The organism is Dechloromonas hortensis (assembly GCF_009469765.1).
Lineage (GTDB): Bacteria > Pseudomonadota > Gammaproteobacteria > Burkholderiales > Rhodocyclaceae > Azonexus > Azonexus hortensis.
Map to the genome: position 1 here is coordinate 283,486 of NZ_SSSQ01000003.1, position 54,986 is coordinate 338,471.

Sequence of the window (54,986 nt, forward strand, 5' to 3'; positions counted from 1 at the left end):
TTTTGTACTACCAGGTGTTTTCCTCGTGACCGGCAAAAATCAGCGGGTGATTGGCTTGTAGCGAATCCGCTTCGGCTTGGCGCCTTCTTCACCCAGGCGCTTGCGCTTGTCTTCCTCGTATTCCTGGTAGTTGCCGGCGAAGAAACTCCACTGCGAATCGCCCTCGGCGGCCAGGATGTGGGTACAGATGCGGTCGAGGAACCAGCGGTCGTGCGAGATGACCAGCGCGCAGCCGGCGAATTCGAGCAGGGCGTCTTCCAGGGCGCGCAGCGTTTCGACGTCGAGGTCGTTCGACGGTTCGTCGAGCAGCAGGACATTGCCGCCGGCCATCAGCGTCTTGGCCAGGTGCAGGCGACCACGTTCGCCGCCCGACAGGTTGCCGACCAGCTTGCCCTGATCGGCACCCTTGAAGTTGAAGCGGCCGATGTAAGCACGCGACGGCATTTCGAACTTGCCGATTTGCAGGATGTCGCGGCCTTCGGCCAGTTCGTCGAATACGGTTTTCGAACCGTCCAGGCAGTCGCGCGACTGGTCGACGTAAGCCATCTTGACCGTGGGGCCGATCACGACATCGCCGGAATCCGGCTGCTGCTGGCCGGTGATCATCTTGAACAGGGTCGATTTACCGGCACCGTTCGGGCCGATGATGCCGACGATGGCACCAGCCGGGATGTTGAAGGACAGGTTGTCCATCAGCAGCTTGTCGCCGAAGGACTTGGTGACGCCGTTGAATTCGATGACCTTGTCGCCCAGGCGCTCGCCGACCGGAATGAAGATTTCCTGCGTTTCGTTGCGCTTCTGGTATTCCTGGCTCGACATTTCCTCGAAGCGCGACAGACGGGCCTTGGACTTCGCCTGGCGCGCCTTCGGATTGGAGCGGACCCATTCCAGCTCCTGCTTCATCGCCTTCATGTGGGCGTCGATCTGCTTGTTTTCGGTTTCCAGGCGGGCTTCCTTCTGCTCCAGCCAGGACGAATAGTTGCCCTTCCAGGGAATGCCGTGGCCGCGGTCGAGTTCGAGGATCCATTCGGCGGCGTTGTCGAGGAAGTAGCGGTCGTGAGTGACGGCGACGACGGTGCCCGGGAAGCGGACGAGGAATTGCTCCAGCCATTCGACCGATTCGGCGTCGAGGTGGTTGGTCGGTTCGTCGAGCAGCAGCATGTCGGGCTTGGAGAGCAGCAGCTTGCACAGCGCGACGCGCCGCTTTTCACCGCCGGACAGGTTGCCGATCTTGGCATCCCACGGCGACAGGCGCAGTGCATCGGCGGCCAGTTCCATCTGCGCTTCGGTGTCCGAGCCGGCGGTGGCGATGATCGCTTCGAGGCGGGCCTGTTCTTCGGCCAGCTTGTCGAAGTCGGCTTCCGGATCGGCGTAGGCGGCATAGACCTCGTCCAGCTTGGCTTGGGCCTGCATCACTTCGCCCATGGCGGATTCGACTTCCTCGCGCACGGTCTTTTCCGGATCGAGCTGCGGTTCCTGCGGCAGGTAGCCGATCGAGACGCCGGCCAGATGCTGCACTTCGCCGTCGTATTCCTTGTCTACGCCGGCCATGATCTTGAGCACGGTCGATTTGCCGGCCCCGTTCAGGCCGAGCAGGCCAATCTTGGCGCCGGGAAAGAAGGAGAGGGAAATGTCCTTGATGATCTGCCGCTTGGGCGGGACGATCTTGCTGACACGCAACATCGACATTACATATTGAGCCATTGAGTCTGCCTGTATGAGTTATTTGAAAAGAGTTTGCGGAAAGGTGGTCAGTAGCCGCCAATATCAACGATGGCGTCAACCACCAGGCGGCCACCGAGGGTGATCAGCAGGATATCCGAGCCGACACGAACGTAACGATGGCCGCGGGGTGGCGGCTGCATGCGGTAAGCCAGCTCGCGGGGCAGGTCGAAGTAAACGACGCTGCTGGGTAGCGGCCGCCCTTTCTGCCATTTTTTTGCCTGACCCGGCGGTAAGCAGCCATTTTGCTTCTTGGCCAGCCCGGGCGGGCAGTGGCCGCTACTGAACTGCGGGCCATAGTAGTCGTGAATGACCGAGCGATGCGAGTCGCCAAAGTAAATTTCGATGGATGGGCTGCCCCGGTCACGATCATCGCGATAGAGCCGGTCATCCCGGCGATCGTCGTAGCGTTCTTCATGGCGCTCGCCATGGTCGTGACCATGATCGTGGCCGTGCTTGCCTCCCTTGTCGGCCAGGGCTGTGAAACTAGCAAGCAGGGTTGTGCAGATGAGCGCCAGCAAACGGATGGAGGGTCGGGAGCTCGCGCTCATAAGCTTGTTCAAAAATGGAAAGCACGAAGTCTACGAGGCTTCGTGTCGCTTGAACAGTCCCGGTCTTCGTGGAGGCCGCCTGGCGGCCTCCGGGGTCAGGTCAGGGCGCTGACCGGAAGGCCTAGGTCGCGATGCATCAAGACGGCCGGTGCATCGACGCGAGGGCAAAGGCGCAGTTCACCGATTTGCTGGAAGCCGAATTCACGCTCGTAGAAACGTGCATGGCGTGGATTGACTTCAATCAGGGCATCGGTTGCCGCAAATACTGCGTGGGCGTAATGATGGGCAGCCGCAAACAGGGTGAGCAACAGGTGGCGGGAGCTAAACTCGGGATCGACGGCAAAGCGGGAAAATTCGCAGATCGTCCGGCCTCGTCCGCGCAGGCTTTCTACCTCGCGGGCATAGAGCGCTTCTGAAAGCAGGCCATGATGGGAGTCTCGGCCGAGGGCAAGGGTGGCGATCAGGTCGTCATCCTGCCAGGCAGCCAGGGCGACCCGGTTGGGGTCGTCCAGGTGGTCTGAAATGTTATCGGTCAGGTAGCCACGCCAGGCATACATGCGGCGAACAAGCAGGCTGGCGGCGCGGCGTTGATGGTGGTCGGCAACCGGTTTGACCAGCAATGCGCCGGCCGAGGTCGTCGAGACAGCCCCGGGGCGGCTTGGGATGTTTATGCTGATCGAATCGCGGGGGGCAGAGAAATGCATTATGGGATTCTATGGTGTGCTGGGAAAGCTTTCAACCGGCAATCGCGGCTATGGGTAGGGAAACTTCGCTTAGGGGTTTGATTGGGTGCTGCTTTTCGGCAGAGATCGCATTGATATCTCCGCAGAGTTCGCCGCCTTCGTCAATAACCAGTTTGCCGTAGCGGATCTTGCCGCTGACCTTGCCGGTGCTGTGGATGATCAACTGCGAACGTGCGGTCAGTTCGCCTTCAAAATTGCCATGAATTTCGGCAATGTCGATACTGACCTTGCCGGCGAATGAGCCTTGGTCGGCAATCCGGATGACCCGACTATCCATGGTTGCTTCGACACGTCCTTCGACGACCAGGGTATCGCAGTCAAGAATTTCCGCACCTTTCAGTTTGACATCCGGACCAACAATCAGACGAGCACCCATCGTGCTTTCGCTCATCGGTTCGGTCACGTTTGCGGGTTGCGGGGTTTTTGAGGCGACAGAGGTGCTTTGTGGCAAGCCTTTGTCGCTTGACTCGGTTGTGGCTTGCGTGATCGTCGGGGCGGTGCCAAGGATGTTGCGAACATCCTTTTTGGTGATGACGTCGTTGCGATTGGTCAGGCTGGGTTTGTTGAACATGAGGGAAGCTCCGTGGTCTGATGTGGCGGCAATTGGCACTTCCCATTGCGATTAGCGTGCCAGTAAAAAAAATTCTTTTTATATCATGCGGATACCGCAATTTTATTCGCTCGCCACTGGGCGCTGATACAGTATGTGTCGCTAATTGGCGACATCAGATTGATGAGCCGGGGCAAAGCCGTGCTATGACTGAAATCAGTTTGTCGGCAAAAGGCGACTGTGTGTTTAATGTATTGATTTTAAACAGTTTTGTAATTGACATTGGAATTGAAAAAATGCGGCGTTATCAGTCGTTGCTGTCGATAATCTGAGCGCTGCGGTCTACACTGTTATTTTTGCTAAAACCGATTGCATGCTTCGAATTTCCTTTCGCCGGGTGATGCTGGCCGGCTTTGTTCTGATCATTCTGCTGCTGGGTGGAATGGCCGTGCGCAGTTGGTTGGTGGTCGAGCGCTTTGTCAGCCAAAGTCGCCAGGGCGGTGAATTGGCGCTGCAACTGACGGCTTCGATCCAGGAACTCGGTGAAAGTACGGTTGATGTCGAGCGTAGCGCCAGGCAGTTTCTGGTCCTCGGCGATCCGGTCATTCGTCAGCGTTTCGATGAAAACATTGCGCATTCACTGGGCGCTGTTGATCGACTTGAGTTGATTGCCGCCGCGCCACTGGGTGCCTTGCTTGCCGATTGGCGGGCAAGCGCGGAGCAATTGAAAATTGGCCTCGATGGTGGGATGCATAAAGCCGAGCTTGCTCCCCTGCTGGCCCGTCTGGTTCAGATCAACGAGGATATGAAAGCGGTTGGGCAGCATTGGGTGGAGTTCCAGAATGCCCAGGTTTTGCTTGAGCTTGAGCGCAACCGCTTGCGCCTCGGCTGGCAGTTGATCGCTGCATTGCTCGGGGCGCTGGTGGTGGCGACGGCTATGGGCTGGTGGTTGATGCGGCCGATGCGGCATTTGGAGCGGGCGATTACCCGGCTCGGCGAAAAACGCTTCGATGAGGCGGTGCTGGTCGGCGGGCCGGCTGACCTACGTCAGCTTGGTCGGCGCCTGGATTGGCTGAGGCTGCGTCTGGCTGAACTGGAGGCCGATCGCGAACGAATGTTGCGCCATGTCTCGCATGAGTTGAAAACGCCGCTTACGGCACTGCGTGAAGGTGTTTCGTTGCTCCGGGAAGAGGTGCCGGGGCCACTGGGCGACTCGCAGCGTGAGGTGGTTGAAATCCTGCAGCACAATGTTCTGGCCTTGCAACGCCAGATCGAAAGCCTGCTCAGTCTTAATGCCGCCTCCTTTGAGGCGCGCCGGCTTGAATTCTCGTCGGTTTCCCTGCGGGCTTTTCTGAGCGAGGCCGTGCGCCGCCGCGAATTGCAAGCCCAGGCCCGGCATCTGAGTCTGCGGGTCGAGGCGGTAGACAGCGAGGTTAGCGTTGATGCGGCAAAGCTGGCTGTGGTGGTCGACAACCTGCTTTCCAACGCCATTGATTTCAGCCCCGAGGGCGGGGAAGTCTGCGTGCGAGCGACGCTGGAGGATGCTGGGGTGCGCCTGGAGTGCGCCGACCAGGGGCCGGGGGTGGCATCGGAAGACGTCGAGCGAATTTTTGAGCCATTTGTCCAGGGGCAGCGGCGGGCACCGATGCCGCGCCGGGGGAGTGGTGTCGGACTATCCATTGTTCGTGAACTGGTCAGGGCGATGGGAGGACAGGTTGGCTTGCTGCCGAGTAATCGAGGCGCGCATTTTTATGTGGATATACCGAATGAACGACAATAGAAAGATCGGCATCTTGAGGTACTGGTTGCCGATTCTGCTGGCTCTGGCGCTGTTTGGCTGCGCCAGCGAGCCGAAACCGGTGAGTAGTCCGCCGATGCCTGAGTCCGGTGTGATGCCGGCGTTGAGTTACTACCAGATGCTGCATCGGATGTCGGCCGCCGAGATCGGACGCGAGCGCATGGTGCTCGCCGCCTTGCCGATGACCCCTTACGGCCAGTTGCGGATGGCCATGGTGCTCGGCCACCCGCGCGTGCAACAGGATTACGGACGGGCGCTCGGGTTGCTCGATGGTGTGCTCAAGTCCGCCGACCCCGCTGCGCAACCCTTGCAACTATTGGCCCGCTTGCTGGCTGACAACTATCAGGAGCGTCAAAAAATGGAATCTCAACTTGAAAAGCATGGCCAGCAACTGAAAGAGAGTCAGCGCAAGGCCGCCGAGCTGCAGGAGAAAATTGATGGTCTGGCCGATATCGAACGGACCTTGCCGCAACGGCCGCGGGCACCGCGTGCAATGACGCCGGGAGTGGCACGATGACGGTGGGCGTAAATGAGGGGGCTCATATTCTGGTCGTCGATGACGACGAGGATATCCTGCGTCTGCTGTCGATGCGTTTGCGGGCTCGCGGTTTTCGCGTCTCGGCGGTAGCCTCGGCCGAGGAGGCATTGACGCACATTGCCGTCGATACGCCGCGCGTCGTCGTCAGCGACGTCCGACTGCCGGGGCGTGACGGCCTTGCCTTGTTCGAGGAAGTCCATAGCACCCGTCCGACCTTGCCGGTTATCCTGCTGACGGCACATGGCACGATTCCGGATGCGGTCGACGCAACATCGCGGGGCGTTTTCGGTTATCTGACCAAACCCTTCGACAGTCAGTTGCTGCTCGAAAAGATCGATCAGGCGTTGCAACTGTCCGCCCCGGGTATGTCCGGCGATACCGCCAACTCACTGGCTTCGGGCATGCAATCGGAAGCATGGTTGGCCGGCATCGTCTTTCGCAGTACGCGGATGGCTGGTTTGATGTCCGAGGCGCGCATGGTCGCTGCATCTGATGCCAGCGTGTTGATTCGCGGAGAGAGCGGGACTGGCAAGGAAGTCCTGGCGCGCGCCATCCATCGGGCCAGTCCGCGTGCGAACGGACCTTTTGTCGCGATCAACTGCGGTGCCATTCCCGAGCAGTTGCTGGAGTCCGAATTATTCGGCCATGTCAAAGGCGCCTTTACCGGGGCCGGCAATACACGGATCGGCCTCTTTCAGTCGGCCAATGGTGGCACGCTCTTTCTCGATGAGATTGGCGACATGCCGCTGGCGCTGCAGGTCAAGCTGCTGCGGGTGCTACAGGAGCGGATGGTGCGGCCGGTCGGCGCGACCCGTGCCGAACCGGTCGATGTCCGTCTGCTTTCGGCGACGCATCGTGACCTCGATGCGGCAATGGCCGACGGGCAGTTCCGGGAGGATCTCTACTATCGCCTGGATGTCGTATCGCTGACCTTGCCGCGTCTGGAAGAGCGGCGTGAGGATATTCCGCCGCTGGCGGCGCATTTTGTCCAGCAGGTTGCCGGCAAATACGGCAAGCCGATCAGCGGTTTTGCCCCGGATGCACTTGAGGCGCTGGCGACGGCGGCCTGGCCCGGTAATGTGCGGCAGCTATATAACGTGGTCGAACAAAGCTGCGCCCTGACTTCGACGCAGTTGATTCCGCTATCGCTGGTACAGCGCGCCTTGCGCTTGCCAACCATGGAGGCGCTGACTTACGGTGAGGCGAAGCAGCGTTTCGAGCGCAGTTATCTTGTCCAGTTGCTCAAGCTGACCGACGGCAATGTGGCTGATGCAGCCCGCATCGCCGAGCGTAACCGTACCGAGTTCTACCGTTTGCTGCAGAAATACGACCTGACGCCGGCCATGTTCCGCAGTGACGGCGATGGCGTCGCCGAGCGGTGACAGTCGTTTGCCCCGTTAAATAAGGCGTTGCTGGCGGGACGGGAATCGGCTGTCGCCAGCGGGCGACGAAAAATACCGCTCATATTTTGCAAAATTTTTGCATGTTGTTGATTTGTATATATAAAAATAGCTGGCACGAAGTTCGCAATATGCCTTTTGTGTTCAATATCAAAAGGAGCTAAACATGAGCAACCGTAAAGGAATAGCTGCGACAGTGCTGGTCTTTGGCCTGCTGGCCGGCTTGGGTTTCACTGCCTTCGCGACGGATAACCCGCAAGCTGCCGCATTATCGGCTGGCGAGGTGCCGGATGCGACGCTGAATGATCGGGTCGAAACCTTGCTACGCACCGATATCGGACTGGCGGGCGGTCAGTTCCGGGTGCAAACCAAAGCCGGTATCGTGACGCTGGCCGGTAGCGTGCCTGATGAGCATGCGTTGCGGCGGGCGCTGGATCTGGCTAGCAGCGTCAAGGGGGTGCGGGAGATCCGTAACAGCATGGTGGTCGAATCCCCAAAGTAGTTGCGGAGCGCAGACCCGGCCTGTGGTCGGGTCTGGTCAGATTGATTCCAGCGTTACCAGGAGCGCTCCCTCATCAACTGTATCGCCCTCTGTGACATGAATGGCGACGACCCGACCGGCGTAGGGGGAAGGAATATCCAGGGCAACCTTGCCTGTTTCCAGTGTCAGGATGTTGTCGTCGCGTTCGATCAAATCATCAATTTTTACCAATAATTCAAGGATGAAGACATTGCCGCTGGCGCAGGAGCCGCAGCTTTCCCAGCACTCCGGATACTTGGGCATTCTGATGAAATTGGCGCGCATTACACATTTTCCTTGGAAACCCTTGCATTCTACGCATTCATCCGTATAATGCGCGGCTCTGACAGCGCGCCCGTAGCTCAGTTGGATAGAGTATCTGGCTACGAACCAGAGGGTCGGGCGTTCGAATCGCTCCGGGCGCGCCATCAGGCCAATGTTCAATTAATTGGATGTTGGAAAAGCAGTAGAAGCAAATTGTAGAAAACAGCGCGCCCGTAGCTCAGTTGGATAGAGTATCTGGCTACGAACCAGAGGGTCGGGCGTTCGAATCGCTCCGGGCGCGCCAACTACATGATGCAAAAGCACTTAGGCCAATCTTTGATTGGCCTTTTTGCTTTTTGCACGAGAAATCCTGGCTTGGCTGCCCACTCCGGGTTTTCTGCGAATCATCATCTCCCAACCTTGATTCCTTCGGATCTGTTCCTCGCATTTCACCCCAAGACATTCTCTTGCTTTCTGCGCAAGACGACTCGGCATCGCTGATTCCTTTTCCGGGGCTTGTGCAGGGCGCTCCGAATCCTGCCTGCGACCTAGGGTAATACCCGGTTCCCCCGCTGCCAGCGAGGCTCTAAGCTGTTTGCAAAAGAAGAATGCAGACTAAGAGGTCGTTGGCAATGATGTATCCGATGGAGCCAGGCTCCAGTTTTAAAACGATCAACCTGGATTACTTGCTGACCAATTTGGGAGGGAATGCCGGGGCTGCCAAAAGGCTGGTTGGCATGTATCTGAGCAATCAGCCGACCCTGCTGGACTCACTTGATCAAGGCATCAGCAACACGGATTTGCATGCCATCAAACAAGCCGTACATGACATCCGCGGCAGTTGCGTCCTGTTTTCGGCGAATACCTGCCTGGTTCTGGCGCGCCGGATTGAGGACGGATTGCGCCAAATGGCGCCTGATACGCTGCCTGGCGGAGTTCTGAACGATGACTTGATGGCCGATTGCCTAAGTCTTCGTCAAGCGGTGGTGGCGATGGGGGAGGAATTGCGAACGGTGCTGGCAGTTGAGTTGCCGGGAGCAGACTGATGTGTCAGGTGATCAGTCCGTACTGCATCGCGTAACGGGTCAGGCCGGTGACATCGTGTACGCCGATTCTTTCCATCAATTGAGCACGATGGAATTCGACGGTTTTCGGGCTGATCTGGAGATCGCGGGCGATTTCCTTGGTGGTTTTGCCGGAAGCGACAAGGCGCAGGATTTCTGTTTGGCGAACGGTCAGTACGGTGCTGCCGGCATGGTCGCCGTCCGGCAGGCGGTGATTCAGTGTTTCCTGAACGCGCGGCGACAGGAAGCAGCCGTTCTTGGAGACCGTTTGAACCGCAAGTTGCAACTCCGCGAGGAGGAAGTCTTTCAGCAGGTAGCCGTTGGCGCCGGCCGCCATGGCCTGTTCGATGATCTCGTGACGGTCGATGCTGGACAGGATGAGGATTCGGGTGGCCGGGTCGAACTGACGGATGGCTTTGGTGACCTCGATACCCGACGGGCCGGGCATGGCGATGTCGAGAACCGTGATGTCGGGCTTCTGGCGCCGAACTTCGGCGATCGCCTGGTTGCCGTCGGCGCATTCGGCAATGACTTCGTGCCCGGGCAGCGATTCGAGCAGAGCGCGAACCCCGGCACGAACCAGCAACTGGTCGTCAGCGAGAATGATCCGGAGCGTTTTCATGCGGGGTGGAGTATGTCAAACGGGCTGAATTGTAGCGGATGGAGTTGCTGAGTGCGCCGTTCTTTCTGGCCTTTTCAGTGTCGCGGGTAGTTTTCAAAGAGATTCGCCTGGCCGTTGTTGGTAAGAGTCCCGGATTGATGTCAGGAGAGTCGGTGGTGGAGAGCGAAATAATGATGCTGGTACGTCGGGCGATTGCTGGGGCGAAGATTCTTCTGGTCGAAGATAATCCGGTGAATCAGGAGGTTGCCCTGTTCATTCTCGAAGACTTTGGTTTGCATGTCGACGTCGCTGAAAACGGCAGTCTTGCGCTGGCAAGATTGCAGGCGGTGGCATCGGGGCATTATGACCTGATCTTCATGGACATGCAGATGCCGGTGATGGATGGTCTGACTGCCACCCAGGAGATCCGCAAGAATCCCGATTTCGGCAAGTTGCCGATCGTGGCGATGACGGCCAATGTCACGCCCGAGGACCGGCAGGGCTGCTTTCAGTCCGGGATGAATGACTTTGTCAGCAAGCCGATCTTCCCGGAAGAATTGGCCAAGGTGCTGCTGCGCTGGATTCCGCCACGGGCAGCAGGCGATCTGGCCTGGGTGGCGACATGAGCCCAGGTTGGGGCGCGGGCCTGACACGGTGTGGTAGGAAAGAAGAGGGGGGGGGCGATTCTGGGTTAAGATTGGTGCAGTGCACAAATTGCTTGACATGCCCTTCGGGTTGGCTAGAATGAAGTCATGTTGCGGTGCAGCAAATATATAAGCAGCACCCAAGAATTACCCCAACCCCAACGGAGAATTTACCATGATCACCAAACCTGAAGATTTCGCCAAGTCTGGTTTCAACTTCGCCCTGTTCTTTGCCAATACCGCTTTTGACGGCGTCGAACGTCTGGCCCTGCTGAATCTGGCAGCCGCCCGTTCGGTCTTCGAAGTCGCCATGTCCAACTTCACGACCCTGCTCGGCGCCAAGGATGTCCAGTCCTTCGTCGCACTGCAAAAGACCTTTGCTACCCCGTCCATCGAGAAGGGCATGGAATATTCGCGTAACGTGATCGCCATCGCTTCCGAAACCAAGGACAAGATCGCCAAGGAAGTTGAAACCCAGGTTGCCGACACCAACGCCAAGGTTTCCGGTCTGGTTGAAAAGGCTCTGGCTGCTGCCCCGGCGGGTTCCGAAGTGGCTGTCGCTGCCGTCAAGACCGCCATCAAGTCGGCCAACGAAGCTTACGAAGGCCTGAACAAGGTTGCCAAGCAAGCTGCCGAAGTGGCCGAAGCGAGCGTTGCCGCTGCGACTGCTGCGACCGTCAAGGCCAGCAAGGCTGCCTGATTGCTTCGCTAAGCAAGCATGAAAAAGCCGGAGCATGCTCCGGCTTTTTTTCGTCTGCTGTTTCCCGAGTCGCCGGTGGGCGGCTTACTTCCGGTTGGCCCGGACCAGCTTACCCTTGCCGCCGCGATTGCCGCGACAGATTTCCAGGCGTTCGCCCTTGAGTTTGCCGGCAGCACCATCGACGACCGGCACGATGTCTTCCAGCGCCGTCTTGCCCGGGGCGGCGTCGATCAGCTTGAGGCCGCGGCCTTTGGCGAGCAGGCGGACTTCTTCGAGATTGAAGACCAGCGCCCGGCCATCCTTGGTAATGCAAGCGATTTCGCCGTCGGCCGGGGAAGGCATGAAGACGGCGGGGGCTTCGTTGTCGCCCAGTGACAGGAAGGCCTTGCCGGCCTTGCCGCGCGACATGAAGTCGCTGCCCTGGCAGCGGAAGCCGTAGCCGCCGTCGGCCGCCACCAGATAGGTCTTGTCGTTCGAGACGGCCAGGGCCAGGCAGGGCTTGCCGCCTTCCTGGAAGTCAGCCAGCGAGGTGGCCGGAATGCCGTCCCCCTTGCCGCCGGGAATGTCCGAGGCCGGGATCGAATAGGCGCGGCCCTTGGTATCGAGCAAAATCAGGTGGTCGACCGTCCGGCACGGCAGACAGGCGAGCAGGCTGTCGCCGGAACGGAAGGTCAGTTGCGTCGGGTCGATGCTGTGGCCCTGGCGCGAGCGCAGCCAGCCGTGTTTGGAGACGATCAGCGTCGTCGGTTCATCAACGATGGAAACGGTCTTCGCATCCGACATCGTCACCTTGGCGTCGGCTTCGATCAGCGTGCGGCGGTCGTCGCCGTACTTCTTGGCATCGGCCTCGATTTCGCTGGCGACGCAGGCGCGCAGCGCTTCTTCCGAACTCAGCAGGTGGTTCAGGCCGGCCGCTTCGGCGCGCAGCTTGGCCAGTTCCTCGCCGATCTTGATGCCTTCCAGGCGTGCCAACTGGCGCAGGCGGATTTCGAGGATGTCTTCGGCCTGGATTTCGGACAGCTTGAAGTGCGCCATCAGATCGGCCTTGGGGTCGTCCGATTCGCGGATGACCTTGATGACGCGGTCGATGTCGAGCAGGATGGCCTGCCGGCCTTCGAGAATATGGATGCGCTTTTCGGCGGCCGTCAGGCGGTGGCGGGTGCGCCGCTCGACGGTGGCCAGCCGGAAGCGGCACCATTCCTCGATCATGCTGTACAGCGACGCCTGGCGCGGCGTACCGGTGACGCCGAGCACGGTCAGGTTGATCGAGGCGTTGGTTTCGAGGCTGGTGTGGGCGAGCAGCATGCGCACCAGATCGTCCTGGCCCTGGCGCGACGAAGCTGGCTCGATGACCAGGCGGACGTCGTGTTCCTTGCCCGATTCGTCACGCACACCGCTTTCCGAAATGGCCGACAGGAAGGCGGCTTTCAGGTTCAGCTGTTCCGGCGTGAATACCTTCTTGCCGGCCTTTTCCTTGGCCACCGGGTTGGAGCAGGCCTCGATCTCCGACATCACGGTCGCCGTCGACACGCCTGGCGGCAGTTCGGTGATGACCAGACGCCACTGGCCGCGCGCCAGATTCTCGATCTTCCATTTGGCACGGACGCGCAGGCTGCCGCGGCCGCTCTTGTAGGTGGCGGCGATTTCCTCGGGCGAGGAGATGATCTGCGCGCCGCCCGGGTAATCGGGGCCGGGAATCAGCGCCAGGACTTCGTCTTCGCTGAAATTCGGGTTTTTGACGAGGTTGACCGCAGCATTCGCCACTTCGCGCAGGTTGTGGGCCGGGATTTCGGTGGCCATGCCGACCGCGATGCCGGAGGCACCGTTCAACAGGCAAAAGGGCAGGCGGGCCGGGAGCAGGGCCGGTTCATCGTTGGCGCCGTCGTAGTTGGGCTTCCAGTCGACCGTGCCTTCGTCGAGTTCGGCCAGCAGCAGCTCGGCAATCGGCGTCAGGCGGGCTTCGGTGTAACGCATGGCGGCGGCGTTGTCGCCGTCGCGCGAGCCGAAGTTGCCCTGGCCATCGACGATCGGGTAGCGCAGGCTCCAGTCCTGCGCCATGCGGACCATGGCGTCGTAAACCGACGAATCGCCGTGCGGGTGGTATTTACCGATCACGTCACCGACCACACGGGCCGATTTGACGTGGCGCGGGCTCTTGTACAGGCCCATCCGGTGCATGGCGTAGAGGATGCGGCGCTGCACCGGCTTCTGGCCGTCGGCGGCCGAAGGCAGGGCGCGACCGGTGACGACGCTCATCGCGTATTCGAGATAGCGGCGGGCGGCGTAGTCGGCCGGCGAGGGGATATCGTCGGCCGGGCCGTTGGCTGAGGGCGGCAGATCGGGCGGTTGACCGGCCGCCAGATCAAGTTGCTCGGCAGGCAAGCCGGCGGCCGGGGTGGCGGTGGGCTGGGGCTGTGCTGCCTGGGCGTTCGGGTCGAATAGATTGAGTTGGTCGGTCATGGTGTCCTGCAAATCCGATCACGGGCTCATCGGAGCGCGTGGGGTTTAATTTTGAGGGCGAATTGTTGCGCGCTTTCTCGCTGGCGACAACACGCGATTGGCTGCTTCAGGCTTTGCTGGCCCGGCCACGCCTGGCCTTGGGTGCTGTCTCCCGCTGGGCGGCCAGGCGCTTGAGCAGTTCGGCCGCCGGCTCGTCGGCCGGGTCTTGCGGCACCAGTTCGCCGCGAAAGGCTTTGGCGAGCAGGGCCGGGGTCAGTTGGCCGACTTGGCGGCGGGCGGCGGCGAGCCGGGCTTCGAGACGGTCGGCGAAGGCGAAGAGGAGTTCGAAGCGGCGGACGATTTCGGTTTGTTCGGCAATCGACGGAATTTCGATTTGAAGTTCTTTAAGTCGCGACGCTTTTATGCCCGCTACAGTTGAGCCTGTAGATTGCTCAATCAGTTGCGCTTGGAATTGATCGCTTTGCAAGGCGACTGCGGCATAAGAACCGAAAATCTGCTCATTAAACTGGAGGCAGATGATTCGTTGCGCCAAAGCGAACTTAAAATCCCAATTGATCACCGCGACGTTGCCTAGTGGGGCTTCCGTAGTGATAAGAACATCACCTTTCGAGGGAAAGCCGCGTGTCATCCAACCATCATAGGCCGACTCGGAGATGAACTCTCGTGGCTCAAAACTAATGAAGCCTCTGCGTACGTTTTTTGCTGTTATCAGTGGGGTACCACTAGCTGTTTTTGTCGGCGTTTTACCGCGGTAATCGATAAATTTTGCTACCGATCCTAATCTGGCGGAACTCCACTTGCGTGGAGCCTTGTCTCGCCAATCCTCTGTTAGCTGTCCCGAAGTGGCGGCGGCGAGGATGGACTGGCGGAAGCGTTTGAGCAGAGCCGGGAGGCGGTCGAGGCGGTCGCGGCAGGCATCCACCCGCGCCAGCACGCTGTCGAGTTTGTCGGCGATGCGTTTTTGTTCGGGGAGTGGGGCGAGGGGGATTGGGAGTCTTTTTAGCTGCTCAGTTTCGATGCTTTCAACAGTTGTTCCCGACTTGGCGCAACCGTTCAGTATTGCTCTTTGCTGTGACTTGAGGTTGTAGGCCAGATAGCGTGTATTGAAAGCCGCAGTTGGGGTAATAGCCTTGATGTCTTGATTGATAGTGGCCGGATTTCGCGTGATTGCAACCGGAAAGGTATGCGACAGGATGCCGCTTCTGGTCACCATCAGAATTGATCGGGCCGGAAGTAGGTTCATGCCTCCGTCACTAATTGCTGTTTCAGATATTTGATCTTCTGAACCAGCAAGATCGAATACCTTCATGTCTTTGGGCGATACCCAAGGCACTGTTCCATTGGCCCAAAAACGCGGCTCGGCCTTGCTTGGTGTTTTACCGCCGACCAAGTCGCCGATTTCGGCAATATTGGTTGCGGCCCAACCGCTAGGCAGCCCGCTCATTCCTCCACCTCGCCCAACTCCTTCAAAATCGCCTGCAATTCCGCCAGCGCGCCTTCCAGTTCGCCTATTGCTTCCTTCGCCAGCACGGCCGGCTCCGGCAGGTCAGCGGCGTCTTCGGCGTTGTCGTCTTTCAGCCAGGCGATGTCGAGGCTGTCGGCGCGTTCCCTGATCCATTCGCGGCTGAAGCTGCGGTAGCGGCTGGTTCCATTTTCGGGTGCTTTTGCCGGTTGACCGTAGCATTGCTCGAAATCGGCGAAATGCTCGCGGGTGAGCGGCGTGCGTTTGCCGAAGCGGGGCATGTTGGCACGCAGGTCGTAAACCCACACATCTTTCGTGCTGCCGGTGGCGTGCTGGCTGACTTTGTCGAAGAACAGCACATTGGTCTTGACGCCTTGGGCGTAGAAGATGCCTGTGGGCAGGCGCAGGATGGTGTGCAGGTTGCATTTGTCCATCAGGTCGCGCCGGATGTCGGCGCCGACGCCGGCTTCGAAGAGCACGTTGTCGGGGAGGATGACGGCGGCGCGGCCGCCATCTTTCAAATGCCGATAGATGTGCTGGACGAAGGCGAGCTGCTTGTTGCCGGTGCGGTGCGTGAAGTCGTCGCGGGTCGGGCCGCCGCCGCCTTTGGCAGTGCCGAAGGGCGGATTGCTCAGGATGATGTCGCTTTTGGGCAGGCTGCTGCCGGCGTTGCCGAGCGTGTTGCCGAGGTGGATGACGCCTTCGGCATCGCCTTCCATGCCGTGCAGCAGGCAGTTCATCAGCGCCAGACGGCGGGTGCCGGGGACGAGTTCCATGCCGATGAAGGCTTTGTTGCGCTGGAATTCGCGCTGCTTTTCGCTAAGGTCGTAGTAGTTGTCGGTTTTGGATTTGATCCAGGCGTCGGCGGCGATCAAAAAGCCGGCGGTGCCGGCGGCCGGGTCTTGGATGGTTTCGCCGGCTTGCGGGTTGATCAGCGCGACGATGCAGTCGATCAGCGGGCGCGGCGTGAAGTATTGGCCGGCGCCGGACTTGGTTTCGCTGGCGTTCTTTTCGAGCAGGCCTTCGTAGAGGTCGCCGAGGCCGTCGCGTTGGGCGGAGTACCAGTCGATACCGTCGATGCTCTTGATCAGTTGTTCGAGGTGGCGCGGTTCCTTGAGCCGGGTCTGCGCGTCGGCGTAGATGGCGGAAATCAGCGGGTCGGTGCTTTGCGACAGGTCGAGCAGCATGGCGCGGTAGTGGTTGAGCAGGTTTACGCCGCTCAGTTTCTCGATGTCCGGCCAGCGTGCGCCTTCCGGCAACTTGTGGCCGAGCATGACGCCGCTCTGGGCGTTTTCGTGTTCCATCTTGATGAACAGCAGCAGGACCAGTTCGGTAACGTAGTCGGAATAGTTGATGCCGTCGTCGCGCAGGACGTCGCAGAGGTTCCAGAGTTTCTGGACGATTTCGTTGTTGCTCATGGGTGTTCCGGGGTTTGTACGATGGCGGCCGCGCCGGTGGCGGGCCAGAGGATTTGATAGCGGGTGTTGCGACCGCCGCCGGGCAGCTTGACCAGGCAGCCCTTGGCGACGAGGTCGGTGAGATGGCGGGTGGCGGTGGCTTTGCTGACCTTGGCGACGGCCTGGTATTGGGCGGCGCTGATACCCTGGGCGAAGCCGCCGCGCTCGGCCTGGTCGCCGTCGAGCAGGCGGTTGAGGACCTTGATCTGTTCCGGGCCGAGGCCGTGCTGGCGGTGTTGCAGCCAGAACTGGCTTTTGCCGAGGACGCGGTCGATCTGCGCTTCGGCATCGGCGATGGCTTGCTGCAGGGTGCTCAGGAACCAGCGTAGCCAGGGGGTGAGGTCGAGTGATTCGCTGATTGCTGCGGTCGACGCCAGTTTTTGGCCATTTTCCAAATGCTGGTAGTAGCCCTTGCGGTCGGCCAGGATGGCGACGGACATGGCGTAGAAACGGATGCTTTGCTGTTCGCCCTGGGCCAGCGCGAGATCGGTCAAGGCCCTGGTGATGCGGCCGTTGCCGTCGTCGAAAGGGTGCAGGGTGACGAACCAGAAGTGGGCGATGGCGGCGCGCAGCAGCGGGTCGAGCGTAGTGTCGCTGCGGCTGGCGTTGAACCAGGCGACGAATTCGGCAATGCGCGCCTCCAGCCCGTCACGCGGCGGGGCTTCGAAGTGCACGGTGGGGCGGTCGATGCGGCCGGAGACGACTTGCATCGGGTCGTTGCCGCGCCAGTCGCCGATGCGGATTTTCTGGCCCAGGAAGCCGTCATCACCGGCAAACAGCCAGCTGTGCCATTGCAACAGGCGGGCTTCGCTCAGCGGGGCATCGAGATTGGTGGTGGCGTCCCACATGATGCGTGCCAGCCCTTCGCTGCGCGCCTCGGGTTGCGTGCTGCCGGCATCGAGGCCGAGGCGGCGGGCCAGACTGGAGCGTACCGATTCGACATTGAGCCGTTCGCCTTCGATGGCGCCGGAATTGACGATGTTCTGCAACAGGGCATCCAGGCTGAATTCGGCTTGCAGCGTTTGATCGCCGGTGCGCGTGCGCCCGAGTAACCGGCCCTGGGCGATGGCAACCTGGCGCAACAACGGAGTAAGCGTTTCAGCCTGCCAGTCGAAATGGGGCCAGTCGGGGTGTTGCCAGATCCAATGGGACATGAGGGGGGGAGATATTCAAGTCGATGAGCCGAATGTTAACATTATTCGGCTCATGTGTTGAGCCGAATGGTGCGGTGATTCGGCTCAGGCTGCACTCGACCACAGGCCATCGGCCAGCGTTTCGAGCACATTATCCAGCTTGCCGCCGAGCATGGCATCGAGCCGCTTGGCACCGCCGTCGGTGGCGAAGGCGCGGTTGACGAATTGCTGGTCGATGACGACTTCGTGGTGCAGTTGCTTGGCGAGGCGGTCGAGCCATTTGCGTTGTACGGGCGTCCAGGCGGTGAAGCTGAAAATGCCCTGCATGGCCCGGGCGACGCGCTGCTCGAAGGGGAGCAGGGCTTCGCCGAGTGCGGCCTGGCGGATGTAGCCAATGATGCTGGCGGCGATGTCCTGGTTGCTGCGGTTGCGCCAGGCGGTTTGCAGGCGGGCTTCGGAGTAGCCGTGTTCGTCGAGGAGCAGGCGGACTTCGCGCAGTTGCTCACGGCTCAGGTCTTTCGGGCGATTGACCACGACACTCAAGGCGGTGGACTGGTTGAGTTGCTGCTGGATGAAGTGGTTGAAGCTGTCGAGGTAGTCCTCGGGCTTGCTGTAACTGCCGTAGCTTTGTTCGCGGGCGAGCAGTTCGTCCTTGTGGCCGGAGATGATGGGCTTGTAGGCGCTGCCGATCATCAGCCGGAGGCCTTCGACTTGGGCGATCAGCGATTTTTGCTGTTTCAGCCAGTCCACCGCAGCAGTCGGCCCCAGCTCGCGCAGGTACTTGTGGAGGATGGCGGGGGCGACGCCCCAGTGTTGTTCGAGTTCGTCGAGCCGGGTTTTTATCTCGGGCTTTTTCTCGGCATGGTGCGTGGCGCTGCGCAGGACGCGCATGAGCTTCTGGCTGATGGCGTCGAGAACATCGTGGGCGTGGTGGATGCCGGCACGGCTGCCGGGCGCGGTGAAGCTGGCCGGGTTGTCGAGTTCGCCGACCAGTTGTTCGAGTGTGATGTTCGGGTCTTTGACCAGCGGCTGCATGGTGTTGACCGCTTCGAGCGCCTTGTAAATATCGACCGGGTCGTAGATTTTGAAGACGGTTTTGCCGATGTCGTCGCAGCGGCGGGTGGCGCGGCCGATCATCTGTTCGTAGAGGATGCGCGAACGAACGCGGCGCATGAAGACGATATGGCTGATGGCGGGGACGTCAATGCCGGTGGTGAGCAGATCAACGGTGATGGCGATGCTGGGGTAACGCTCGTTTTTGTAGCGGGCGATGAGTTGCTTGATCTTGTCCGACTGGCCAGTGATTTTGCGGACGGCGGCTTCGGCGTATTCGTCGCCGTATTTTTCCTTGAAGGCAGCGTCGAGCAGGCGCTTGACCATGTCGGCGTGCAGGTCGGTGGCGCAGAAGATCAGGGTTTTTTCTTGGCTGAACGGATCGATTTCTTCGACCAGTTGTTCGCAGATGACACGGTTGAAGTCTTCGCTGATGACGCGGCGGTTGAAACTTTCGACCTCGAATTTCAGTTCGTCTTCAAGTTCGGATTGCTCGATTTCGCCGGTGCCGAGGTCGATGGCGCTGACTTGCTCGCCCTTGGCGAACTTGATGCCGTGCTTGCTGAGCAGGGTTTCGTAGCGGATCGGCGGTTCGTGGTCGATCAGCCAGTCGTCGGCGACGGCTTCGCGGTAGGAGTAGGTGTAGACCGGGCGGCCGAAGATGTCGCTGGTGTGCTTGGCCGGGGTGGCGGTCAGCGCAATCCGGGTAGCGTCGAAATAGTCGAGAACGCGGCGGTAGGTCGAGAGGTACTGGGCCTGGTCGCGGACCTGCAGTTCGCCTTCGGACATTTCCTGATCGAGGGTGTAGCCGCGGTGGGCTTCGTCGATGATGATGCAGTCGAATTCGTCGATGCCCGGCGGGGAGTCGCTCTGGAAGATGCGCTTGACCATGGCCTGCACCGTGGCGACCTGGACGCGGGTTTCGGCTTCGGCGGCCATATCGCCCATTTCGGCGATGTTATAGGCCTTGGAGAGCGGCAGGTTTTGTTCGAGCGCAGCTTCGTCGAAGTTTTCCTGCGCTTGCTGGCCGAGGGCGCTGCGGTCGACGAGGAAGAGGATGCGCCGGAAGCGTTCGGCTTTCAGGAAGCGATACATCAGGCCGATGATGGTGCGCGTTTTGCCGGTGCCGGTGGCCATCGCCAGCAGGCAGTTGGGCTGGCCGGCGGCGAGAGCCGCTTCGACGGCCTGAATGGCGCGTTCCTGATAGTTGCGCAGGCGCAGGTAGGTGAAACCTTCCTGTTGCAGCCTGGTTTCGGCTTCACTCTTGCTGCGCGTCAGCATGTCCAGCAGGCCAGCCGGGGTGTGGAAATCCATCAGCGGCTTGGCGAGATTGGCCGGGCGGCGCACATCGCGGAACCAGGTGCCGCTCTGTTCAGCGAGCTGCTGCAGGTAGGGCCGGCTATTGCTGGAGTAAACGAAGGGAACTTCGAAGCGGCTGCTTTCGGCATCGGGCCAGCCACTGTGGTGGCCTTCGAGTTGCCATGCCGGTTGGGCGGCCGGCAATTGGCGGTAGCCGCGTGCATAACGTTCGGCCTGCGGAATCTTGCCGGCGACGTTGGCGTTTTGGCGCTTGGCTTCGACGACGGCGATCGGCGTCAGGCCGGCGAACAGAACGTAATCGGCGGCTTCCTTGCCGAGTGTCGGCCATTCGGCGATCGCTCGGTTTTTGCCCTTTTCCGGGCGTGCACCGCGGGCATAAGTGAGTTGCTGGGTATCGGCCTCCCAACCGGCCTGGATCAATTGCTGGTCAATCAGGATGCGGGTAAGTTCCTCGCTGAGTACCAGTTGTTTACTGGCATTCCCGGTGCTTTGGCTGACCTGTTGAGCCGCTTTCTGGCTGGCATCGACTTGCTTTTGCAGGGCTTGCAGTCGTTGCTCGAATTCCAGCCGGACGCGGTCGAGCACGGCGCCTTGTTCTTCCGCCAGGCTTTGGTAGGTGCGCGCTTCGGCATCCATCTGCGCGGCGAGGACGGCGTACTCTTCCTTTTCACGGGCGATCAGGGCGGCGACTTGCTGGTTGTTTTCAAGCGCGGTGGTTTTGTCGCCCAACTCGGCGCGCAGTTGGGCGATTTCACTTTGCAGCAAACGCAAGGCCTGACTGGGGTCGCTGGGTGCAATGAAAGGGCCGGGCTGAAAAGCAGCGCCGGCTTTGCCGAACGACTGATGAAACCAGACGGCAAGGGCGCGGGCCAGCTTGAGGCCATCCATCGCTTCCTTGTGTCGGGTACGAAACTGATGTGTTGCCTTGTTGCCCTCGATACGCAAGGTATGGAAGAGGTTGCGCACGGTGGCGTCGAGGCGGATTTCGCGCCCAAGTCGAGAGAGCAGATCGGCCTGCGTGGTTTCGTGATCGAACTCGACGCCGGCACGGGCGGCAATATCCTGCGCCAAGGCTTCGCCCAGCTGCCGCAGTTTGATCAGCGTGGTGTTGGGATCGGCTGCGAAGACCTGCTCGGCAGTGCCGGCGAGTTGCAGAAAGACCGGGTCGTGTTCGGCGAGAAAAGCGAAATTGCTGGAAATGATTGGGCCCCGGATTTATTGGCGGTTACTTGCAGACAGCATGGCCGGAAATTTAACGCACTTTGCCTCTGCCGGGCCAGTGCTTCGCCGTTTTGTAATGCCGATGGGGTGATTGGGGGCGGTTTACTAATTGTAAAAACCGCTTAATAAAAATTCACCAAGCTTGTCGCCAAATGCAACTAACATGAACTTAGGCCCGGTGATTTTTCCGGGCTGTGTATTTGTTCAATCCGTCGCGAAGGAGAAACAGCATGGGAATCTTCAGCAACATTCTGGCCAAGCTTGGTTTTGGCGATGAAAAGAAGGAAGTGGCGGCCGAGGCAGCACCGGCTGCCGTAGAGGCGCCCGCTGCCGCGGCACCGGTGGCGATCAGCGCGGTCGATGTCGTGGCCAGGCTGGAGGCGCTGGCGGCCGGGCATGCCGAGAAGCTCAACTGGAAGACGTCCATCGTTGATCTGCTGAAACTGCTCGGCCTGGACAGCAGCCTGGCGGCACGCAAGGAACTGGCGACCGAACTGGGCTGCCCGGCCGAGAAGATGGGCGATTCGGCACAGATGAACATGTGGCTGCACAAGACCGTGCTGCAGAAACTGGCCAATAACGGCGGCAATATCCCGGCTGAACTCCTTTAAGCAGGATTTCTGGCTGCCAAGAGCAAAAGGCCCGCTGGTCGCGGGCCTTCTGCTTTGTATTTGCAGCAAATCAACGGCTGCTCAGCGCCTTGGCGATGAAATGGCGGCCAACCCGCGGTTTCGGCACGCGTTCGTTGAACCAGGCGCGGACGTCCTCGTCCAGCCCGATGCCGTGCATGTAGTTGTAGAGCGCCTTGTTCAGCGCCTTGCCCAGACTGTTGTGGTCGACACCGGTCGGGTCGATGAATTCGACGTCGTTGCTGGCGAAGGTGATCGGCGGCAGCGGTTGCAGCTTGATGCCGTATTCGGCCGGATTGAGGCCGACCGGCGAATGCACGGTACAGGCGAAGCGGTGGAAGAAGCCGGACTGGATGCAGCCTTCGGCGAACAACTGGCGGACGTATTCGAGCGCATCGACGGTGTCCTGCACGGTCTGCGTCGGGAAGCCGTACATCAGGTAGGCGTGGACCAGCACGCCGGCTTCGCTAAAGGCCTTGGTGACGCGTGCGACCTGGTCGACCGAGACGCCTTTCTTCATCAGCTTGAGCAGGCGGTCGGAGGCGACTTCGAGACCGCCGGAGACGGCGATGCAGCCGCTGTCGGCCAGCTGGTTGCAGAGTTCCGGGGTGAAGGATTTTTCGAAGCGGATGTTGCCCCACCAGGAAATCGAGCGGTTGCGCTTTTGCAACTCGTCGGCCAGGGATTTCAGCGCTTTGGGCGGCGCGGCTTCGTCGACAAAGTGGAAGCCGGTCTGCCCGGTTTCGGCGATGATTTCTTCGATGCGATCGACCAGCAGTTCGGCCGGGGCGCCGTCGTAGCGGCCGATGTAGTCGAGGCTGACGTCGCAGAAGCTGCACTTCTTCCAGTAGCAGCCATGGGCGACGGTCAGCTTGTTCCAGCGCCCATCCGACCACAGGCGGTGCATCGGGTTGAGCATGTCGAGCAGCGACAGGTAGCGGTCGAGCGGCAGGCCGTCCCAGGTTGGCGTGCCGACTTCGGCGAAGGGAACGTCGGGCTCGCTGCTGTTGAAGTAGCGGACCTGGCCGTCGACGCGGGTGTAGGTGCGGACCAGGTTGAGGCGCGGCCGCGTGCCGTCGAGGTGTTCGAGCAGGGCGATGATCGGCTGCTCGCCGTCGTCGAGCGTGACGTAGTCGAAATAATCGAAGACGCGCGGCTCTTTCAGTTCGCGCAATTCGGTATTGACCCAGCCACCGCCGAGTACGGTGACGATGGCCGGATGGCGCGCCTTGATGCTTTGCGCGATGCGAAAGGCGGCATAGACCGAACCGGGGAAAGGCACAGAAAGCAGCACGGTTTGTGGATTGCTGCGGTCGACGGCCTGCAAAGTCAGTTTTTCGAGCGTCTGGTCGACCAGGCTGGGGGCTGCGGCCAGGGCGCGGGCCAGCGGCTCGAAAGTCGGCTGGCTGCGGGCCAGCGACTCGGCGTAGCGGACGAATTCGAAGCGCGCGTCGACGGCTTCGCGCAGGACGTCGGCCAGGTCGTTCAGGAACAGGGTGGCGAGATGGCGCGCCCGGTCCTGCACGCCGAGCGAGCCGAAGGCCCAGGCCAGCGGGTCGCCGCCTTCATCGTCGATATAGACGTCGAGTGAGGCGAAGCGCGGGCCTTCCGGCAGGAAATTGCGGCCGCAGATGCGGTGGCCGATCGACGGATCGCGCCCCTGCAGAAAGGCGATGGCCGGCGTAACGGTAGCGAGGTAACGCTCGAAATTTTCCGCGAAGCAGTGCAGCGAGGGCGAGCGCTTCTTGGCCGGCACCGCCTGCACCTTGTCGTGGATCGCCTGCAGGCCGGCCGGCGAAAACAGTTTGAGGACCAGTTGCAGCGCAATGTCTTCCTGCACGGCGTCGAAGCCGCGTGAACGAAGAAAGCCGGTCAGGTAGGCGGTCGACGGGTAGGGCGTGTTCAACTGCGTCATCGGCGGGATGACGGACAGAATGCGGCGCGGGCTGGCGGGCGTCATCGGCTGGCTCAAGGCGTCTTGGCGCTGGCCAGTGCCGGGCTGCCCGCCTGTCGGGCGAGCTTCTGGCGGATCAGCGGGATGGCGGCCTGGGCGGCGCGTTCGCCTTCGAGGATCGCATCGTGGCGGGCGGTGAAGTCCCAGGACTTGACGTAGGGCAGGTTGGGGCGGATGACGATGTCGGCCTCGCGCAGTTCATTGCGGCCGATGACGCCGCCCATGATGGTGATGGTCTGCCACATGACGCTGCTCAGGCTGTCGACCGGCTGGCCCTCGGGGCGGGCCGAGATATCGACGGCGATGACGAAGTCGGCGCCCATCTCGCGCGCCGCCTGGACCGGAACCGGGCTGCTCAGGCCGCCATCGACATAGGACTTGCCGGCAAACTGGGCCGGCTGGAAAACGCCGGGCACGGCGGCCGAGGCGCGCACGGCGAGGCCGCTGTCGCCGGTCCGGAAGACAACTCGCTCACCGCTCTTGAGGTCGGTGGCGACGGCGGCAAACGGCTTGTTCAGGCCTTCCAGCGGGCGGTTGCGCAGATGCTGATTGACGAAGCCCTGCAGCGCCTCGCCCTTGAGAAAGCCGCGTCCGCCCAGTGTCCAGTCGGCAAAGATGGTTTCGTCGAGCTGCTGGGCGATTTTCTGCATCGCGTAGGCATCGTGGCCGCCGGCATAGAGCGAACCGACCACGGCGCCGGCACTGGTCCCGACCACGTAGTCGGCGACGATGCCCTGCGATTCCAGCATCTTGATCACGCCGATATGGGCGAAGCCGCGCGCCGCGCCGCCGCCGAGGGCAAGGGCGATCTTGGGTTTGTGCGGAGCGACGGTTGTCGCTGGGCCGGGTTTGCCCGGCGCCACGGCGGCGCAGCCGGCCAGCCAGGCGATGGAGGCGGCGAGCAGGGCGCGGCGGAGAATCAGGGTGGGCTTCATGAATGCAATGTTGGGGGTAAGTATTTTCGGATAAGGCCGCTGGCTTGAGTTTGCCTTACTGGCACATGCGGCGGATTTCGTTTTCCTTGATCGCCTGCTCGACCTGGAACAGCACGGCATCGACATCGGCCAGATGTTCGTCGAGGACGACCTGGCCGGTCAGCACCTGATCGGGGCGGAGCAGGCCGCTTTCGTACAGGCTCCAGATTTCCTTGCCGTACTGGCTATCTTTCAGCGATGGGGCAAAGGCGCTGAAATAGCTGCGCAGGTTGATCACGTCGCGTTCCAGCATCTCGGCTGCTGCACTGTTGGCGGCGGCATCGATGGCCTGCGGCAAGTCGATGATGACCGGGCCATCGGCGCCGACCAGGATGTTGTATTCCGACAGGTCGCCGTGAATGATGCCGGCGCACAGCATGCGGACGACCTGGTTGACCAGCAGGGCGTGGTATTCCAGTGCCACTTCCTCGCTCAGCGCGACATCGTTGAGGCGTGGCGCGACGTTGCCCTCGCCATCGCTGACCAGATCCATCAACAGCACGCCCTCGAAACAGATGTGCGGTTGCGGCACGCGGACACCGGCCGCGGCCAGTCGGTACAGGGCATCGACCTCGGCGTTCTGCCAGACTTCTTCCTGCATCTGGCGGCCGTAGCGGCTGCCTTTTTCCATGGCGCGCGCCTGCCGGCTGTTCTTGACCTTGCGCCCTTCCTGGTAGGAGGCGGCCTTGCGGAAACTGCGCTGGTTGGCTTCCTTGTACACCTTGGCGCAACGGATGTGCTCACCGCAGCGGACGATATAGACGGTGGCTTCCTTGCCGCTCATCAATTGCCCCAACACCTCGTCTATAAGGCCTTCTTCAACGAGTGTGGTGAGTCTTTTTGGGGTTTTCATGGGCTTTCGGCGTCTCGGGGCAAGGGATTCAGGGGCGAATCAGACCACGGGTTCAACGCCATCTGGTGTGCCATGTACTCATTTACAGCGTTATCTGACCAGGCCAGGCGGCCATGGTTCTCATCGCATCTCATCAGTCGGGGACAAAGACCATGCCCATAACGCCGATGGAGGTCACTTTCTCGTTGACCGTCGTATACGAAACGACACCCAGCGAGTGGTAGGTCGAAGCGAAGGAGGTCAGGTGGCCAATACCCAGGACTCGTTGCAGCTGGCTGCGTTCACCGATGGCGTCCTTGATCCGGGCGCGGTGCTTTTCCGGCGAAGGATTGAGGGCAAAGGCCAGGGCAAGCAATGCGCAGGCGACGAGGATGGTAGTGATACGGTTTGACATATTGCATGCTCCTGTTGGCAGCTGGCCGGTTCGACATCCGGTCTGGCGATTAGGCCGGTTTTCGTGCTTTCTACCCGGTCAACCGCAGGAGGCGGGAGGCTGAGGGGGGCGTCGGGACTCAGACGTCTGCCTCGACCAGTCCGCCATCCTTCTCCATCCAGGCCCGGCGGCCGGCGGCTTCGCCCTTGCCCATCAGCAGAGTGAACGTGGTGTTCATTTCCTTGATCATCTCGCGACTGGCCTGGAAGGGCACCAGGCGGCGGGTGTCCGGGCAGAGCGTGGTTTCCCACAGCTGGTCCGGGTTCATTTCGCCGAGGCCCTTGAAGCGGGAGACGGTGATCTTGTTTTCCGAAACACCTTCGTCGGCCAGCTTCTGCAGCGTCTGTTCCTTCTCGGCTTCATCGAGGCAATAGACCTTGCGGGTATGGCCGCGTGCTTCGACATCGACGCGGAACAGCGGCGGCTGGGCGACGTGGATGTGGCCGCGTTCGACCAGGGCCGGGAAGTGTTTGAGGAAGAGGGTGAACAGCAGGACCTGGATGTGCGAGCCGTCGACGTCGGCGTCGGACATCACGATGATGCGGCCGTAGCGCAGGCCGCTGACGTCGATGCTGTCGATCTGGTCGACGCCGTGCGGGTCGACGCCGATGGCGACGGAAATGTCATGCACTTCGTTGTTCTTGAACAGCTGGTCGCGGTCCACTTCCCAGGTGTTGAGCACCTTGCCGCGCAAAGGCAGCACGGCCTGGGTTTCCTTGTCGCGGCCCTGCTTGGCCGAGCCGCCGGCCGAGTCGCCCTCGACCAGGAAGACTTCGTTGCGCGTGATGTCGTCCGACTCGCAGTCGGTCAGCTTGCCGGGCAGGGTGGCGATGCCGGAGGATTTCTTCTTCTCGACCTTCTGCGTCGATTTCATCCGGTTCTGTGCAGCCTTGACGGCCAGTTCGGCGATCTTCTTGCCGAAATCGGCATGGCTGTTCAGCCACAGCTCGAAGGGATCGCGCACCATTTGTGAGACCAGCTTGTAGGCGTCGCGGCTGGTCAGCTTTTCCTTGGTCTGGCCCTGGAATTGCGGGTCGAGCACCTTGGCCGACAGCAGATAGGTCATCCGGCCGCAGACGTCTTCCTGCGCCAGCTTCACTTTGGCCGGCAGGATGGCGTGGTGATCGGCGAACGTCTTGATCGCCTCGAAGACGCCGGCCTTCAGCCCGGCCTCATGGGTGCCGCCATCAAGCGTCGGGATCAGGTTGACGTAGCTTTCCGGCTTGCCGCCGCCTTCCTCGAACCAGGCCAGCGCCCAGGTGGCGCCTTCGCCGACAGCGAAACCGTTGGCCGTATCGACATATTTTTCACCGACGAAGATCGGCGCCACCGGCGAGCCGACCATCATTTCATTGAGGTAGTCGGCCATCCCGTTCTGGTAGCACCAGGTCTTTTTGGTTTCGCCCTCGATTTCGAGGTCGACCGTGACATTCGGCATCAGCACGGCCTTCGAGCGCAGCAGATGCTCAAGCTGGCCGAGGTTGATCTTCGGCGAGTCGAAATACTTCGGGTCGGGCTGGATGCGCACCGTGGTACCGGTCGTGCGCGGGCCACAGTCGCCGATGCGGTTCAGCGGTTCGGTGACGAAGCCGGCACCGAAGGCGATGTGGTGAATGCCGCCGCCGCGTTTGATCTCGACTTCCAGGCGGATCGACAGCGCGTTGGTCACCGAGACGCCGACGCCGTGCAGGCCGCCCGAGAAGCGGTAGGCGTTGCCCGATTCCTTCTTGTTGAACTTGCCGCCGGCGTGCAGCTTGCAGAAGACTAGTTCGACCGCCGGCCGGCCTTCTTCCGGGTGAATCTCGACCGGAATGCCGCGGCCGTTGTCGCTGACTTCGATGACGCCATCGGCCCGGACCAGCACGCCGATCTTTTTCGCGAAGCCAGCCAGTGCCTCGTCGGCGGCATTGTCGATGACTTCCTGAATGATGTGGGTCGGGCAAGTCGTCCGGGTGTACATGCCCGGGCGTTCCTTGACGGGTTCCAGATCTTTCAGGACGCGGATGGAGGAGGCGGAGTATTCAGTCATTCGTTTCGAAAATCGGGCAAATTGGGCAGTCGACCGCAGGAAGTCGGCGGTTTGCGGGCTGGATTCTACCAGTTCGTCGGCGGCCCGCTGGGACAAGGCATATGGCATAATCGCCGTTTGCCTTATTCACCAAATAGCGGAGGTCGCGATGACACAACACGGATCACCGGAGCATACGCCACCGATGTTCGCCTTTGTCCGCGGCCCTGACCGCCGGCACTGCGCGACGGTCAGCCCGCCCCCCTACCTGACCATGGCGGGCTTGATCCTGCACGACCGGCGTTCCCATCTCGACCGACGCGCCGCCTGGATCAAGAACTTCTGGATCGACGGCGAGCCGCACAACGAACACTGAACACCGGCCGGATTCGGCCGCCGGCCAATTTGCCGGGAAAATGATCTGCCTGAAAGTCGTCTCGCGCCGCCCCTGATACCATCCGCGCATGAGTCGTTACCAGGACCTTGCCGAGCAGACCGAAAAACTGATTACCGCAGGGGTATTCCGCGCCGGTGATCGCCTGCCTTCCATTCGCCAGGCCTGCAGCACCCACGACGTCAGCCCGGTGACCGTCAGCCAGGCCTACTATCTGCTGGAAAGTCGTGGTCTGATTGAGGCCCGGCCAAAATCGGGTTATTTTGTCCGCGCCCGGCTCGGCCAGCGCCTGCCCGAACCGGAAATGAGCCAGCCGGTCGGCGATTCGACCCAGTTGGAAGTCAGCGACTTCATTTTTCAGATCCTGGAAAGCGTCAAGGACCCGTCGGTCGTGCCACTCGGCTCCAGCTTTCCCAGCCCCTACCTGTTTCCGCTCGACAAGCTCGGCCGCTTTCTGGCCAGCGCCGCCCGCAAGCTCGACCCGCTGGCGACGGTGACCGACCTGCCGCCCGGTAACGAGGAGCTGCGCCGGCAATTGGCCTTGCGCTACCTGGCCCACGGCGCCCATGTCTCGCCGCAGGAAATTATCGTCACCTCCGGCGCGCTGGAAGGGCTGAACCTGTGCCTGCAGGCGGTGACCCGGCCGGGCGACCTGATCGCCATCGAGTCGCCGACTTTCTACGCGACGCTGCAGGCCAGCGAGCGGCTCGGCCTCAAGGTCATCGAAATCCCGACCCATCCGCGCGACGGGGTCAGCCTGGCGGCGCTGGAGGAAGCCTTGCGGCTGCACCCGATCAAGGCCTGCCTGTTCATGCTGAATTTTTCCAATCCGAGCGGCGGCCGGGTCCCGGACGAGAACAAGAAGGTGCTGCTCGAATTGCTGCGCCGGCATCAGGTGCCGCTGATCGAGGACGACGTCTATGCCGAACTGTACTTCGGCCCGCAGGCGCCGCTGTGCAGCAAGGCCGAGGACAGCGACGGGCTGGTCATGCACGTCTCGTCGTTTTCGAAATGCCTGGCCCCCGGCTATCGCCTGGGCTGGGTCGCGGCTGGCCGCTACGCCAGCCGCATCCAGCGCCAGAAGCTATCGACCAGCCTGGCGACGACCATTCCGGTGCAGATCGCGCTGGCCGACTATCTGAAGCACGGCGGCTACGAAAACCATCTGCGCCATTTGCGGCGCACGCTGGCCCGGCAGGAGGTGATGCTGGTTGAGGCCGTCGAGCGGCATTTCCCGGCCGGCACCCGGCTGGCCCGGCCGCAGGGCGGCTATTTTCTCTGGCTGGAACTGCCACGCCAGGTCGATGCGCTGTTGCTGCACCGGCAGGCGCTGGCGCATGGCATCAGTATCGCGCCGGGGCCGATCTTTTCCGCCAAGCGCGAATTCGGCCACTGGCTGCGCCTCAATTTCGGCCATCCCGACTCGCCGCGCCAGCAGGCGGCGATCGCCACCCTCGGCCAACTGGTCGCCGACCAGCTATAGCGTTGCCCAGCGTGCGAACTGCGTGCCGAAGAAGGCGATCAGCAGCAGCGCGATCGGCGTGAAGGCGATGAAGGCATTGAGTACCCGGGCAATGAACGGGTGGGCGATGTGCGACTCGATGAACTGGCGGGCGATCAGCTTGCCCTTCAGCCAGATGATGACGGCGACCAGCAGCGGCAGCCAGCTGGCGCCGTGGAACCAGTGGCCGAGGCCGAGGCTGAGCAGGGTCAGGGCAACCAGCGCCAGCCAGGCGTAGGCGAGGGGGGCTAGAGCGGACGAGGGGGCGGAATGGCTGGTTTGCATGATCAGGCCAGGACGTAGAAGAAGGGGAAGATGACCAGCCAGATGATGTCGGTGGCGTGCCAATAGCTGGCCAGCGCCTCCAGGCCGGCGTGGTCGTCGGCTGAATAGCCGCCGGCCAGATGGCGGGCCAGCACCCAGAGAATGCCGAGAATGCCCCAGGTGGCATGTACCAGGTGGTTGAAGGTCAGGTAGTAATAGACCGTGAAGAAAATGCCCGATTCGCCATTGATGCCGTGTGCCAGGTTCCAGCTGATTTCCATGTATTTGGCCAGCGGGTAGCCGAGGGCGACGACCAGCCCGGAAACCAGCCAGTAGATCGACTGCCGGCGCTTGCCGGCGCGCATGGTGGCGACCGAACAGGCGATGAAGAAACTGCTGGTCACCATCAACAAGGTGATGACCGTGCCGGCGACGCGCGACAGGCGGTCGGTGCCTTGCTCGAAAGATTCGGGAAAGTGGGCGCGGGCGACGAAATAGACGACGAAGAGCACCAGGAACTCGACAAATTCGCAGGTGATGCCGACCCAGATGCCCTTGTTGCCCGGGATGCGCCGGCCGCTGGGCGCGTTGTCTTGTTGTTCGAATACGGGAATTGCCACCGCTGTCATTTTTGATCCGCAAGGTGAATGGTTTGAGCGTCCATTGTTCGCCTTTCCTGCAAAAAAAATAGGCACAGGGATCAAAGTTTTCGATCTGAACAGTTTTTTCGGCAGTTTATTTTTCATCTGTTCCTATGAAAAATCGAATTAACTGAAACTGTTTCTATTTTGCGCCCGATGTTCTACTCGGCTGCCGGTTGATCGGGGAGTCGTTCTCCCCGAAATCGTCGTCAGGAGAAGATCGAAATGAGCAGGCCTGTCAGCAAGGTTCGGGAAGCAAAACTGGAGCTTTATCGCAAGCGCGGGAAAATTCACGCCAAGGCAAGCAGCGGGCGTTTCAACACGCTGCGCTGGGCGATGGTCTGGTTCACCCAGATCATTTTTTACGGCACCTGCTGGCTGAACTGGGAGAGCGACGGGCTGAGCCGGCAAGCCGTGCTCTTCGACATCGCGCACGAAAAGTTCTACCTGTTCGGCCTCGTTCTCTGGCCGCAGGACGCCTTGCTGCTCGCCTACCTGCTGATCATTGCCGCCACCGCGCTGTTTCTGGCGACGGCGCTGGCCGGCCGGGTATTTTGCGGCTTCGCCTGCCCGCAGACGATTTACACGATGATTTTCAGCTGGGTCGAAGCCCAGGTCGAAGGCGACCACTTGGCCCGCCTGCGCCTCGACCAAAGCCCGTGGACGGCGCGCAAGCTACTGTTGCGCACCACCAAGCACGGCCTGTGGTTCCTGATCGCGGCATGGACGGCGATCACCTTCGTCGGCTATTTCACGCCGGTGCGCGACGTGCTGGCCGCCTTGCCCGGCTGGGAGGTTGGCCCGTGGGAAGGCTTCTGGCTGATCTTCTACTGCATTTTCACTTATGCCATGGCCGGTCTGGCCCGCGAGGCGGTCTGCCAGCACATGTGCCCGTACTCCCGTTTCCAGGGCGTCATGTTCGACGACACGACGCGCACGGTCAGTTACGACGCCGGTCGCGGCGAGCCGCGCAACCGCCGCCAACAGGCGGGGAAGACCGGTGACTGTATCGACTGCAACATCTGCGTCGAAGTCTGCCCGACCGGCATCGACATTCGCGACGGTCTGCAATACCAGTGCATCAATTGCGGCCTGTGCGTCGATGCCTGCGATGAGGTGATGACCCGGATCGGCGCGCCGACGGGGCTGATTCGCTTCGCGTCGGAACGGGAACTGATCGGGCGCCCGCAGCCGCAGGGCTGGCGCGAGCGGCCGCGGGTCGTCGTCTATACGGTGCTGCTGGTGGTTTTTGCCATTTTCGGCACGTTGACCGCAAGCCAACGCTCCTTGCTGCTGGTAAACGTGCAGCGCGACCGGGGTGCCTTGCTGCGTGAGACGGCCGAGGGGCGCATCGAAAACGCCTATACGCTGAACCTGATGAATCTGGCCGAAGCGCCGCGCGACTTTGCTGTCGAGGTGCACGGCTTGCCCGGGCTGGAGATTGTCGGGCCGCGCGAGTTTGCCGCCGAGTCCGGCAGCATCCGGCCGGTCCAGTTGACCGTTTCGGCGCCGGCCGACAGCGGCTTGCGCGGTATCCAGCCGATCGAGTTCCGGATTGTCGCCCGCCAGGACCCGGCGAGCGGTCAGGTCGAGAAAAGCAGCTTCATCCTGCCCTGAACGGGCTGGCCGATTGCGCGCCGGGGCAGGGAATGCGAGACTTGCCGCCGGTTTTCGAAACACAGGAACGAACGCAACATGGCTTTGACCAACCCCGAGGACGCCGCGCTGCCGGTTTGGCAGGCGCCGGACGGCAGCCCGATTGCCTGCACCGAGAAGATCAAGGTGCTCAACGAAAACTTTCGCGAGCTGCAGCAACTGGCGCTCGACGCGCTGGAAGACGGCGTGCTGATGGGCTGCAGCGAGGTCCATCTGCGTGCCGCGCTGCATGAACTGATCGATTCGCTGAAGCTGACTTTCGCTGCCTAGTGGCCCAGTGCCGGCCTGTTCAGGCGGTTGTCATGAGCGCCGGGGCGATTGTGCCGGTAAAATCGCGGCCACCAAGAACAACGAAAGTTTCCGATGGCCGGAGCCAGCCTGCTTGTCCTGATCGATGATATTGCCAGCGTCCTCGACGATGTCGCGCTGCTGACCAAGGTCGCAGCCAAGAAAACGGCCGGGGTGCTGGGCGACGATCTGGCCCTCAATGCCGAACAGGTCTCCGGCGTACGAGCCGAGCGCGAACTGCCGGTGGTCTGGGCAGTGGCGGTTGGTTCGCTGAAGAACAAGGTGATCCTGGTGCCGGCGGCGCTGGCGATCAGTGCTTTTATTCCGTGGGCAGTGATGCCGCTGTTGATGCTCGGCGGCTTCTATCTCTGCTTCGAGGGCGTCGAAAAGCTGGCCCACAAATGGCTGCACAGCGCCGCCGAAGATGCGGCGCACCATGCCGAGGAACTGACTGCGCTGCTTGACGAGACGGTCGATCTGGCAGTCTTCGAGGCCGACAAGATCAAGGGCGCCATCCGTACCGACTTCGTGCTTTCGGCCGAGATCATCGTCATCGCGCTCGGTACCGTCGCCAGCCAGCCGTTTATGACCCAGGTCAGCGTGCTGGCCGGGATCGGCCTGCTGATGACGGTTGGCGTTTATGGCATCGTCGCCGGCATCGTCAAGCTCGACGACCTCGGCTTCTACCTGCTGAAAAAGAGCAATGGACTGGCCCGCGGCCTTGGTAAAGGCCTGGTGCTGGCCGCGCCGAAGCTGATGAAGGCACTGACGGTGATCGGTACCATCGCCATGTTCATGGTCGGCGGCAGCATCCTCAGCCACGGCCTGCCGCCGGTACATCACGGTATCGAAGGGCTGGCCGAGGCGGCCGGCCTGTTCGGCGGTGTGCTGTCGCTGTTGCTCGATATCGTGGTCGGCGTCATCGGCGGCGCGCTGGCCTTGTTCGTCGTCAAAGCCGGCAGCGGCGTGGCCGGCCTCTTCAAAAAGGAGCAAGCATGAGCAAGGCGCTGCGTCTTTCCGAAAAATGGTTCCGCTTCGGTCTGTGGATCGTCGCCTTCGTCTTTGCCAGTTTTCTGATTGGCCTGGGTGGGACGATCGTCGAGAACCTGCCCAAAGTCGAGCATCACTACACGCAGGAAGATTTCATCGACCAGCCGCAGGCCGAGCAGGCGCGCGGTGCTATCAAGCAGACCCAGAAAACCCGCCAGGAAGCGCAGGACAAGCTGGAGCAGGCGCGCCTCGGCCACAATGCGGCGCGTGCCAATTCAGCGAGTGCCCGTGACACCTTCAACAACTGGCTGGCCACCCGGCACGTCACCCAGCGCGCCGAGCAGGACCCGGAACTGATCGCCCGCACGCAGCAACTCGATGCCCTGAAGGCGGCCGAGCGCAAGGCGTTGAGCGAGGTCGAGGCACAACAGCAGATCCTGCTCGATGCCCAGCAGGCCGAGGCGAGGGCGCAGCGCCAGTTGCGCGAGCTGGAGCAAGCCGCCGCCGAGCAGCTGGCGACCGGGCAGCGCAGCCAGGAACTGCGGGTCTTTCTCTACCGCCTGACGCTGACCCTGCCGTTGCTCGGCATTGCCGGCTGGCTGTTCGCCAAGAAGCGCAAGAGCACCTACTGGCCGTTCGTCTGGGGCTTCATCTACTTCGCGCTGTTCGCCTTCTTCGTCGAACTGGTGCCTTACCTGCCAAGCTACGGCGGCTATGTCCGCTACGTCGTCGGCATCGTGATTACCGTGCTGGTCGGGCGGCAGGCCATTGTTTCGCTGAACCGCTACCTGGAGAAGCAGAAGCAGGCCGAGAGCCTGCCCGACGTCGAGCGGCGCAAGGAACTGAGCTACGACACGGCGCTAGCCCGGCTGGCCAAAAAGGTCTGCCCCGGTTGCGAACGACCGGTCGACCTGGCCAATACGGCGATCGATTATTGCCCGCATTGCGGCATCTGCCTGTTCGACCATTGCGGCCAGTGTAATGAGCGGAAGAGTGCCTTCGCCCGCTTCTGCCATGCCTGCGGCGCGGCGGCTCGGGCGATTAGCTGATTGTTGGCGGCGGGGCGCCGGGCAGGGCGCTTCGAAAATTGCCCGAAACAGGCAGTCGACCGCAGGCCTCAATTTTTGAGGGCGGTACCGGGCCGTGCTAATGTTTCCGGACCATGCCAATCTGCCAAACCCTCGCCAACTGCCCGGTACCCGTCAAGATCTGGACCGATGACGTCGACGACAAGTCGAGGCAACAACTGGCCAATATCGCCAGCCTGCCGTTCATCCATCACCATGTCGCGGCGATGCCGGACGTTCATCTCGGCATCGGGGCGACCATCGGTTCGGTGATCGCCACCGACCGGGCCATCGTGCCGGCCGCGGTCGGCGTCGATATCGGTTGCGGCATGGTCGCCTGCCGGCTGTCGATCGGCGCCAATCAATTGAGCGAGAAGGCGCTGAAAAAGATTTTCACGCAGATCAGCCGCGACGTGCCGGTCGGCAAGGCACAGCACGAGGATGCCCAAGCCTTGACGCTGGCCGCGCGACCTTTCGAGGCCAAGCTGAAGCAGATGATGCGGCAGCACCCGCAATTGTTGAAAAGCTTCGGCAAGTCCTCGAAATGGGTCAATCAGCTCGGCACCCTGGGCGGCGGCAATCACTTCATCGAAGTCTGCCTGGATGAAACCGACCAGCTCTGGGTGATGCTGCACTCCGGCAGCCGGGGCATCGGCAACGCGCTGGCCAGCTACTTCATCGAACTGGCGCGGCGCGACATGGAGCGCCAGCAAATCCAGCTAGCCGACCGCGACCTGGCCTATTTTCGGGAAGGCAGCGCCTATTTTGCCGACTATGTCGAAGCCGTGCATTGGGCGCAGGAATACGCCTACACCAACCGCCAGTGCATGATGGATCTGGTGCTGGCCGGCCTGCAGCGGCATCTGCCGGCCTTCTCGGTGACCAGCGAAGTGGTTAATTGCCACCACAACTACGTAGCGCGCGAACATCACTACGGGGCTGATGTCTGGGTCACCCGCAAGGGGGCGATCCGGGCCCGGGCCGGCGATCTCGGCATCATTCCCGGCAGCATGGGCGCGCGCAGCTACATCGTGCGCGGCAAGGGCAACCCGGAAAGTTTCGACTCCAGCGCCCACGGCGCCGGCCGCCGGATGAGCCGGACGGCGGCCACCAAGACCTTCAGTGAAGCCGACCTGCTCAAGCAGACGGCCGGCGTCATCTGCCGCAAGGACAAGGGCGTCATCGACGAGATTCCCGGCGCCTACAAGGACATCGACCAAGTGATGGCCAACCAGAGCGACCTGACCGAGGTGCTGCACACCCTGAAGCAGGTGGTCTGCGTCAAGGGCTAGGTTCGCATTTCAGAAATCATCCAGAGAGGCATTCATGTCCGACTCCAACAGTTATCTCCCCCCCAAGGTCTGGGTCTGGGACAAGGCGAACGGCGGCCAGTTCGCGAACATCAACCGGCCCATCGCCGGGGCCACCCATGAGCAGGCGCTGCCCCGTGGCAAGCACCCGCTACAACTGTATTCGCTGGCGACACCCAATGGCGTCAAGGTGACGGTGATGCTGGAGGAGCTGCTGGCACTTGGGTTGCCCGGCGCTGAATACGATGCCTGGCTGATCCGGATCAACGAGGGTGATCAGTTCGGTAGCGGCTTTGTCGAGGTGAACCCCAATTCCAAGATTCCGGCGCTACTGGACTGCAGTGGTCCGCAACCGGTCAGGGTGTTCGAGTCGGGATCGATCCTTCTCTATCTGGCCGAGAAGTTTGGCGCCTTTGTGCCGGGCGATCCGGCCCGCCGCGCCGAATGCCTGTCGTGGCTGTTCTGGCAGATGGGCAGTACGCCTTTTCTGGGTGGTGGTTTCGGCCATTTCTATTCCTATGCGCCGACCAAAATCGAATACGCAATTGACCGCTATGCGATGGAGGTCAAACGCCAGATGGATGTGCTCAACCGGCGGCTGGGCGAAAGCCCCTATGTCGGCGGTGACGAGTACACCATCGCCGACATGGCCATCTGGCCGTGGTACGGGCTTTTGGCCAAAGGTCAGCTATACGAGGCGGGGGAGTTTTTGCAGGTCAATGAGTACCCCCACGTGATTCGTTGGGCGGATGAAATCGGCCAGCGCCCGGCCGTGCAACGAGGCCGCATGGTCAACCGGGTGAACGGGCCGCTGGAGAGCCAACTGCACGAGCGCCACGATGCGACAGACTTCGAACTCCGGACGCAAGACAAACTCCAGGCCCGGTCATGAGGTTTGCCGGTTGCGACAAATAGGCAGGCACCGATAGAACCAGCGATTCCTTGGCATTGTCTACCAAACAGTTGTCGCGGCGAGGCGTCGAGTTTTCGATGTCGAGCCACGGCATTGATGCCACGCAGCCCTTAAGCCTACGGTAGACAGCAAAAAACCGGCACTTTTCAGCCAGTCCCGATTTTCTGGCAGATATCGTGGTGCGAGACCGGATGCTTGGCTGATTGCCAATCAAGCCGGGTGGTTTTGCGATGAGCAGTTCTCTCTCGATTCAGCCGATTGCTCTTTCCGCCGTTCCGCCGGTGGTGCGTACGTCGTTGCTCACGGCAAGCTCGCCGCCGGTTCAGGCCGCGTTCGACAGCGCGTCCAGCATTGTCGATATTTCGGATGCCGGTTTCTTGCTGTCCAGCGTATCGGCGGCCCGGGAGCGGCTGCAAGCCGAGCAGGCAGCACCGGACGACAGTAGCCCGGCGAGCGTCTTTGCCGCGGCACAGAGCCTGGTCGACACGTTCAATAGCCTGCAAAGTAATGTTGCCAGTTTGCAAACCTTGTTGCCTGGCTTTGCCGATAGCTCGCTGGTCGATCAGTTTGCGGCGAGCCTGAACCAGTTGGCGAGCAATAACCTGAGTACCGACAGCGCCAGTCTGGCCAGTCTGCAGGGCATCGGTATTCAACTGCTGGCGGCGAAGCCTGCCGGTACGGCCGGGACACTCAGTCTACAGATCGACCCGAACGTGCTGAATGCCGCCATCGCCAGCGATCCGGCAGGGACGCAGGCCTTGCTCAATCAGGCAAGCCAGTCTTTGCTGGAGCAACTGACGGGGTTTGAACAACAGGCGGTCGGTGCCGCGCTGGCCCAAGTCGATCTGACGCAATTGGGCGGCTCCCCGGCCCAACCCGTTGATCTGAGTACGCTGTTGGGGCTGAATACCAATTCAACCGCCCAGAGCGCCGCGGTCGGCACTGATTTATTGCAGGCATTGACGGCCGATAGCGTTTTGAACGCCATCCAGTTGAGCGATCTTGATCTGGCGGCCGCAGGCCTCGATACGGCGACGATATTGTCGGAGCCGGCCGTGCTGCAAGGCGCGCTGACCGCCGGGCTGCTCGGGCCGGATGCCACAGCGGCCACCCTGGTGCGCGACAGCGGAATTTCGCCGACGAATCCAGCGTCGGTGAGCGCGACCGATCGTTCCGCTACAGGCACGCCCCCACCGGGCATCATTTCGCCGCTCGATGGGCAGGCCGTGCCGCTCGGTAATCCGGCCGCGCTCGCCGGCCAGATCGGCACGCCAGGCGCCGCCCCGGTGATTGCCGATGTCGCTGACGCCGAGCGTCGGGCGTCGATTGCGGCGCAGACCCTGCAAAATCTGCTGAACAGCCCGCTCGATCTGATTCAGCGGAATCTTGTCGATCCGGCTTACGCGGCAGTGATCGCGGCATCCCGCATGAGCGATTTCATCATGCCGACGCCGCAGACCAATCCGAAGCTGCTGGTGACGGATATCCCGGCGCCAGTCTTGCCGGTGCTGCAGGCGCGCGCGCCGGAACGACTGGAAAAGAGCAGTTAGCCGGCAAGGCCGGGCTGCTCCCGGCTTAACCCCGGGTCGCGTGCAGTTGCAGGCGAACCAGGTCGGCCACGTTGCCGACACCGAGCTTGTCCATCATCCGCGCCTTGTGCACCTCCACCGTGCGCGGGCTGATGCCGAGTTCGGCGGCGATTTCCCGGTTGTGCTGGCCGTTGACCACCTTTTCCATGATCTCCCGCTCGCGCGGGGTCAGGTTGCCAAGCAGGCGCTGCGTCTGGTCCTGATTCATTTTGGCGACCAGGCTGACCTGTTGGCGGCTGAACGCCTCGGCCAGGCCGGCCAGCAGCTTTTTGTGGTCGAGCGGCTTTTCGAGAAAATCGATGGCCAGGGCCCGGAAGGCTTCGCGGGCCGACGCGACGTCACCGTGACCGGTCATCACGATGACTGGCAGTTCGCTGCCCAACTCGGCCAGGTGCTTCTGCAGCGACAGGCCATCCATGCCGGGCATCCGGATGTCGAGCAGCAGGCAGCCGCGCCATTCCTTTTTGTAGGCCTTGAGGAAACTTTCGGCATCGGCAAAGACGGCGACCCGGTAGTCGTGGATGCCGAGCAGCAAGCTCAGGGCGTCGCGGACGGAAGCATCGTCATCGACGATAAAAACACTGAGTGGCTCATGCATGCGAGGGGCTCTCCTGAAGCGGCAGAATGATTTTGAAGATGCCGTGCGTGGCGACTTCTCCCCACAGCGTGCCGCCATGGGTTTCGACGATGGCCCGGCTGATCACCAGGCCGAGGCCGAGGCCGCTTGATTTCGAGGACTGGAAAGGTTCGAAGAGCAAGGCCGCCTCCTTGGCGGAAAGGCCGGCACCGGAATCCTCGACCTCGATCGAGACCCGGTTGCCATGCAGCACTTCCGCCCGCAGTGCGACCTTGTGCCGTTCCAGTTCGCTGGCGGCGACGGCATCGAAAGCATTGGCCAGCAGATTCCGGAGCACCACTTCAAGTTGCAGGCGGTCGGCCAGCAAGGTGGCGTCGGGAATGGGGCCGAGCGTGAATTCGACGCCGCGTTGGACGGCCTTGTCCTGGTAGGGGCGGCTGGCCTGAGTGATGATCTCGGCCAGCGGCAGCGCTTCCAGCTTGGTGGCGCCGGTCCGGAAAAAGTCGCGCAGGCGGCGGACGACTTCGCCGGTGCGGCCCGATTCGAGCAGCATGCCCTGGATCGCCGCATTCAGGCGCTCGCCCGATTCGCCGCGCTCGAGCAGTTTTTCGCAGGCGGCGGCGTAGGCGGCCAGTGCCGTCAGCGGCTGGTTCAGCTCGTGCGCCATGGCACCGGCCATTTCGCCAGCTGCGGCGAGGCGCAGCGTCTGTTTCAGTTCGTCGCTGGTACGCCGTTGTTCATCGACCACGCTGCCGATGAAAAAGCCGATCAGGGCCATCGCCAGCGACAGCATTTGCATTTCGGCGACCGTCACCGCGCTGTAGTCGAGCGCCTGGACGACGGCGATCACCTCGGCCTGCAGCAGCGAGGCGGAGATGATAGCGCCGGCCATGCCCTGGCGGGCGGAAGCCCAGACGATGGGCAGGAAGAGCAGATAGAACAGCTTGGAGCGGTTGTCATCGCCGACGTCGAAGGCCAGCCACAAGGCGGCCAGGCTGAGCAGCGCATAGCCCAGCGTTTCCCAGCGCCAGGCGGCGGCTTTCAGCAAAATGCGGCCGCGTTCGCTGCTCAGCCACCAGAAGAGGGGCATGGCGACCGCAATGCCGACGCCGTCGCCGACCCAGAAATGCAGGACGCCGGTTTTCCAGCCGCTCGCCGGCAACAGCCCGAGCAGGCTCAGGCTGCTCAGGTAGACGAGACTGATCAACAGGGTGCCGCCGGCGATCGGGACTATCCAGTTGAACAGCGCGGTGCGGTCGTCGAGCAGAGTGGCCGGCGGCAGCCGGCGGCGCAGCAGTTCGCCCAGTGCGATGTAGCCAGCAGCCAGGATCAGCGTCGCCCCGAGACTCGTCCACCAGGCTTGCGGCAGGCCGCGGATCAGCCATTCGCTGAGCAGCAGCGTTGCGGTCAACGGTAGCCAGGCCGATTTTCCCAGGCGTAGCAGAAAGACCAGCCCGAGGGCCGGGGCCGGATTCCAGGGCGTGATGTTCAGCCCGTGCAGCGGATCGATGAAGCTGGCGACATCGAGGGCGATGTAAAGGCCGGCAAAGCCGAGATACAGCAGAAGGGGGTTCAAACCGGGAGGGCGCATGGCCGGAAAGGTGGTGCCTGCATTGTGACCGAGACGACGTAGGGCGGTAATAAGGGAATCCCGTAGGGGGAAGCGCTAAGCGACTCCCGAATTATCGCAAAGGCGGCCGATGGCTATATTGGAGCGCATATCGCTTCGACCCGAAATCATGTCCAACATTGCTGCCTCAACGCCGGAAATCATCGCTGCCGTCATTTTTGCACTGGCGGTGCTGCACACCTTTTCGACCAAGTTCTTCGCCCATCTGGCCCATGTCCAGCCGCGCCATGCCGGTCTCTGGCACCTGCTGGCCGAGGTCGAAGTGGTCTTCGGTTTCTGGGCCTTCATCCTGATCGCCACGCTGTTCTGGCTGTCCGGTAAGGATGCTGCGGTCAACTACCTGGAAGCACGCAATTTCACCGAGCCGATGTTCGTCTTCGTGATCATGGTGATCGCCGCCAGCCGCCCGATCCTGAACACCATCATCGCGCTGGTCCAGTTTATCGCCAGCATGATCCCCATGCAGCGCGTGGTGGCGGTCTATTTCCTTTGCCTGTCGGTAGTGCCGCTACTTGGCTCCTTCATTACCGAACCAGCCGCGATGACGCTGGCCGCGCTGATGCTGCGCGACCGCTATTTCCAGCAGCAGCTTTCCAATCGCCTGAAGTACGCCACCCTCGGCCTGCTTTTCGTCAATATTTCGATCGGCGGCACGCTGACCAATTTTGCCGCACCGCCGGTGTTGATGGTGGCAGGCAAGTGGCAGTGGGACAGCCTGTACATGCTCTCCCATTTCGGTTGGAAAGCGGCCTTCGCCGTATTCGTCAATGCCGCCGTGCTGACTTGGTTCTTCCGCCATGAAATTGCCGCCAAGGGACAGGCCGACGGGGCGCCGGCCAGCATGTCGCGTACCGTGGCCGGCGTCCACCTGCTATTTCTCGTCGGGGTCGTATTCTTTGCCCACCATCCGGTCGTCTTCATGGGCTTTTTCCTCTTTTTCCTGGGGTATACCGAAGCCTACAAGCAGTACCAGGATCGCCTGATCCTGCGCGAAGGCTTGCTGGTCGCCTTCTTCCTGGCCGGCCTGGTGGTTCTCGGCGGCCTGCAGCGCTGGTGGCTGCAAAGCGCCCTGACCGGCGTCGAACCGACCGTACTCTATTTCCTCGCCACCGCCTTGACGGCTGTCACCGACAACGCCGCGCTGACCTACCTGGCTTCGCTGGTCGACGGCGTCTCGCCGGAATTCAAGTACGCCATCGTGGCCGGTGCGGTGACCGGCGGCGGCTTGACGATCATCGCCAATGCGCCGAATCCGGCCGGCCTCTCCATTCTCAAATCGAGTTTCGACGAACAGTCGGTCAGCCCACTCGGCCTCTTTCTGGCCGCCTTGCCGCCAACCTGCGTCGCCATCTTTGCCTTCCTCGCCCTGTAATGACCGGCGCCAGCCCGATCCTGCGTTCGCCTTGCCTGCAATGGCTGCTTGGGCAGGTCTTTCCACAATTGCGGCTGTGGCCGGTGCGGGAGTGGCCGGAACTGCTGGCGCGGATAAGCGGGCTGGAATTCGACCGTTTCGAGCGCCTCGGCATGCTTGCCGGTGTCGTTCTGGTGACCTGGCTATTGCAGCCGGCGGCGCGGGTAGAGGCTGCGCCAGGCATGGTTTTCCTGACTCAGTTGCTGCTTTCCTTGCCCTTGCTGCTGCTTGTGGTCGGGCCATTTTTTTTCCGCCGGATGCGCCGGGGTCTGGATCAGGCCATCCGGCAGCGTAGCGGGCTGACGGCGGATTCCGCCAGGGAAGGGGAGTGACATGGGAGATCTGTCGATCATGAAAAATCTGCATTCCGTTGCCCCCGGCAGTGGGCTCAAACTGTTGATCCCGATCGATGCCAGTGCCGAGTCGGCGTGGAGCCTGCGCTATGCCATCGAGTGCGCCCGGGCCGGCGTTGCCGTCGAGGTCTGCCTGCTCCATATCGCCGAACCGGTACGTAACTGGGAAGTGCTGCGCTTTTACACCGAGGCCGAAGTCAGCCAGTATTTCCAGGAACGCGCGGCCATCTTTCTCGAGGCCGCGGCCAACACCTTGCGCGATGCCGGTATTCCCAGTCAGCGCTATTTCCGCCAAGCCGAAGCCGTCGCCGGCATCATCGATGTGGCCGAAGAACTCAATTGCTCGGCCATCGTCGTACCGAGCACCTATTGCCTCGGCCTGTTCCCGGCCGGACTTGGTCGCCGCCTGCGCCAGCGCCACGGCACGGTGCCGCTGACCCTGGTGCTGGCTGACGGCTCGCCCGAAGCCTGAGGGCCGCGCTTTTCTCGTGGAGGAGAGTTTTCAGGCGGGCAACCGCCTGTTTTTTTGCCTGCGGCGCCTGGCCACCATCATAGCCGCCGCTCTTTGCCTGCCAATTGACCACTCCCCGATTGTTCCGGATAATGAGAACGATTATCAACTGAGCCAGCCAAACCGCAGCGCGGATAGCCAGCCGAAGAGTTACCTCTCAGGAGCTTTCCATGGACCTCGCGGCCGCATCCGGCGAATGTATTGGCGACATCTATCGCGCGCATCATGGCTGGCTGCATGGCTGGTTGCGCCGCCAGACCGGTTGTGGCGAGCGGGCGGCGGATCTCGCCCACGATACCTTTCTGCGTTTGCTTGGACGGCGGGAGACCAAGCCGCTCGGTGAGCCGCGGGCCTATCTGACCACGGTTGCCCGCGGCCTGCTGGTCGATTTCTGGCGTCGTCAGACGCTGGAGCGGGCCTGGCTGGATGCCCTGAGCAGCCAGCCCGAGCCGTTCGCGCCGTCGCCGGAAGAAAAGGCGCTGGCCCTGGAGGCGCTGATGCAGGTCGATGCCATGCTCGACCGCCTGAAGCCGCGCGTCCGCGAAGCCTTCTTGCTGTCGCAACTCGACGGCCTGACTTACCGGGAGATCGGCGAACGCCTCAGTGTCGGCGAGCGGATGATCAAAAAATACATGGCCGAGGCCATGCTGAATTGCCTGATGCTGAATGCCGGCGATGCCGATGAATAAGGAAAATGCCGCCCTGGCCGCCGCCGCCGAATGGTTTGCCCGACTGGGTGACGAAACAGCCGACGAAGCCGAGCGGCAACGCTGGCACGAGTGGCTGGCTGCCGCCCCCGAGCACGCCCAGGCCTGGGCACGGGTCGAGATGATTGCCCAGCCGTTTTCCCGGCTGCGGGCCAATGCGCCTCCGGTATGCTCCCGACAAGCGCTGCTGGAGGCACGACGCGAATTGAGCTGTAAATCGCGCCGGCAGGCGCTGCGCCTGCTCGGCGTTGGCGCCATGGCGCTGGGCGGCCTCGCCGTGCTTGGGGCCGCCTTGCCGCGCCCGGCACAGTGGCAGGTGCTGGCGGCACTGACTGCCGACTTGCGGACCGCGGTTGGCGAAACCCGCCAGCTCGAACTCGACGATGGCAGCCAGTTGAGCCTGAACACGGCGACCCGGGTCAAGGTCGATTACAACGACGAACTGCGCCGTATCGTCCTCTACGATGGCGAAATATTGCTTGATTCAGGTGTCGACCGCAGGAGTGTGCCTCGCCCGCTGGTCGTGGACACCGTGCATGGCCGGGTCACGGCACTCGGGACGCGCTTTTCGGTGCGCAGCGTGGGCGGCCAGACCGAGGTCGATGTCTTTGCCGGCGCAGTGCGTCTGGCGCCGGTGGATGGCGATCGCACGGTTATTGTCGAGACCGGCGAAAGCGGCCGACTGACGACCCGGCAGGCCGCCGGCCATGGTTCCGCCGCAGCGGCTCGCGAGGGCTGGACGAAAGGCTTGCTGATTGCCGACAACGTGCCGCTGGCCGATTTCCTCGCCGAACTCGGCCGCTATACGACCGTGAAGCTGGAGGTGGAGTCGCGCGTCAGCCAGCTGCGGCTGGTCGGCGTCTACCGCATCGGCAATCCGGAACGCGACTTGCCGCTCATCCTCGCCGCCCTCGAAGGCAGCCTGCCGCTGCAGGTCGAAAGGGCGGGGCACGACCACTTGCGGCTGATCGCCAAATAATTTCTTGAACGGCAGTTCCCCTTTTCGGGGCGTCTTCGGCATACCAGGTGAAACAACACATTCATTCTCTGGAGGCTTCTCTCTCATGCCGGATCTTCATCTGCTTTCCCAACACACGCTGGTGCTGGCTGTCCGCGCCGCTCTTCTGGTCGGGCCGGCGCTCGGCCTCGGTTTTGCGCCGCAGTCGGCACTGGCCCAGGCTGCCCGCCCGGCACAGGCCTTCGATATTCCGGCCGGCCCACTGTCGACGACGCTGACCCGCATTGCCAGCCAGGCCGGTTGGCAACTGAGTGTCAATGCGGCGCTGCTCGCCGGTAAAAATGCGCCGGCCATCGCCGGCAGCATGAGCGCCCAGTCGGCCATCGAACAGGCCCTGGCCGGCAGCGGCCTGGACGGGGTGGTGGTCGGTGGCGAATTGCGCGTCCGGCCGCGTAGCGAGGCCGAGGCCACCTTGTCGCCACTCACCGTGACGGCAGCCATGCAGCCGGGCGAGCTGCCCAAGGCCTATGCCGGCGGCCAGATGGCGCGGGGCGGGCGGCTGGGCATGCTGGGTAATGTCGATACGATGGATTCGCCCTTCAGTGTCACTGCCTTTACCGCCCAGAGCATCCAGGATGCCCAGGCGACGACGGTGGCCGATATGGTGCGCCTGGACCCGTCGGTACGCAGCAGCGGCATGGGCGCCGACAATGCCGATGCCTTTTTTATCCGCGGCTTTGCGGTCGGCGACAACAACACCGGGGAGATCGCCTTTGACGGGCTCTATGGCGTCGGGCCGAACTATCGCGTGATGGCCGATTACGCCGAGCGGATCGAAGTCCTCAAGGGGCCGGCGGCGATGATTTACGGCATGTCGCCGAACGGCGCCGGCGGCGGCACGATCAATGTCGTGCCGAAGCGGGCCGGCACCGATCTGACGCAGGTCCGCGGCGACTACCTGAGCGATGGACAACTCGGCGGGCATGTCGATGTCGCCCGCCGCTTCGGGCCGGAACGTCAGTTTGGCGTCCGCTTCAACGGCGCCTACCAGAACGGCGATACGGCACTCGACAATCAGTCGAGACGGAGCAGCCTGGGCGCCCTGGCGCTCGATTACCAGGGCGAGAAGCTGAAGGCGACGCTGGATCTGATCGATCAGCGGGAGAATATCGATGCCCCCTCCCGTCGCTTGTGGCTGAACAACGGCGTGGCGGTGCCCGAGGCGCCGGATGGCCGGCGCAACACCACGCAGTCTTGGGAATACTCGCGCAGCGACGAGCAGTCGGCGCTGTTGCGTCTTGAATACGAGGCGACCGAGCAGCTGTCGGTGTTCGGCAGTTTCGGCACGGCGCAGACCGATGTCGAGCGCCTGTTCAATACGCCGTCAATCACCAGCAGCAGCGGCAATACCAGTGTTTTGCCGGTGGCGGCGATTTTCGACGTGCAGCGCAGTTCGCTCGAAGGCGGCTTGCGCGGGCGCTTTGAAACGGGGGCGCTGAAGCATCGGGTAACCCTACAGTTCAGCCGTTACGAGGATAGCCTAGGGCGGGGAACGGTGAATGGGCGGACTTACACGTCGAATCTCTACACCCCGATCGACCGCCCGGCGCAGGATGTCGCCTTGCCGGGCAGCGTGCTCAAGCAGTCAGCCAACACGCTAAGTGGCGTCGCACTGTCCGATACCGTGTCGGCCTTTGACGAACGGCTGCAGGTGATCCTGGGTCTGCGCCAGCAGAACGTCAATTCGGAAAACTATGCCGCCAGCGGCGCCGTCAGCAGCAGCTACGACAAGAGTGCGGTGACGCCGATGCTGGGGGTGGTCTTCAAGCCGCTGAACCATGTTTCGCTGTACGGCAACTACATCGAAGGTCTGGCCAAGGGCGATAGCGCCCCGATGACGGCACTCAACGCCGGCGAGGTCTTTGCGCCGTACAAGACGAAGCAGCATGAAGTCGGGGTCAAAGTCGATCACGGCCGCCTGATGACCATGCTGAGCGCCTTCCAGATCACTCGGCCGAGCGGGCAATTGAGCAACAACGTCTATGCCGTCGACGGCGAGCAGCGCAATCGCGGCATCGAGCTTTCGGCTTTCGGGGCGGTGGGCGACGGGGTCCGTCTCTATAGCGGCATCACCTGGATCGACGCCAAGCTGACCCAGACCAATAGCGCGGCAACCCAAGGCAATACGGCGGTCGGCGTGCCCGGCGTGCAGGCCAGCTTCAATGCCGAATGGGATGTGCCGGTGCTGAGCGGCCTGACCGTCAGCGGCAGCGTGCTGCACAGCGGCAAACAGTATGTCGACCAGAGCAACAGCCGGCAATTGCCGGCCTGGACGACGCTCGATCTCGGCGCGCGCTATCGGACCAGCCTGCTTGGCAAGAGCGTCGTCTGGCGGGCCAACCTGCGCAATGCGCTGGACAAGGAATATTGGGCCGGCGTATCGACCTGGAGCACGCTGGCCATCGGTACGCCGCGTACCCTGCAAATGTCGGCGACGGTCGATTTCTAAATGGCGTAATCGGCAGAAGGATGCACGCAATGAAATTTCACTACGCAGTAATGACCCTCGCACTCGCCATGCTGGCCGGTAGCGTCCAGGCGCATGGCCTCTGGGTGGCCCAGCGGGCCGGACAATGGGCGGCGGTCTATGGCGAAGGGGCCGAGGACGAGGCTTATGACCCGGTAGCCATCCAGCGGGTCGAGGCCTGGCGGGAGCAGGGGCAAGCGGCCCGCTGGCATAGCGAAATACGGGCTGGGCAGTGGTTGTTCGTTCCCGAAGAGCCGGTGGCCCGGCTGGCCTTGCGTTTCGATGCCGGCGCATGGCGCGAGATGATGGATGGCCGTTGGCTGGCCGACGGGCAGGCGGCGGGGGCCGGGGAAATACGGCGGACCTGGCGCCTGCTACGTTATGCGAGCGCCGTGCTGGCCTCGTCGGACAAGCCGGCGCTGGCGCTCGGCCTGCCGCTGGAAATCGTGCCGCTGAAGGATACCCTGGCCTTGCGCAAGGGCGACAGCCTGCCGGTCCGCCTGCTGCTGCGCGGGCAGCCACTGGCCAATGCCAAGGTGATCGGCGACTTCATCAATGATGATCAGGCGGCGCCACTGCGCACCGATGCCGACGGTCTGGTCGTCGTGACGCTGGCCAGCAACGGCTTGAATGTGATCCAGGCGAGCCATGCCGAGGCATGTCAGGCCGAATGCACGACCGAGCGCGTCGTCCATTCGACGACTCTCTCCTTTATCGTGCCGCGGCTACCGGAGTGATGGCCGAACTCAGCCGAGCAGGGTAAGGACGATTTCCCGCCGGTGGCTCTGCGTCCGGTGTTCGAACAGGTAGATGCCCTGCCAGGTGCCGAGCAGCAGGCGGCCGTCGGCGAAGGGCACGCTCAGTGAAACGCCAGTCAGCAGCGAACGGGCGTGGGCCGCCATGTCGTCGTCGCCTTCGAGGTCGTGGCGGTAGGCCGGGTCGCCGTCCGGCGCCCAGCGCTGGAGCAGGGTTTCCAGGTCGCGGCGGACCGTCGGGTCGGCATTTTCGGTGATCGCCAGGCTGCAACTGGTATGGCGGACGAAAATGTGGGCAATCCCGACGTCGACCGCAGCACTGGCCACCAGCGTGGCGATTTCGCCGGTGATCTCGGTCGAACCACGGCCGCGCGTGGTGATCGACAGGCGATACTGTTCGGCCATGGCCCGGCTCAGTCCTTCTTTTTCAGCATGCCTTGCAGCGCGGCGAACGGGTTGTGCGTCGCGCCGCCGCCACGTTGCGAGCTGTCGGTGTAGCCGCGGTCGGCTTCGATCTGCTTCTGGTGCTCGTTGTCATGGCAGTAGATGCAGAGCAGTTCCCAGTTGCTGCCGTCGTTCGGATTGTTGTCGTGGTTGTGGTCGCGGTGGTGCACCGTCAGTTCGCGCAGGTTGGCGGTGGTGAATTCGCGGGCGCAGCGGCCGCAGATCCACGGGTAGATTTTCAGGGCACGCTCGCGGTAACCCTCGGCGCGGCTGTCGGCGGCCTTGCGGGCATCGCGGACGACCTGGTCGAGGCGGCTGTGGTCGATGGCTTTCATGCGGTTGTCTCCATAGGGCTGGGGTGGATTCTAACGCGCCGGCCGGCGCGCCCGGTGCTGGTGACGGGCGGGCGCAGCCCTTAGAATCGGGTTTTGCCCATTTTCAGATAAGACAACATGCCCCGCATCAAGATCGATTTGCCTGAGCGTTTCAGTTTCTCGACCGAAATTCCCATCTACATCGGCCATATCAACTACGGCCATCACCTCGACAATGCGGCGCTGATCTCACTGGTTTCCGAGGCGCGGGTGCGCTTCTTCAAGTCCCTCGGCTATAGCGAACTGGATGTCGAAGGCGTCGGCATCGTCGTCGCCGATGTCGCGGCGCAGTATCGTTCCGAAGCCTTCCACGGCGAGACGCTGCGCGTCGAAATGGCCGCTGACGATTTCAACAAGTACGGCTGCGATCTCGTCTGGCGCCTCAGCGACCTGGCCAGCGGCCGCGAAGTGGCGCGTGGCAAGCACGGCATCATGTTCTTCGACTACACCGCCCGCAAGGCGGCCCTGGTGCCGTCGGCCTTCATCGCCAAGGTGAGCGCCTGAGCATGATCCCGATCCGCTACGTCGAGCCGGTCTTCCGGCCGCCCAGCGAGGCGGAATCGCTGATCCTGCCGGTCACCGACGGCTGTTCGTGGAACCAGTGCACTTTTTGCGAGATGTACACCGCGCCGCAGAAGAAATTCCGCGCCCGGGAGGAAGACGAGGTGCTGGAAAGCATTCGCCTGACCGGCCTGCGCTACGGCGATCAGGTGCGCCGGGTCTTTCTCGCCGATGGCGATGCGCTGGTCCTGCCGACGCGGCGCCTGCTGAGCATCCTCGAAGCGATCCGCACGTACCTGCCTGCGGTGCGGCGGATTTCCTCGTACTGCCTGCCGCGCAACCTGCGCAAGAAATCGCAGCAGGAAATCGACGAGTTGGCCGCGGCCGGCCTGAAGATGGTCTATGTCGGTGCCGAGTCGGGCGACGATCAGGTACTGGCGGCGGTCAACAAGGGGGAAAGCTACGAAACGACGCGCGAGTCGCTCGACAAGCTGGGGCAGGCCGGCATAACGCGCTCGGTGATGATCCTCAACGGCCTGGGCGGCAAGGCACTCAGCGCGCAGCATGCCGACAACTCGGCACGCCTGATCAATGCAACGCAGCCGGAATACCTGGCGACGCTGGTAGTCAGTTTTCCACAGGGCGAACAGCGCTTGCGGGCCGGTTTTCCCGGCTGGGAGCCGCTGAGTCAGCACGAGCTGTTCGTCGAAACCGAGCGCCTGCTGAGCGGGCTGGAACTCAAACGCACCGTTTTTCGCAGCGATCACGCTTCCAACTGGCTGGTCCTGAAAGGCACGCTAGGGGCGGATAAGGCGCGTTTGCTGGGTGAGGTTCGCCAGGCGATTACTGCGCCTGAGTCGGCCGGCTTGCGCCCGGCCTGGGCGCGGGGGCTGTAGCGCCCTTGGCTCAATTGACAGGTAGCACGACCCGGTCGCGGCGGCAGAATATTTTGCCCTTGTTGCCTTGATAAACGATTTCCGAGCCGGTCGGGGAAACGAAGGGCGCATAGCGGTCGGTGCGGCTGACTCTTTTGAAGCTGCCCCCGGCCGGTGCACCAGCCGAGACGACGGCCGCCAACTCGGCCGGTGACAGCGAGGAAACGGCGCCGACGAAGGCATGCCGGCTGCTGCCATCGCTGATGAAGATCTCGGTGAGCGGGGCACCGAACAACTGCTCCGAGGTTTTGAACCAGTAGGCACCTTGCTCGATTTTGTAGGGACGCTGGCGCATGGCGTTGTAGAAATAGCCGGGCTCCAGGTCGTCGAGGCAGAGAATGGCTGCACCGAAGGTGGTGGAGAAGCTCGAGTCATCCGGCCAAGCACAGGTGGTGACGAGCAAGGCGAAAATTGCCGTGCTGGCCGGACGGCGGAAGCGGCCGGCAGTCTGTGCCCAGGCGTGGTTCCCGAAATCAAGCGGATGGCAGAAAAGCCGATTGACGACGGGGGGTACAACGATCTGGCGGCTCACCGTCAAGCTTGTTGTCCTCGATTGCGATGTCGTCATTTTGCCTGTACTCCGCTTACCTGACCGATCGGTAGACGCCGGAGCGGGCGCGCTTACTGAAGACGATTTGCCAGAGTTGCCCCTGGCGGGAACGGAAATAGCCGGCACAGCTTAATAGATAGTACTTCCACATCCGGTAGAAGGATGTGCCGTACTTGTCGGCCAGGCGCGGCCAGCCGCGTTCGAAGTTCTCCCACCAGGCCATCAGCGTGCGGTCGTAATCGGCGCCGAAGTTGTGCCAGTCCTCGATCAGCAAGCGCCCTTCGACACCGCCGGCGATGTCGGTGGCCGAGGGCAGCCGGCCGTTCGGGAAGACGTATTTGTCCATCCACGGGTCGAGTTTGCGCGGCGTCAGGTAATTGCCGATGGTATGGAGCAGGAAGAGGCCCGTGTCCTTGAGCCGACGCTCGACGATGGCGAAGAAATCGGCGTAGTTCTTCGGGCCGACATGCTCGAACATGCCGACCGACACCACTTTGTCGAACTGGCCGGCAAGGGCGCGATAGTCGAGCAGTTCGATGCTGACCGGCCACCCGGCGCAGCGCTCGCGGGCCAGTTTCTGCTGCTCTTTCGAGACCGTGATGCCGAGGACTTCGACGCCGTAATGCTCGGCCGCGTAGCGGGCCAGTCCGCCCCAGCCGCAGCCGATGTCGAGCAAGCGTTCGCCGGGCTGCAATTCCAGCTTGCGGCAGATCAGGTCGAGTTTGTCCCGTTGCGCTTCTTCCAGCGTCGCCGCTCGCAGCCAGTAGGCGCAGGAGTAGCTCATCGTCGAATCGAGCATGGTCTCGAAGACGTCGTTGCCGATGTCGTAATGGCGTTCGCCGACGACGAAGGCGCGCCGGCTCGATTGCAGATTGAACAAGGCGTGGCGCATGACGACGCGGAGCAGGCGCCACTGCATCCAGCTATCGATGTGCCGATCGGCGTCGACCACCAGCAGGCGGTGAAAAAGCTGATCCAGCCTGTCGCACTCCCACCAGCCGTCCATATAAGCCTCGCCGAAGCCCAGCGAGCCTTCCATGACGACACGACGATAAAAGCGCGGGTCGATCACCCGGATATCCCAGGGCGCATCGCCGTTGATCCGGAATCCTGCCTTGTTCGCCAGATGATGCACGGTGCCGGATGCCCGTGCTTTCATCGGGGCGAGTTTCTGGGCGGAAGATGTTCTTGATGAGATGGGCGAGATCGATGCCATAGCCTCCTCCTCCGATGGCCGCTTTCGTCATGAGAAAAGTGCTGCGCTACGTCGCCGGGTGCTCCATTCGCCGGGCCAACGGCGAACCGTCAAGGTCAGCGCGTGGGACGACGCGGCCTGAGACTCGCAATGGTTAGCGGGCCAGCCGATCGAGCAGCGATTTGTCGCGCTGCGCCGGCTGCCTTTTTCGGCACGCCCGCTGACCGCTCCGGCGTACTCCGGCTGATCAGTACGTTTCCCTGAGGCGCATGGGCGAAGGTGGTTCGCCCGGCACTGGACTCGCCCTGCGCTCATCTAGCTTCGCCGGCCGAGTACTAATGGTGATGCCTGTGCTTGTGCCCGCCCCGGTACGGACCATAATCGTGGCGATATGAATGGCGCCCATAGCCGTAGGGCTGCACATAGACCAGCGGCGGCGGGGGTGCGTAATAAATACGAGCCGGGCGCGTGTAATAGACCGGCGGTGGCGGCGCGTAATAAACGGGGGGCGGCGCAACATAGGCCGGATAGCCCAGGCTAATGCTCACCCCGACGCGCGGCCCGTGGGCGTATGCCCCGGACACCAAGCTTGCCGAGAGCAGCAAGCCAAGCAGAACGATGCGAAGAGTTTTCATATTAGACCTCCTTCATGGCAGACCATAGATCAGGGACTACCTCATATAAATAAGAACGCATGAACCGCTGGAAGGTTTCGCTTTCCCAACATTTGGTAACAAATGAGTGCGGCCTGCATCTGGAAATGACCGGCCGCGTGACTGTCGAATGGCGCCGCAGTTGATCGCCTAGCCGAGACGCATTTTTTCCCCGTAACCGGTCATTTCCAGATAGCCGCGCCCGACCTCCCGCTCGTCTTCGAGCAGGCGCACCGCGCCCTCCCAGTAAATCGCCCCGGTCGACCGCCGGCTGTCCAGTTCCTGGTCGTCCATCAACACCTGGAGACCGAAAAGCCGCTGCTCGAGGCGGACGCGCCACTCCACCGGATAAGCGATGCCGGTGCGCGGCGAGCGCCACTGGCGCAAGGCTTCGAATATCACGGCCGTGGGCGGCAAGTTGCGGCTGCTGCCGTCGGCCTGGCGGAAGGTGGCGGCCGACCACAAGGCTGCATCGGTCGCATCGCGCAGACGGAAAGCCATCAGTGCACCGCCGTCCGCCAGATTGATGCCGATCCAGTCCCAACCCTGGGCGCCGGGGGGCAGCTCTTCGCTCGACCATTCATGATCGAGCCAGGCCAGTCCGCTGACCGCTCGGGTTTTGCCGGCCAGCGTCAGCATCCCCTCCACCTTGAGCTGCGGCCGGCTGTAGTAGTAGCTGGCGTGACGTGGGTCGGCCGCCTTGGGGCTGAAGCCGGCACTACCGTTGAGCATCGGCGGGCCGTTCGGCACGAGGTTCAGGGCATAGGCGAATTCGGCGCTGCGCACCACGGCCCGGTAGCTGCCGGCCTGCTGCTCGAAACGCCAGTCGTCCACCCAGACCCGGGTCCGGTCGGTGGCGAAACCGGCCCGGCCAAAGCCGACCCGGGCCGAACGTTCATCATGGCGCAGGCGGCCCAGGGCCGGGTCGGCCAGGGCGGCGTGGGCGAGGATCAACTGACGCGGCGCAAAGGCGCTGGCATTGGCTTTGCCGATCCCCGTCTGGACGCGGAAGAAAGTGATTTGAAAACCCAGCGGGCTGCCGCCCTCCGGCCAATTCAGCCAGCCCGTCGCATACCACCATTCAATACGGAAATCCGGGTGCGCGCCGTGGTCGGCCGGGAAGCTCAGGCGGCGGCCCGGCAGGACCGGGGCAAACTCGACCGTAGCCGCTGCGTCCCGGCCGAAAACGCCGAGGCCGGCCAGCGCGACGAGAAAATCGCGCCGCTGCATCACCAGTCCTCGCGCACGGCCAACACCGCGTCCTGGCGCATTGCCTGACCACCGGCGAGCACTGCGGCAAGGGCGGCGAGGGCGACCAGGCCGAGCGCGAACAGCGCCAGCGAGGCCCAGGGCACATGCAGGTCCATGCTCCAGTGGAAGCTTTGCCGATTGACCACTTCGATCAGCACCAGGCCGATGGCGCCGCCCGCCAGCAGGCCGGCGGCAACGCCGACACCGGCCGCCAGCGCTCCTTCCTGGGCCAGCATCCAGCCGATCTGGCGGCGGCTCAGGCCAAGGTGGCGGAGCATGCCGAACTCGCGGCGGCGGGCCGCGGCCAGGGCGGCGAAACTGGCCGCGACGCCGGCCAGGCCGATGGCAATGGCGACCGCTTCGAGCAGATAAGTCACCGCGAAAGTCCGGTCGAAAATTTGCAGACTGAGCGCCCGGATCTCGCCCGGCCGGGAGATTTCCAGCACGCCGGGGCCGGCCATCGCGGTCAGCGCCGCGGCCACCTGCTCGGCATCGGCAGTCGCCGCGAGATAGATGCCCGCATCATTGACCAGGCGATCCCCGGTCAGGCGGCGGTAGTCGCTCAGATCGATCATGATGGCGCCGGTCTGCCGCGCATAGTCGCGCCAGACCCCGGCGACGTGCAGTTCGACGGGCTGGCCGGCGAGCGGCAAGACCACGGGCTGGCCGACGCGCCAGCCATAAAGGTCGAGCATCGCTTCGGAAATCCAGATCGCCGGTGTTTTCCCACGTCGTACCGGCCCGACCAGCGGCAGGTTGCTGCCGTCGGCGGCGATTGAGCGGGCGATCAGGGCGACCGGCGCTTTCCCGGCCGCCAGCCGTAGATTGGCGTGGCGCGTGAAGTTGCTGCGGTCAACGCCGTGTACGCTCGAAATTCGCGCCTGCAGGGCTTCGTCGAGATACGCGCTGCTTTGTGTCTGGCCGGCCCGCAGATAGAGATCGGCCGGCAATAGCTGGTGCAGCCATTGGTCGACCGAGTCGCGGAAGGA

Annotated in this window: 55 protein-coding genes and 2 tRNA genes (1 of these 57 running past the window's edge); 29 read left to right on the top strand and 28 right to left on the bottom strand. The window is 62.4% G+C overall.

The genetic code is table 11. The features are described 5' to 3' along the window. Positions 1–39: 39 nt before the first annotated feature. From ettA to GH663_RS07815, 4 genes are all read right to left on the bottom strand, one after another. Positions 40–1,704, bottom strand: a complete 1,665-nt coding sequence (gene ettA, locus GH663_RS07800) for an energy-dependent translational throttle protein EttA (protein ID WP_153131071.1) — start codon at positions 1,702–1,704, stop codon at positions 40–42. A gap of 47 nt (positions 1,705–1,751) precedes the next feature. Beyond that, on the bottom strand, positions 1,752–2,273 hold the full coding sequence (locus GH663_RS07805; RefSeq protein ID WP_153131072.1) for an RcnB family protein: 522 nt from the start codon (positions 2,271–2,273) through the stop codon (positions 1,752–1,754). 95 nt (positions 2,274–2,368) lie between these two features. Continuing rightward, positions 2,369–2,977, bottom strand: coding sequence for an N-acyl amino acid synthase FeeM domain-containing protein (locus tag GH663_RS07810; protein WP_153131073.1), 609 nt, complete (start codon positions 2,975–2,977; stop codon positions 2,369–2,371). A 31-nt stretch (positions 2,978–3,008) separates the two neighbouring features. Then, the gene (locus tag GH663_RS07815; RefSeq protein ID WP_153131074.1) at positions 3,009–3,587 is read right to left on the bottom strand and encodes a bactofilin family protein; all 579 of its coding nucleotides are present in this window, start codon (positions 3,585–3,587) and stop codon (positions 3,009–3,011) included. Positions 3,588–3,619: 32 nt separating this feature from the next. On the opposite strand from GH663_RS07815, the gene GH663_RS07820 reads away from it, so the two are divergent. The 5 genes from GH663_RS07820 to GH663_RS07840 all read left to right on the top strand — a co-directional run bounded on the left by GH663_RS07820 (position 3,620) and on the right by GH663_RS07840 (position 7,804). Then, positions 3,620–3,898 (top strand): hypothetical protein, encoded by a 279-nt coding sequence (locus GH663_RS07820; RefSeq protein WP_153131075.1) that lies wholly within the window; start codon positions 3,620–3,622, stop codon positions 3,896–3,898. A gap of 68 nt (positions 3,899–3,966) precedes the next feature. Beyond that, the gene (locus GH663_RS07825) at positions 3,967–5,346 is read left to right on the top strand and encodes a sensor histidine kinase (RefSeq protein WP_246181526.1); all 1,380 of its coding nucleotides are present in this window, start codon (positions 3,967–3,969) and stop codon (positions 5,344–5,346) included. After that, the gene (locus GH663_RS07830; RefSeq protein ID WP_153131077.1) at positions 5,333–5,881 is read left to right on the top strand and encodes a permease; all 549 of its coding nucleotides are present in this window, start codon (positions 5,333–5,335) and stop codon (positions 5,879–5,881) included. The genes GH663_RS07825 and GH663_RS07830 overlap by 14 nt, the downstream gene beginning before the upstream one ends. Then, complete coding sequence (locus GH663_RS07835) at positions 5,878–7,284, top strand: sigma 54-interacting transcriptional regulator (protein WP_153131078.1); 1,407 nt, start codon at positions 5,878–5,880, stop codon at positions 7,282–7,284. The genes GH663_RS07830 and GH663_RS07835 overlap by 4 nt, the downstream gene beginning before the upstream one ends. 184 nt (positions 7,285–7,468) lie before the next feature. After that, positions 7,469–7,804 (top strand): BON domain-containing protein, encoded by a 336-nt coding sequence (locus GH663_RS07840; RefSeq protein WP_153131079.1) that lies wholly within the window; start codon positions 7,469–7,471, stop codon positions 7,802–7,804. A gap of 36 nt (positions 7,805–7,840) precedes the next feature. On the opposite strand, the gene GH663_RS07845 is transcribed toward GH663_RS07840, so the two are convergent. Next, positions 7,841–8,107 (bottom strand): biotin/lipoyl-containing protein, encoded by a 267-nt coding sequence (locus GH663_RS07845; protein ID WP_153131080.1) that lies wholly within the window; start codon positions 8,105–8,107, stop codon positions 7,841–7,843. Positions 8,108–8,173: 66 nt separating this feature from the next. Here GH663_RS07845 and GH663_RS07850 point away from each other — a divergent pair. The 3 genes from GH663_RS07850 (at position 8,174) to GH663_RS07860 (ending at position 9,132) form a co-directional block, all read left to right on the top strand. After that, positions 8,174–8,250 (top strand) — tRNA-Arg (locus GH663_RS07850). 63 nt (positions 8,251–8,313) lie between these two features. Next, positions 8,314–8,390 (top strand) — tRNA-Arg (locus GH663_RS07855). A 328-nt stretch (positions 8,391–8,718) separates the two neighbouring features. After that, entirely contained in the window at positions 8,719–9,132 is a 414-nt protein-coding gene (locus GH663_RS07860; protein WP_170291368.1) for an Hpt domain-containing protein, read from the top strand. A gap of 4 nt (positions 9,133–9,136) precedes the next feature. Here the strand turns inward: GH663_RS07860 and GH663_RS07865 are convergent, their stop codons facing one another. Further along, positions 9,137–9,772 (bottom strand): response regulator, encoded by a 636-nt coding sequence (locus GH663_RS07865; protein WP_153131082.1) that lies wholly within the window; start codon positions 9,770–9,772, stop codon positions 9,137–9,139. A gap of 38 nt (positions 9,773–9,810) precedes the next feature. On the opposite strand from GH663_RS07865, the gene GH663_RS07870 reads away from it, so the two are divergent. Continuing rightward, on the top strand, positions 9,811–10,377 hold the full coding sequence (locus GH663_RS07870; RefSeq protein ID WP_153131083.1) for a response regulator: 567 nt from the start codon (positions 9,811–9,813) through the stop codon (positions 10,375–10,377). Positions 10,378–10,570: 193 nt separating this feature from the next. After that, positions 10,571–11,095 (top strand): phasin family protein, encoded by a 525-nt coding sequence (locus GH663_RS07875; protein WP_153131084.1) that lies wholly within the window; start codon positions 10,571–10,573, stop codon positions 11,093–11,095. Positions 11,096–11,179: 84 nt separating this feature from the next. Here GH663_RS07875 and parC read toward each other — a convergent pair whose 3' ends face one another. From parC to hsdR, 5 genes are all read right to left on the bottom strand, one after another. After that, a complete protein-coding gene (gene parC, locus GH663_RS07880; RefSeq protein WP_153131085.1) occupies positions 11,180–13,555 on the bottom strand; it encodes a DNA topoisomerase IV subunit A in 2,376 nt (791 codons plus the stop codon). A 106-nt stretch (positions 13,556–13,661) separates the two neighbouring features. After that, entirely contained in the window at positions 13,662–14,999 is a 1,338-nt protein-coding gene (locus GH663_RS07885; protein WP_153131086.1) for a restriction endonuclease subunit S, read from the bottom strand. Next, the gene (locus GH663_RS07890) at positions 14,996–16,435 is read right to left on the bottom strand and encodes a class I SAM-dependent DNA methyltransferase (protein WP_153131087.1); all 1,440 of its coding nucleotides are present in this window, start codon (positions 16,433–16,435) and stop codon (positions 14,996–14,998) included. The genes GH663_RS07885 and GH663_RS07890 overlap by 4 nt, the downstream gene beginning before the upstream one ends. Next, positions 16,432–17,628 carry a Fic family protein gene (locus GH663_RS07895; protein WP_153131088.1) on the bottom strand — a complete coding sequence of 399 codons (1,197 nt, stop codon included), beginning with the start codon at positions 17,626–17,628 and terminating at the stop codon, positions 16,432–16,434. Before GH663_RS07895 ends, GH663_RS07890 begins: the two co-directional genes overlap by 4 nt. 84 nt (positions 17,629–17,712) lie before the next feature. Beyond that, on the bottom strand, positions 17,713–21,195 hold the full coding sequence (hsdR, locus tag GH663_RS07900; RefSeq protein WP_153131089.1) for a type I restriction-modification system endonuclease: 3,483 nt from the start codon (positions 21,193–21,195) through the stop codon (positions 17,713–17,715). Positions 21,196–21,431: 236 nt separating this feature from the next. Between hsdR and GH663_RS07905 the strand changes: the two genes are divergently transcribed. After that, the gene (locus GH663_RS07905) at positions 21,432–21,812 is read left to right on the top strand and encodes a DUF3597 domain-containing protein (protein ID WP_153131090.1); all 381 of its coding nucleotides are present in this window, start codon (positions 21,432–21,434) and stop codon (positions 21,810–21,812) included. Between the two features lie 70 nt (positions 21,813–21,882). On the opposite strand, the gene GH663_RS07910 is transcribed toward GH663_RS07905, so the two are convergent. The 5 genes from GH663_RS07910 to parE all read right to left on the bottom strand — a co-directional run bounded on the left by GH663_RS07910 (position 21,883) and on the right by parE (position 28,073). Then, the gene (locus GH663_RS07910) at positions 21,883–23,790 is read right to left on the bottom strand and encodes a B12-binding domain-containing radical SAM protein (protein ID WP_153131091.1); all 1,908 of its coding nucleotides are present in this window, start codon (positions 23,788–23,790) and stop codon (positions 21,883–21,885) included. An 8-nt stretch (positions 23,791–23,798) separates the two neighbouring features. Beyond that, positions 23,799–24,719 carry a patatin-like phospholipase family protein gene (locus GH663_RS07915; protein WP_153131092.1) on the bottom strand — a complete coding sequence of 307 codons (921 nt, stop codon included), beginning with the start codon at positions 24,717–24,719 and terminating at the stop codon, positions 23,799–23,801. A gap of 55 nt (positions 24,720–24,774) precedes the next feature. Continuing rightward, positions 24,775–25,611: a PA4780 family RIO1-like protein kinase gene (locus GH663_RS07920; RefSeq protein ID WP_153131093.1), complete on the bottom strand. Its 837-nt coding sequence runs from the start codon at positions 25,609–25,611 to the stop codon at positions 24,775–24,777. Between the two features lie 133 nt (positions 25,612–25,744). Continuing rightward, positions 25,745–26,005: a hypothetical protein gene (locus GH663_RS07925; protein ID WP_153131094.1), complete on the bottom strand. Its 261-nt coding sequence runs from the start codon at positions 26,003–26,005 to the stop codon at positions 25,745–25,747. A gap of 118 nt (positions 26,006–26,123) precedes the next feature. After that, positions 26,124–28,073: a DNA topoisomerase IV subunit B gene (gene parE, locus GH663_RS07930; protein WP_153131095.1), complete on the bottom strand. Its 1,950-nt coding sequence runs from the start codon at positions 28,071–28,073 to the stop codon at positions 26,124–26,126. A gap of 148 nt (positions 28,074–28,221) precedes the next feature. On the opposite strand from parE, the gene GH663_RS07935 reads away from it, so the two are divergent. Beyond that, the gene (locus tag GH663_RS07935) at positions 28,222–28,428 is read left to right on the top strand and encodes a hypothetical protein (RefSeq protein ID WP_153131096.1); all 207 of its coding nucleotides are present in this window, start codon (positions 28,222–28,224) and stop codon (positions 28,426–28,428) included. Between the two features lie 88 nt (positions 28,429–28,516). Further along, the gene (locus tag GH663_RS07940) at positions 28,517–29,929 is read left to right on the top strand and encodes an aminotransferase-like domain-containing protein (protein WP_153131097.1); all 1,413 of its coding nucleotides are present in this window, start codon (positions 28,517–28,519) and stop codon (positions 29,927–29,929) included. On the opposite strand, the gene GH663_RS07945 is transcribed toward GH663_RS07940, so the two are convergent. Further along, positions 29,924–30,232, bottom strand: a complete 309-nt coding sequence (locus tag GH663_RS07945) for a hypothetical protein (RefSeq protein WP_153131098.1) — start codon at positions 30,230–30,232, stop codon at positions 29,924–29,926. The two genes, GH663_RS07940 and GH663_RS07945, sit on opposite strands and share 6 nt — an antisense overlap. Positions 30,233–30,234: 2 nt before the next feature. Then, complete coding sequence (locus GH663_RS07950) at positions 30,235–30,840, bottom strand: cytochrome c oxidase subunit 3 family protein (RefSeq protein WP_153131099.1); 606 nt, start codon at positions 30,838–30,840, stop codon at positions 30,235–30,237. 237 nt (positions 30,841–31,077) lie between these two features. Between GH663_RS07950 and ccoG the strand changes: the two genes are divergently transcribed. The 7 genes from ccoG (at position 31,078) to GH663_RS07985 (ending at position 38,626) form a co-directional block, all read left to right on the top strand. After that, positions 31,078–32,469 (top strand): cytochrome c oxidase accessory protein CcoG, encoded by a 1,392-nt coding sequence (gene ccoG, locus GH663_RS07955; RefSeq protein WP_153131100.1) that lies wholly within the window; start codon positions 31,078–31,080, stop codon positions 32,467–32,469. Positions 32,470–32,547: 78 nt separating this feature from the next. Further along, complete coding sequence (locus tag GH663_RS07960) at positions 32,548–32,778, top strand: hypothetical protein (RefSeq protein WP_153131101.1); 231 nt, start codon at positions 32,548–32,550, stop codon at positions 32,776–32,778. A 93-nt stretch (positions 32,779–32,871) separates the two neighbouring features. After that, positions 32,872–33,795, top strand: a complete 924-nt coding sequence (locus GH663_RS07965; RefSeq protein WP_153131102.1) for a DUF808 domain-containing protein — start codon at positions 32,872–32,874, stop codon at positions 33,793–33,795. Then, positions 33,792–34,835: a zinc ribbon domain-containing protein gene (locus GH663_RS07970; protein ID WP_153131103.1), complete on the top strand. Its 1,044-nt coding sequence runs from the start codon at positions 33,792–33,794 to the stop codon at positions 34,833–34,835. Before GH663_RS07965 ends, GH663_RS07970 begins: the two co-directional genes overlap by 4 nt. Before the next feature lie 113 nt (positions 34,836–34,948). Further along, positions 34,949–36,145, top strand: coding sequence for an RtcB family protein (locus GH663_RS07975; protein WP_153131104.1), 1,197 nt, complete (start codon positions 34,949–34,951; stop codon positions 36,143–36,145). Between the two features lie 34 nt (positions 36,146–36,179). After that, positions 36,180–37,055: a glutathione-dependent disulfide-bond oxidoreductase gene (yghU, locus tag GH663_RS07980; RefSeq protein ID WP_153131105.1), complete on the top strand. Its 876-nt coding sequence runs from the start codon at positions 36,180–36,182 to the stop codon at positions 37,053–37,055. A 251-nt stretch (positions 37,056–37,306) separates the two neighbouring features. After that, complete coding sequence (locus tag GH663_RS07985; RefSeq protein WP_153131106.1) at positions 37,307–38,626, top strand: hypothetical protein; 1,320 nt, start codon at positions 37,307–37,309, stop codon at positions 38,624–38,626. Positions 38,627–38,651: 25 nt separating this feature from the next. Here GH663_RS07985 and GH663_RS07990 read toward each other — a convergent pair whose 3' ends face one another. Further along, positions 38,652–39,263 carry a response regulator transcription factor gene (locus GH663_RS07990; RefSeq protein ID WP_153131107.1) on the bottom strand — a complete coding sequence of 204 codons (612 nt, stop codon included), beginning with the start codon at positions 39,261–39,263 and terminating at the stop codon, positions 38,652–38,654. Further along, positions 39,256–40,818: an ATP-binding protein gene (locus GH663_RS07995; RefSeq protein WP_211371090.1), complete on the bottom strand. Its 1,563-nt coding sequence runs from the start codon at positions 40,816–40,818 to the stop codon at positions 39,256–39,258. The genes GH663_RS07990 and GH663_RS07995 overlap by 8 nt, the downstream gene beginning before the upstream one ends. 163 nt (positions 40,819–40,981) lie before the next feature. On the opposite strand from GH663_RS07995, the gene GH663_RS08000 reads away from it, so the two are divergent. The 7 genes from GH663_RS08000 to GH663_RS08030 all read left to right on the top strand — a co-directional run bounded on the left by GH663_RS08000 (position 40,982) and on the right by GH663_RS08030 (position 48,076). After that, positions 40,982–42,244 (top strand): putative Na+/H+ antiporter, encoded by a 1,263-nt coding sequence (locus GH663_RS08000; RefSeq protein WP_153131109.1) that lies wholly within the window; start codon positions 40,982–40,984, stop codon positions 42,242–42,244. Next, positions 42,244–42,615, top strand: coding sequence for a hypothetical protein (locus tag GH663_RS08005; RefSeq protein ID WP_153131110.1), 372 nt, complete (start codon positions 42,244–42,246; stop codon positions 42,613–42,615). The genes GH663_RS08000 and GH663_RS08005 overlap by 1 nt, the downstream gene beginning before the upstream one ends. Before the next feature lie 19 nt (positions 42,616–42,634). Beyond that, positions 42,635–43,108, top strand: a complete 474-nt coding sequence (locus GH663_RS08010; protein WP_170291369.1) for a universal stress protein — start codon at positions 42,635–42,637, stop codon at positions 43,106–43,108. 209 nt (positions 43,109–43,317) lie between these two features. Continuing rightward, positions 43,318–43,836, top strand: coding sequence for a sigma-70 family RNA polymerase sigma factor (locus GH663_RS08015; protein WP_153131112.1), 519 nt, complete (start codon positions 43,318–43,320; stop codon positions 43,834–43,836). Then, positions 43,829–44,833, top strand: a complete 1,005-nt coding sequence (locus GH663_RS08020; protein WP_170291370.1) for a FecR domain-containing protein — start codon at positions 43,829–43,831, stop codon at positions 44,831–44,833. The genes GH663_RS08015 and GH663_RS08020 overlap by 8 nt, the downstream gene beginning before the upstream one ends. 85 nt (positions 44,834–44,918) lie before the next feature. Next, on the top strand, positions 44,919–47,321 hold the full coding sequence (locus GH663_RS08025; protein ID WP_153131114.1) for a TonB-dependent siderophore receptor: 2,403 nt from the start codon (positions 44,919–44,921) through the stop codon (positions 47,319–47,321). 29 nt (positions 47,322–47,350) lie between these two features. Continuing rightward, positions 47,351–48,076 (top strand): DUF4198 domain-containing protein, encoded by a 726-nt coding sequence (locus tag GH663_RS08030; protein WP_170291371.1) that lies wholly within the window; start codon positions 47,351–47,353, stop codon positions 48,074–48,076. A 9-nt stretch (positions 48,077–48,085) separates the two neighbouring features. On the opposite strand, the gene GH663_RS08035 is transcribed toward GH663_RS08030, so the two are convergent. Together GH663_RS08035 and GH663_RS08040 are read right to left on the bottom strand one after the other, a co-directional pair. Continuing rightward, positions 48,086–48,499: a secondary thiamine-phosphate synthase enzyme YjbQ gene (locus GH663_RS08035; protein ID WP_153131116.1), complete on the bottom strand. Its 414-nt coding sequence runs from the start codon at positions 48,497–48,499 to the stop codon at positions 48,086–48,088. 8 nt (positions 48,500–48,507) lie between these two features. Continuing rightward, positions 48,508–48,873 carry a YajD family HNH nuclease gene (locus tag GH663_RS08040; protein WP_153131117.1) on the bottom strand — a complete coding sequence of 122 codons (366 nt, stop codon included), beginning with the start codon at positions 48,871–48,873 and terminating at the stop codon, positions 48,508–48,510. A 117-nt stretch (positions 48,874–48,990) separates the two neighbouring features. Between GH663_RS08040 and GH663_RS08045 the strand changes: the two genes are divergently transcribed. Together GH663_RS08045 and GH663_RS08050 are read left to right on the top strand one after the other, a co-directional pair. Next, positions 48,991–49,416: an acyl-CoA thioesterase gene (locus GH663_RS08045; protein ID WP_153131118.1), complete on the top strand. Its 426-nt coding sequence runs from the start codon at positions 48,991–48,993 to the stop codon at positions 49,414–49,416. A gap of 2 nt (positions 49,417–49,418) precedes the next feature. Further along, positions 49,419–50,309: a radical SAM protein gene (locus GH663_RS08050; RefSeq protein WP_153131119.1), complete on the top strand. Its 891-nt coding sequence runs from the start codon at positions 49,419–49,421 to the stop codon at positions 50,307–50,309. Positions 50,310–50,319: 10 nt separating this feature from the next. Here GH663_RS08050 and GH663_RS08055 read toward each other — a convergent pair whose 3' ends face one another. The 6 genes from GH663_RS08055 to GH663_RS08075 form a co-directional block, all read right to left on the bottom strand. Continuing rightward, entirely contained in the window at positions 50,320–50,880 is a 561-nt protein-coding gene (locus GH663_RS08055) for a hypothetical protein (protein ID WP_170291372.1), read from the bottom strand. A 52-nt stretch (positions 50,881–50,932) separates the two neighbouring features. After that, on the bottom strand, positions 50,933–52,057 hold the full coding sequence (gene cfa / locus GH663_RS08060; RefSeq protein ID WP_211371091.1) for a cyclopropane fatty acyl phospholipid synthase: 1,125 nt from the start codon (positions 52,055–52,057) through the stop codon (positions 50,933–50,935). Between the two features lie 371 nt (positions 52,058–52,428). Further along, positions 52,429–52,728: a hypothetical protein gene (locus GH663_RS08065; protein ID WP_153131122.1), complete on the bottom strand. Its 300-nt coding sequence runs from the start codon at positions 52,726–52,728 to the stop codon at positions 52,429–52,431. A 168-nt stretch (positions 52,729–52,896) separates the two neighbouring features. Continuing rightward, on the bottom strand, positions 52,897–53,976 hold the full coding sequence (locus GH663_RS08070) for a lipocalin-like domain-containing protein (RefSeq protein WP_153131123.1): 1,080 nt from the start codon (positions 53,974–53,976) through the stop codon (positions 52,897–52,899). Next, positions 53,976–54,947 (bottom strand): FtsX-like permease family protein, encoded by a 972-nt coding sequence (locus GH663_RS21160; protein WP_246181535.1) that lies wholly within the window; start codon positions 54,945–54,947, stop codon positions 53,976–53,978. The genes GH663_RS08070 and GH663_RS21160 overlap by 1 nt, the downstream gene beginning before the upstream one ends. Beyond that, positions 54,850–54,986, bottom strand: the final stretch of a protein-coding gene (locus GH663_RS08075) for an ABC transporter permease (protein WP_246181527.1). 1,519 nt of this gene lie beyond the right edge of the window; only the last 137 of its 1,656 coding nucleotides appear in the window; its start codon lies beyond the right edge, outside the window — the gene reads right to left on this strand; the stop codon is at positions 54,850–54,852. Before GH663_RS08075 ends, GH663_RS21160 begins: the two co-directional genes overlap by 98 nt.

Excerpts from the sequence above, each read along its gene's own strand:
- ettA (WP_153131071.1), bottom strand. The coding sequence starts at position 1,704 with ATGGCTCAATATGTAATGTCGATGTTGCGTGTCAGCAAGATCGTCCCG.
- GH663_RS07805 (WP_153131072.1), bottom strand. The coding sequence starts at position 2,273 with ATGAGCGCGAGCTCCCGACCCTCCATCCGTTTGCTGGCGCTCATCTGC.
- GH663_RS07810 (WP_153131073.1), bottom strand. The coding sequence starts at position 2,977 with ATGCATTTCTCTGCCCCCCGCGATTCGATCAGCATAAACATCCCAAGC.
- GH663_RS07815 (WP_153131074.1), bottom strand. The coding sequence starts at position 3,587 with ATGTTCAACAAACCCAGCCTGACCAATCGCAACGACGTCATCACCAAA.
- GH663_RS07825 (WP_246181526.1), top strand. The coding sequence starts at position 3,967 with ATGCTGGCCGGCTTTGTTCTGATCATTCTGCTGCTGGGTGGAATGGCC.
- GH663_RS07830 (WP_153131077.1), top strand. The coding sequence starts at position 5,333 with ATGAACGACAATAGAAAGATCGGCATCTTGAGGTACTGGTTGCCGATT.
- GH663_RS07835 (WP_153131078.1), top strand. The coding sequence starts at position 5,878 with ATGACGGTGGGCGTAAATGAGGGGGCTCATATTCTGGTCGTCGATGAC.
- GH663_RS07840 (WP_153131079.1), top strand. The coding sequence starts at position 7,469 with ATGAGCAACCGTAAAGGAATAGCTGCGACAGTGCTGGTCTTTGGCCTG.
- GH663_RS07845 (WP_153131080.1), bottom strand. The coding sequence starts at position 8,107 with ATGCGCGCCAATTTCATCAGAATGCCCAAGTATCCGGAGTGCTGGGAA.
- GH663_RS07860 (WP_170291368.1), top strand. The coding sequence starts at position 8,719 with ATGATGTATCCGATGGAGCCAGGCTCCAGTTTTAAAACGATCAACCTG.
- GH663_RS07865 (WP_153131082.1), bottom strand. The coding sequence starts at position 9,772 with ATGAAAACGCTCCGGATCATTCTCGCTGACGACCAGTTGCTGGTTCGT.
- GH663_RS07870 (WP_153131083.1), top strand. The coding sequence starts at position 9,811 with ATGGAGTTGCTGAGTGCGCCGTTCTTTCTGGCCTTTTCAGTGTCGCGG.
- GH663_RS07875 (WP_153131084.1), top strand. The coding sequence starts at position 10,571 with ATGATCACCAAACCTGAAGATTTCGCCAAGTCTGGTTTCAACTTCGCC.
- parC (WP_153131085.1), bottom strand. The coding sequence starts at position 13,555 with ATGACCGACCAACTCAATCTATTCGACCCGAACGCCCAGGCAGCACAG.
- GH663_RS07885 (WP_153131086.1), bottom strand. The coding sequence starts at position 14,999 with ATGAGCGGGCTGCCTAGCGGTTGGGCCGCAACCAATATTGCCGAAATC.
- GH663_RS07890 (WP_153131087.1), bottom strand. The coding sequence starts at position 16,435 with ATGAGCAACAACGAAATCGTCCAGAAACTCTGGAACCTCTGCGACGTC.
- GH663_RS07895 (WP_153131088.1), bottom strand. The coding sequence starts at position 17,628 with ATGTCCCATTGGATCTGGCAACACCCCGACTGGCCCCATTTCGACTGG.
- GH663_RS07905 (WP_153131090.1), top strand. The coding sequence starts at position 21,432 with ATGGGAATCTTCAGCAACATTCTGGCCAAGCTTGGTTTTGGCGATGAA.
- GH663_RS07910 (WP_153131091.1), bottom strand. The coding sequence starts at position 23,790 with ATGACGCCCGCCAGCCCGCGCCGCATTCTGTCCGTCATCCCGCCGATG.
- GH663_RS07915 (WP_153131092.1), bottom strand. The coding sequence starts at position 24,719 with ATGAAGCCCACCCTGATTCTCCGCCGCGCCCTGCTCGCCGCCTCCATC.
- GH663_RS07920 (WP_153131093.1), bottom strand. The coding sequence starts at position 25,611 with ATGAAAACCCCAAAAAGACTCACCACACTCGTTGAAGAAGGCCTTATA.
- GH663_RS07925 (WP_153131094.1), bottom strand. The coding sequence starts at position 26,005 with ATGTCAAACCGTATCACTACCATCCTCGTCGCCTGCGCATTGCTTGCC.
- parE (WP_153131095.1), bottom strand. The coding sequence starts at position 28,073 with ATGACTGAATACTCCGCCTCCTCCATCCGCGTCCTGAAAGATCTGGAA.
- GH663_RS07935 (WP_153131096.1), top strand. The coding sequence starts at position 28,222 with ATGACACAACACGGATCACCGGAGCATACGCCACCGATGTTCGCCTTT.
- GH663_RS07940 (WP_153131097.1), top strand. The coding sequence starts at position 28,517 with ATGAGTCGTTACCAGGACCTTGCCGAGCAGACCGAAAAACTGATTACC.
- GH663_RS07945 (WP_153131098.1), bottom strand. The coding sequence starts at position 30,232 with ATGCAAACCAGCCATTCCGCCCCCTCGTCCGCTCTAGCCCCCCTCGCC.
- GH663_RS07950 (WP_153131099.1), bottom strand. The coding sequence starts at position 30,840 with ATGACAGCGGTGGCAATTCCCGTATTCGAACAACAAGACAACGCGCCC.
- ccoG (WP_153131100.1), top strand. The coding sequence starts at position 31,078 with ATGAGCAGGCCTGTCAGCAAGGTTCGGGAAGCAAAACTGGAGCTTTAT.
- GH663_RS07960 (WP_153131101.1), top strand. The coding sequence starts at position 32,548 with ATGGCTTTGACCAACCCCGAGGACGCCGCGCTGCCGGTTTGGCAGGCG.
- GH663_RS07965 (WP_153131102.1), top strand. The coding sequence starts at position 32,872 with ATGGCCGGAGCCAGCCTGCTTGTCCTGATCGATGATATTGCCAGCGTC.
- GH663_RS07970 (WP_153131103.1), top strand. The coding sequence starts at position 33,792 with ATGAGCAAGGCGCTGCGTCTTTCCGAAAAATGGTTCCGCTTCGGTCTG.
- GH663_RS07975 (WP_153131104.1), top strand. The coding sequence starts at position 34,949 with ATGCCAATCTGCCAAACCCTCGCCAACTGCCCGGTACCCGTCAAGATC.
- yghU (WP_153131105.1), top strand. The coding sequence starts at position 36,180 with ATGTCCGACTCCAACAGTTATCTCCCCCCCAAGGTCTGGGTCTGGGAC.
- GH663_RS07985 (WP_153131106.1), top strand. The coding sequence starts at position 37,307 with ATGAGCAGTTCTCTCTCGATTCAGCCGATTGCTCTTTCCGCCGTTCCG.
- GH663_RS07990 (WP_153131107.1), bottom strand. The coding sequence starts at position 39,263 with ATGCATGAGCCACTCAGTGTTTTTATCGTCGATGACGATGCTTCCGTC.
- GH663_RS08000 (WP_153131109.1), top strand. The coding sequence starts at position 40,982 with ATGTCCAACATTGCTGCCTCAACGCCGGAAATCATCGCTGCCGTCATT.
- GH663_RS08005 (WP_153131110.1), top strand. The coding sequence starts at position 42,244 with ATGACCGGCGCCAGCCCGATCCTGCGTTCGCCTTGCCTGCAATGGCTG.
- GH663_RS08010 (WP_170291369.1), top strand. The coding sequence starts at position 42,635 with ATGAAAAATCTGCATTCCGTTGCCCCCGGCAGTGGGCTCAAACTGTTG.
- GH663_RS08015 (WP_153131112.1), top strand. The coding sequence starts at position 43,318 with ATGGACCTCGCGGCCGCATCCGGCGAATGTATTGGCGACATCTATCGC.
- GH663_RS08020 (WP_170291370.1), top strand. The coding sequence starts at position 43,829 with ATGAATAAGGAAAATGCCGCCCTGGCCGCCGCCGCCGAATGGTTTGCC.
- GH663_RS08025 (WP_153131114.1), top strand. The coding sequence starts at position 44,919 with ATGCCGGATCTTCATCTGCTTTCCCAACACACGCTGGTGCTGGCTGTC.
- GH663_RS08030 (WP_170291371.1), top strand. The coding sequence starts at position 47,351 with ATGAAATTTCACTACGCAGTAATGACCCTCGCACTCGCCATGCTGGCC.
- GH663_RS08035 (WP_153131116.1), bottom strand. The coding sequence starts at position 48,499 with ATGGCCGAACAGTATCGCCTGTCGATCACCACGCGCGGCCGTGGTTCG.
- GH663_RS08040 (WP_153131117.1), bottom strand. The coding sequence starts at position 48,873 with ATGAAAGCCATCGACCACAGCCGCCTCGACCAGGTCGTCCGCGATGCC.
- GH663_RS08045 (WP_153131118.1), top strand. The coding sequence starts at position 48,991 with ATGCCCCGCATCAAGATCGATTTGCCTGAGCGTTTCAGTTTCTCGACC.
- GH663_RS08050 (WP_153131119.1), top strand. The coding sequence starts at position 49,419 with ATGATCCCGATCCGCTACGTCGAGCCGGTCTTCCGGCCGCCCAGCGAG.
- cfa (WP_211371091.1), bottom strand. The coding sequence starts at position 52,057 with ATGAAAGCACGGGCATCCGGCACCGTGCATCATCTGGCGAACAAGGCA.
- GH663_RS08065 (WP_153131122.1), bottom strand. The coding sequence starts at position 52,728 with ATGAAAACTCTTCGCATCGTTCTGCTTGGCTTGCTGCTCTCGGCAAGC.
- GH663_RS08070 (WP_153131123.1), bottom strand. The coding sequence starts at position 53,976 with ATGCAGCGGCGCGATTTTCTCGTCGCGCTGGCCGGCCTCGGCGTTTTC.